Source organism: Mesorhizobium sp. LCM 4576 (genome assembly GCF_001854815.1).
In the GTDB taxonomy this organism is placed as follows: Bacteria; Pseudomonadota; Alphaproteobacteria; order Rhizobiales; family Rhizobiaceae; genus Mesorhizobium; species Mesorhizobium plurifarium.
Genome location: NZ_MDDT01000057.1, coordinates 57,672 through 115,342 on the forward strand (window position 1 = coordinate 57,672; position 57,671 = coordinate 115,342).

Annotated in this window: 47 protein-coding genes and 1 riboswitch (2 of these 48 cut by a window edge); of the genes, 15 read left to right on the forward strand and 32 right to left on the reverse strand. The window is 64.3% G+C overall.

All coding sequences use genetic code 11. The features are described 5' to 3' along the window. The 7 genes from LCM4576_RS26090 to mtnK all read right to left on the reverse strand — a co-directional run. Positions 1 to 1,898: the 5' portion of an acyl-[ACP]--phospholipid O-acyltransferase gene (locus tag LCM4576_RS26090; RefSeq protein ID WP_071035872.1), read on the reverse strand. 1,507 nt of this gene lie to the left of the window's left edge; the window shows 1,898 of its 3,405 coding nt (coding positions 1-1,898); it begins with the start codon at positions 1,896 to 1,898; its stop codon lies off the left edge, out of view. Positions 1,899 to 2,364: 466 nt separating this feature from the next. Next, positions 2,365 to 3,090 (reverse strand): MgtC/SapB family protein, encoded by a 726-nt coding sequence (locus tag LCM4576_RS26095; RefSeq protein WP_071035371.1) that lies wholly within the window; start codon positions 3,088 to 3,090, stop codon positions 2,365 to 2,367. 117 nt (positions 3,091 to 3,207) lie between these two features. Then, positions 3,208 to 3,366, reverse strand: coding sequence for a hypothetical protein (locus LCM4576_RS26100; protein WP_041009007.1), 159 nt, complete (start codon positions 3,364 to 3,366; stop codon positions 3,208 to 3,210). 135 nt (positions 3,367 to 3,501) lie between these two features. Then, the gene (fba, locus tag LCM4576_RS26105) at positions 3,502 to 4,566 is read right to left on the reverse strand and encodes a class II fructose-bisphosphate aldolase (RefSeq protein WP_071035372.1); all 1,065 of its coding nucleotides are present in this window, start codon (positions 4,564 to 4,566) and stop codon (positions 3,502 to 3,504) included. A gap of 159 nt (positions 4,567 to 4,725) precedes the next feature. Next, positions 4,726 to 5,193, reverse strand: a complete 468-nt coding sequence (locus tag LCM4576_RS26110; protein WP_071035373.1) for a 6,7-dimethyl-8-ribityllumazine synthase — start codon at positions 5,191 to 5,193, stop codon at positions 4,726 to 4,728. An 80-nt stretch (positions 5,194 to 5,273) separates the two neighbouring features. Then, positions 5,274 to 5,418, reverse strand: a riboswitch (FMN riboswitch). 302 nt (positions 5,419 to 5,720) lie between these two features. Continuing rightward, entirely contained in the window at positions 5,721 to 6,815 is a 1,095-nt protein-coding gene (mtnA, locus tag LCM4576_RS26115) for an S-methyl-5-thioribose-1-phosphate isomerase (RefSeq protein ID WP_071035374.1), read from the reverse strand. After that, complete coding sequence (mtnK, locus tag LCM4576_RS26120) at positions 6,812 to 8,080, reverse strand: S-methyl-5-thioribose kinase (protein WP_071035375.1); 1,269 nt, start codon at positions 8,078 to 8,080, stop codon at positions 6,812 to 6,814. The genes mtnA and mtnK overlap by 4 nt, the downstream gene beginning before the upstream one ends. 137 nt (positions 8,081 to 8,217) lie before the next feature. Between mtnK and LCM4576_RS26125 the strand changes: the two genes are divergently transcribed. The 3 genes from LCM4576_RS26125 (at position 8,218) to LCM4576_RS26135 (ending at position 11,895) form a co-directional block, all read left to right on the forward strand. Next, a complete protein-coding gene (locus tag LCM4576_RS26125) occupies positions 8,218 to 9,729 on the forward strand; it encodes a sugar ABC transporter ATP-binding protein (protein ID WP_071035376.1) in 1,512 nt (503 codons plus the stop codon). A 78-nt stretch (positions 9,730 to 9,807) separates the two neighbouring features. Further along, complete coding sequence (locus LCM4576_RS26130) at positions 9,808 to 10,803, forward strand: ABC transporter permease (RefSeq protein WP_040988532.1); 996 nt, start codon at positions 9,808 to 9,810, stop codon at positions 10,801 to 10,803. A gap of 39 nt (positions 10,804 to 10,842) precedes the next feature. After that, on the forward strand, positions 10,843 to 11,895 hold the full coding sequence (locus LCM4576_RS26135) for a substrate-binding domain-containing protein (protein ID WP_071035377.1): 1,053 nt from the start codon (positions 10,843 to 10,845) through the stop codon (positions 11,893 to 11,895). Between the two features lie 75 nt (positions 11,896 to 11,970). Here LCM4576_RS26135 and LCM4576_RS26140 read toward each other — a convergent pair whose 3' ends face one another. Then, the gene (locus LCM4576_RS26140) at positions 11,971 to 12,210 is read right to left on the reverse strand and encodes a DUF1127 domain-containing protein (protein ID WP_116390176.1); all 240 of its coding nucleotides are present in this window, start codon (positions 12,208 to 12,210) and stop codon (positions 11,971 to 11,973) included. 235 nt (positions 12,211 to 12,445) lie between these two features. Between LCM4576_RS26140 and LCM4576_RS26145 the strand changes: the two genes are divergently transcribed. Next, the gene (locus tag LCM4576_RS26145; protein WP_071035378.1) at positions 12,446 to 13,951 is read left to right on the forward strand and encodes a winged helix-turn-helix domain-containing tetratricopeptide repeat protein; all 1,506 of its coding nucleotides are present in this window, start codon (positions 12,446 to 12,448) and stop codon (positions 13,949 to 13,951) included. 13 nt (positions 13,952 to 13,964) lie between these two features. On the opposite strand, the gene LCM4576_RS26150 is transcribed toward LCM4576_RS26145, so the two are convergent. The 3 genes from LCM4576_RS26150 to LCM4576_RS26160 all read right to left on the reverse strand — a co-directional run bounded on the left by LCM4576_RS26150 (position 13,965) and on the right by LCM4576_RS26160 (position 18,343). Then, positions 13,965 to 15,029, reverse strand: coding sequence for a D-alanine--D-alanine ligase family protein (locus LCM4576_RS26150; protein WP_071035379.1), 1,065 nt, complete (start codon positions 15,027 to 15,029; stop codon positions 13,965 to 13,967). A gap of 212 nt (positions 15,030 to 15,241) precedes the next feature. After that, positions 15,242 to 17,296, reverse strand: coding sequence for a bifunctional aldolase/short-chain dehydrogenase (locus LCM4576_RS26155; RefSeq protein ID WP_071035380.1), 2,055 nt, complete (start codon positions 17,294 to 17,296; stop codon positions 15,242 to 15,244). Positions 17,297 to 17,377: 81 nt separating this feature from the next. Further along, entirely contained in the window at positions 17,378 to 18,343 is a 966-nt protein-coding gene (locus tag LCM4576_RS26160; protein WP_071035381.1) for a sugar-binding transcriptional regulator, read from the reverse strand. Positions 18,344 to 18,545: 202 nt separating this feature from the next. Between LCM4576_RS26160 and LCM4576_RS26165 the strand changes: the two genes are divergently transcribed. The 5 genes from LCM4576_RS26165 (at position 18,546) to LCM4576_RS26185 (ending at position 27,470) form a co-directional block, all read left to right on the forward strand. Next, on the forward strand, positions 18,546 to 20,186 hold the full coding sequence (locus LCM4576_RS26165) for an acyl-CoA synthetase (protein ID WP_071035382.1): 1,641 nt from the start codon (positions 18,546 to 18,548) through the stop codon (positions 20,184 to 20,186). A 442-nt stretch (positions 20,187 to 20,628) separates the two neighbouring features. Next, complete coding sequence (locus tag LCM4576_RS26170) at positions 20,629 to 21,234, forward strand: TetR family transcriptional regulator (RefSeq protein ID WP_071035383.1); 606 nt, start codon at positions 20,629 to 20,631, stop codon at positions 21,232 to 21,234. A gap of 85 nt (positions 21,235 to 21,319) precedes the next feature. Then, positions 21,320 to 22,453: an efflux RND transporter periplasmic adaptor subunit gene (locus LCM4576_RS26175; RefSeq protein WP_407067408.1), complete on the forward strand. Its 1,134-nt coding sequence runs from the start codon at positions 21,320 to 21,322 to the stop codon at positions 22,451 to 22,453. Positions 22,454 to 22,778: 325 nt separating this feature from the next. Then, positions 22,779 to 25,925, forward strand: coding sequence for an efflux RND transporter permease subunit (locus LCM4576_RS26180; protein WP_071035385.1), 3,147 nt, complete (start codon positions 22,779 to 22,781; stop codon positions 25,923 to 25,925). A 195-nt stretch (positions 25,926 to 26,120) separates the two neighbouring features. After that, entirely contained in the window at positions 26,121 to 27,470 is a 1,350-nt protein-coding gene (locus LCM4576_RS26185; RefSeq protein WP_071035386.1) for an LLM class flavin-dependent oxidoreductase, read from the forward strand. A gap of 53 nt (positions 27,471 to 27,523) precedes the next feature. Here LCM4576_RS26185 and LCM4576_RS26190 read toward each other — a convergent pair whose 3' ends face one another. The 16 genes from LCM4576_RS26190 to LCM4576_RS26260 form a co-directional block, all read right to left on the reverse strand. Continuing rightward, positions 27,524 to 29,233 (reverse strand): APC family permease, encoded by a 1,710-nt coding sequence (locus LCM4576_RS26190; protein WP_071035387.1) that lies wholly within the window; start codon positions 29,231 to 29,233, stop codon positions 27,524 to 27,526. Positions 29,234 to 29,473: 240 nt separating this feature from the next. Then, complete coding sequence (locus LCM4576_RS26195) at positions 29,474 to 31,843, reverse strand: DUF1989 domain-containing protein (RefSeq protein ID WP_071035388.1); 2,370 nt, start codon at positions 31,841 to 31,843, stop codon at positions 29,474 to 29,476. A gap of 279 nt (positions 31,844 to 32,122) precedes the next feature. Then, positions 32,123 to 32,746, reverse strand: coding sequence for a sarcosine oxidase subunit gamma (locus tag LCM4576_RS26200; RefSeq protein WP_071035873.1), 624 nt, complete (start codon positions 32,744 to 32,746; stop codon positions 32,123 to 32,125). Beyond that, the gene (locus LCM4576_RS26205; protein ID WP_071035389.1) at positions 32,739 to 35,720 is read right to left on the reverse strand and encodes a sarcosine oxidase subunit alpha; all 2,982 of its coding nucleotides are present in this window, start codon (positions 35,718 to 35,720) and stop codon (positions 32,739 to 32,741) included. The genes LCM4576_RS26200 and LCM4576_RS26205 overlap by 8 nt, the downstream gene beginning before the upstream one ends. After that, the gene (locus tag LCM4576_RS26210; RefSeq protein ID WP_071035390.1) at positions 35,720 to 35,995 is read right to left on the reverse strand and encodes a sarcosine oxidase subunit delta; all 276 of its coding nucleotides are present in this window, start codon (positions 35,993 to 35,995) and stop codon (positions 35,720 to 35,722) included. The genes LCM4576_RS26205 and LCM4576_RS26210 overlap by 1 nt, the downstream gene beginning before the upstream one ends. 67 nt (positions 35,996 to 36,062) lie before the next feature. Beyond that, positions 36,063 to 37,316: a sarcosine oxidase subunit beta family protein gene (locus LCM4576_RS26215; RefSeq protein WP_071035391.1), complete on the reverse strand. Its 1,254-nt coding sequence runs from the start codon at positions 37,314 to 37,316 to the stop codon at positions 36,063 to 36,065. Positions 37,317 to 37,354: 38 nt separating this feature from the next. Continuing rightward, the gene (glnT, locus tag LCM4576_RS26220; RefSeq protein WP_071035392.1) at positions 37,355 to 38,662 is read right to left on the reverse strand and encodes a type III glutamate--ammonia ligase; all 1,308 of its coding nucleotides are present in this window, start codon (positions 38,660 to 38,662) and stop codon (positions 37,355 to 37,357) included. A gap of 36 nt (positions 38,663 to 38,698) precedes the next feature. Further along, the gene (locus LCM4576_RS26225; RefSeq protein ID WP_071035393.1) at positions 38,699 to 40,027 is read right to left on the reverse strand and encodes an FMN-binding glutamate synthase family protein; all 1,329 of its coding nucleotides are present in this window, start codon (positions 40,025 to 40,027) and stop codon (positions 38,699 to 38,701) included. Positions 40,028 to 40,035: 8 nt separating this feature from the next. After that, positions 40,036 to 40,767 carry a GXGXG domain-containing protein gene (locus LCM4576_RS26230; protein WP_071035394.1) on the reverse strand — a complete coding sequence of 244 codons (732 nt, stop codon included), beginning with the start codon at positions 40,765 to 40,767 and terminating at the stop codon, positions 40,036 to 40,038. A 4-nt stretch (positions 40,768 to 40,771) separates the two neighbouring features. Continuing rightward, on the reverse strand, positions 40,772 to 41,668 hold the full coding sequence (locus LCM4576_RS26235; protein ID WP_071035395.1) for a glutamine amidotransferase family protein: 897 nt from the start codon (positions 41,666 to 41,668) through the stop codon (positions 40,772 to 40,774). An 84-nt stretch (positions 41,669 to 41,752) separates the two neighbouring features. Then, entirely contained in the window at positions 41,753 to 42,082 is a 330-nt protein-coding gene (locus LCM4576_RS26240; RefSeq protein ID WP_071035396.1) for a hypothetical protein, read from the reverse strand. Further along, positions 42,079 to 42,768 (reverse strand): hypothetical protein, encoded by a 690-nt coding sequence (locus LCM4576_RS26245; protein WP_071035397.1) that lies wholly within the window; start codon positions 42,766 to 42,768, stop codon positions 42,079 to 42,081. Before LCM4576_RS26245 ends, LCM4576_RS26240 begins: the two co-directional genes overlap by 4 nt. Positions 42,769 to 42,814: 46 nt before the next feature. Continuing rightward, positions 42,815 to 44,221, reverse strand: a complete 1,407-nt coding sequence (locus tag LCM4576_RS26250) for an APC family permease (RefSeq protein ID WP_071035398.1) — start codon at positions 44,219 to 44,221, stop codon at positions 42,815 to 42,817. 14 nt (positions 44,222 to 44,235) lie between these two features. Next, a complete protein-coding gene (locus tag LCM4576_RS36045; protein ID WP_116398013.1) occupies positions 44,236 to 44,397 on the reverse strand; it encodes a hypothetical protein in 162 nt (53 codons plus the stop codon). 36 nt (positions 44,398 to 44,433) lie between these two features. Next, positions 44,434 to 44,811, reverse strand: coding sequence for a hypothetical protein (locus LCM4576_RS26255; RefSeq protein WP_071035399.1), 378 nt, complete (start codon positions 44,809 to 44,811; stop codon positions 44,434 to 44,436). A 10-nt stretch (positions 44,812 to 44,821) separates the two neighbouring features. Next, complete coding sequence (locus LCM4576_RS26260) at positions 44,822 to 45,109, reverse strand: hypothetical protein (protein WP_071035400.1); 288 nt, start codon at positions 45,107 to 45,109, stop codon at positions 44,822 to 44,824. A gap of 295 nt (positions 45,110 to 45,404) precedes the next feature. On the opposite strand from LCM4576_RS26260, the gene LCM4576_RS26265 reads away from it, so the two are divergent. The 4 genes from LCM4576_RS26265 to LCM4576_RS26280 are packed head-to-tail and all read left to right on the forward strand — an operon-like array spanning position 45,405 to position 49,187. Continuing rightward, positions 45,405 to 46,538 carry an aminomethyltransferase family protein gene (locus tag LCM4576_RS26265; protein WP_071035401.1) on the forward strand — a complete coding sequence of 378 codons (1,134 nt, stop codon included), beginning with the start codon at positions 45,405 to 45,407 and terminating at the stop codon, positions 46,536 to 46,538. Positions 46,539 to 46,578: 40 nt separating this feature from the next. Further along, the gene (locus LCM4576_RS26270; protein ID WP_071035402.1) at positions 46,579 to 47,175 is read left to right on the forward strand and encodes a dimethylamine monooxygenase subunit DmmA family protein; all 597 of its coding nucleotides are present in this window, start codon (positions 46,579 to 46,581) and stop codon (positions 47,173 to 47,175) included. After that, on the forward strand, positions 47,172 to 48,137 hold the full coding sequence (locus tag LCM4576_RS26275; protein WP_071035403.1) for a PDR/VanB family oxidoreductase: 966 nt from the start codon (positions 47,172 to 47,174) through the stop codon (positions 48,135 to 48,137). Before LCM4576_RS26270 ends, LCM4576_RS26275 begins: the two co-directional genes overlap by 4 nt. A 9-nt stretch (positions 48,138 to 48,146) precedes the next feature. Next, on the forward strand, positions 48,147 to 49,187 hold the full coding sequence (locus LCM4576_RS26280) for a DUF3445 domain-containing protein (protein WP_071035404.1): 1,041 nt from the start codon (positions 48,147 to 48,149) through the stop codon (positions 49,185 to 49,187). A gap of 169 nt (positions 49,188 to 49,356) precedes the next feature. Here LCM4576_RS26280 and LCM4576_RS26285 read toward each other — a convergent pair whose 3' ends face one another. Beyond that, positions 49,357 to 50,079 (reverse strand): XRE family transcriptional regulator, encoded by a 723-nt coding sequence (locus LCM4576_RS26285; protein ID WP_071035405.1) that lies wholly within the window; start codon positions 50,077 to 50,079, stop codon positions 49,357 to 49,359. Positions 50,080 to 50,337: 258 nt separating this feature from the next. On the opposite strand from LCM4576_RS26285, the gene LCM4576_RS26290 reads away from it, so the two are divergent. Then, the gene (locus LCM4576_RS26290) at positions 50,338 to 51,696 is read left to right on the forward strand and encodes an NAD(P)-binding domain-containing protein (protein ID WP_071035406.1); all 1,359 of its coding nucleotides are present in this window, start codon (positions 50,338 to 50,340) and stop codon (positions 51,694 to 51,696) included. Positions 51,697 to 51,780: 84 nt separating this feature from the next. Here the strand turns inward: LCM4576_RS26290 and LCM4576_RS26295 are convergent, their stop codons facing one another. Together LCM4576_RS26295 and LCM4576_RS26300 are read right to left on the reverse strand one after the other, a co-directional pair. Continuing rightward, complete coding sequence (locus LCM4576_RS26295; RefSeq protein WP_320411883.1) at positions 51,781 to 52,578, reverse strand: DUF427 domain-containing protein; 798 nt, start codon at positions 52,576 to 52,578, stop codon at positions 51,781 to 51,783. 206 nt (positions 52,579 to 52,784) lie between these two features. Beyond that, a complete protein-coding gene (locus LCM4576_RS26300) occupies positions 52,785 to 54,443 on the reverse strand; it encodes an ABC transporter substrate-binding protein (protein ID WP_071035874.1) in 1,659 nt (552 codons plus the stop codon). Positions 54,444 to 54,568: 125 nt separating this feature from the next. On the opposite strand from LCM4576_RS26300, the gene LCM4576_RS26305 reads away from it, so the two are divergent. After that, on the forward strand, positions 54,569 to 55,522 hold the full coding sequence (locus LCM4576_RS26305) for a LysR family transcriptional regulator (protein WP_071035408.1): 954 nt from the start codon (positions 54,569 to 54,571) through the stop codon (positions 55,520 to 55,522). Between the two features lie 59 nt (positions 55,523 to 55,581). Here the strand turns inward: LCM4576_RS26305 and LCM4576_RS26310 are convergent, their stop codons facing one another. Then, a complete protein-coding gene (locus LCM4576_RS26310; RefSeq protein WP_071035409.1) occupies positions 55,582 to 57,615 on the reverse strand; it encodes an ABC transporter ATP-binding protein in 2,034 nt (677 codons plus the stop codon). Next, positions 57,608 to 57,671, reverse strand: partial view of an ABC transporter permease gene (locus LCM4576_RS26315; protein ID WP_071035410.1) — the 3' end only. Its footprint extends 818 nt past the window's final position; 64 of the gene's 882 nt are visible here — the last part of the coding sequence; its start codon lies off the right edge, out of view; the stop codon is at positions 57,608 to 57,610. Before LCM4576_RS26315 ends, LCM4576_RS26310 begins: the two co-directional genes overlap by 8 nt.

Sequence of the window (57,671 nt, forward strand, 5' to 3'; positions counted from 1 at the left end):
ATCTTCTCAAGCACCGTCTTGCCGATGTCCTGGGTGCGGAAGACGAGGTCCGACATCACCTGATAGAGCGCGGAACCCGCCGCGGCGCGCCGCTGGCGCCCCTTCAATTCCTGCGCGACTTCGAGCTTCACCGGTTCCAGGATGGTCACCTTGACCTTCGGGAACAAGCGGCGGCGCACATGCTGCGAGGAGAGCCGCGAGAAGTAGCTCTTCTCCAGCCCTTCGATGCGCACCGGCACCACCATCGAGCCGGTCTTGTCGGCGACCATGGCGGCGCCGTCATAGACCTTCATGAGGCCGCCGGTGACGGTGATGCGGCCTTCCGGGAAGATGACCAGCGGATCGCCGCCCTGCACGATCTTGATCAGCGTGCGGGTCGACATCGGCTTCGCCGGATTGAGCGGCAGCGCACGCGCAAGTTTCATGAACGGCTTCATCCACCAGGCCTGCGCGATCGTGTAGTCGATGGCGAAGACCGGCTCCTCGTCGGTGAGCGTCAGCGCCAGCGGGCCGTCGAGGAAGCTGACATGGTTGAGCGCCAGGATCGGCGCCTTGCCGGCCGCCTTGAGATTGTCGAGCCCTTCGACCTCCAGCCGCAGGAAGGCGCGGAACAGGATCGAGACGAAGTCGCGGAACGGGTTTGTCGGCAGGAATTTCAGCATCAGCCAGGCGGCAATCGCGTTGGCGACGACGAGGCCGAACAGGATGCCCGCGATCGAGACGCCCGCCGCCTGGATGGCCGCGACAAGGATGCCGCCGACAGTCATGAAGCCGGCATTGACGATGCTGACCGCCGCGACGACGCGGGCGCGGCGCGCTTCCGGCGACCAGGCCTGCACGGCGGCGAAGGTCGGCACCACCAGGAATGCGGCGGCAATGGCCATGCCGGCGAGGTCGATGGCCACACGGATGGTGTTCGGTCCGGCGAAGAAGGACGAAAGGCTGGCGGCTGTCGGCGAAGGCTGCATGCTGCCGATGGTCCATGCGAGATGCAGGCCGAACAGCGCCATCAGCGCGGTACCGACCGGCGCGGGCAGCAGCACCATGCGGCCCTGCGACATCCAGGCGGCGATGGCCGAGCCGATGGCGATGGAGACGGCGAAGACCGCAAGATAGGCGGTGACCGCGATCTCGTTGCCGCCAAGCGAATCCTTGATCATCGCTGGCAAGATCGAAAGCACGATGGCGCCGACCAGCCAGAACCAGGAGGTCATCAGGCCGGCGCGCCAGATGCGCATGTCGGTGCGCAAGTCGGCGACCTGCCGCCAGGTCGAGCGGAAGATGTTCTTGTCGATGGTGAGGTTGGGAGCGGCCGAGCCGGTGGCAGGAATGTAGCGRCTAACGAACCAGCAACCGACGGCCAGCGCCATCATGATCGGCCCGAACACGGCAACCCCGATGCCGTCGGCGGAAACGACGCCCCCGGCGATGGTGCCGCCGAGGATCGCCGCGAAGGTGGCTGACTCGATCCAGGCATTGGCCTTGGGCAGTTCCTTGCGCTCGAGATGATCGGGCAGGATGCCGTATTTGATCGGTCCGAACAGCGCCGAGATGATGCCGAACATCAAGAGCGCCGTCATCAGCACCGGGATCGAGGACAGCGCGATGCCGGCGACGGCGACGGCAGCCGCGGCGATCTCGATGAATTTCAGCCGACGTGCGATGAGCGCCTTGTCGAAGCGGTCGGCGATCTCGCCGCCCAGCGCCGAAAGCAGCAGGAAGGGGGCCATGAAGATGGCGCCGGCCAGCGTCACCAGCGACGCGGCCTGATCCTTCGCCAGCGTGAAGAGAATGAGGAACACCAGCGTGTTCTTCAGGAAATTGTCGTTGAAGGCCGAGAGGAATTGCGTCCAGAAGAGAGGCGCGAAGCGCCGCGACATCATCAGATGGGTGTTCATGGCAATTTCCATTGGGCAAGTCCGGCCGGCAATCCGATTGGACTGAGCGGACACTTGCGCGGTTTGAGCCTTGTTTATCGGGAAGCGGTTAAGCTTCGTTACTGCGATCGAACCCAGTCCATTTGTTTCTTGTTCTTGGTGCATGGAATCGGTCGTCCGCGACCGGTCTCCAGGCCTTCCAGGCACTAGACTGTTTGCKGGCTTGGCTGTCGGCGGGCATCGATATGATCCTTTCGTTTCAGCGTTAAGCCGGATCGGCGCCGGTCTGTTTCAGGCCGGATACATTACTTTGAACGGCGTTCACGATCGCACCATAGCACATCGTGAACGACGTTCAAGAGAAAAATGAACGACGTTCACACCGCTCGAGGCATGGTCAACAAAGCGAGCAGGCTGGTATGGAAGTGCTGGGCTTGTTCTCCGGCGGCGGTCCACACCAGCGCGGAAGGAGGCAGGTGAACCCTGCTCACATGGGCTTTTCGCCGATCACCTCGAACCGCTCAACCGTGCAATGCTCGGCGACCACGCCCAGCACGTCGGTTGAAGGCTGGTCCGCATCCGGCTGCTTCCAACGGATTTGGAAGCAAAACACGAAACGGTTGYCGATGGCGTCATGCTCGATGCCGACGAGGCGGGCATCGTAGCCGAGTGTCCGTATCATTCCATGGAGGTCGGGCGGCGAGCTGTTCGGCCATGAGACCGAAAGCATCGCCTTGTGCTCGCGCGAAATCTTGAGGTCGACCCATTTCAACCCCTGCAGCGTGACCAGAGTCAGTACCGTCGCAATCGCGCCGAGGCCGTACTGGCCGCCGCCGAAGGCAAGGCCGATCATCGTCATGATCCACATCGTGGCGGCGGTGGTGACGCCGGTGACGAGATCGCCCCGCCGCAGGATCGCGCCGCCGCCGATGAAGCCGACGCCGGTGAGCACGCCGAGCGCGAAACGCATGACGTCCATGCGTACGAAGGAATCCGGCCCTTTGCCGGAGACATCGAGAAGCATGTTGGCCTGGACCATGGCAACGCAGRCCGCCAGGCCGACCAGTATGGTCGTGCGCAGCCCGGCGGAGTGGCCGCGCGCCTCGCGATTCAAACCGATGAGAAACCCTGCCAGCAGTGTGACCAGCAGCCGCCCGACAAGGTCCGGCCAGGTCGGGTGAAGCGGCATGTCGCAGCAAAGCGTCTCGAACATGGTCCCGATGGGGCGCTGAAAGGTCRCCGCGCCTCAGTTTCGTCTGCGACGTTCAACTGGCGGAGCCGGTGATGGTTCCTTGGCCCAAGCTCGGGTTTCCGCGGTCGACAACCACCTTCAATGGGCGGCGAGGCTGACCACCAGCGCCAGAACCACGATGCCCACCAGCCCCGCGATGAAGATGATGCGCTGAGCGCGCGTGCGCAGGATGATCTCGCCCTGCCGGGCATTCTGGCCGGAGAAGACCGGCCCTTCGTCGTCGCGCTCCTTGCTCATGACCTGCTCCTTCCTTTCGATGGGTGTGGAAGGTGTCTGAGCAGGAACCGATTTGTCGGCGTGAAGTTCCGCCGCGTTTCGGCAAGGCGGATATCCGCGACCGGGGGATCGAACCGGTCGCGGGGAGTGATCGGCTCAGCCGAATTTCGGGTCGAGGCTGCCCGACTTGTAGCGCTTGGCCATGTCGGCCAGCGGGATCGGCTTGATCTTCGGCGCATTGCCGGCGGTGCCGAACTGCTCGAAGYGCTCCTTGCAGAGCTTCTTCATCGCAGCCATGGCCGGCGTCAGATATTTGCGCGGATCRAACTCCGACGGGTTCTCCGTTAGCACCTTGCGGATCGCGCCGGTCAGCGCCATGCGGTTGTCGGTGTCGATGTTGATCTTGCGCACGCCATGCTTGATGCCGCGCTGGATCTCTTCCACCGGCACGCCCCAGGTCGGCTTCATCTRGCCGCCATATTTGTTGATGATCTCCTGCAGCTCCTCCGGCACCGAGGACGAGCCGTGCATGACGAGATGCATGTTGGGCAGGCGGCGGTGGATCTCCTCGATCACGTTCATCGCCAGCACCGCGCCGTCCGGCTTGCGCRAGAATTTGTAGGCGCCGTGGCTGGTGCCCATGGCGACCGCCAGYGCGTCGACATGCGTGTCGCGCACGAACTGCTCGGCCTGTACCGGATCGGTCAGCAACTGATCGTGGCTGATCGCGCCCTCGACGCCGTGACCGTCCTCCTGCTCGCCRCCGCCGCTCTCCAGCGAGCCGAGCACGCCGATCTCGCCTTCCACCGAAACACCGCCCCAATGCGCCATGTCGACGACGCGCCGCGTGATTCCGGAATTATAGGCATAGTCGGCCGGCGACTTTCCGTCCTCCTTCAGCGAGCCGTCCATCATCACCGAGGTGAAGCCGTACTGGATCGCGGTGACGCAGGTCGCTTCGTTGTTGCCGTGGTCGAGATGCATGCAGACCGGAATGTCGGGATGGATCTCGACCAGAGCGTCGATCAGCTTGGCCAGCACCACGTCATTGGCGTAGGCGCGCGCACCGCGGCTGGCCTGCAGGATGACCGGCGACTTGGTCTCCTCGGCCGCCTCCATGATGGCGAGCCCCTGTTCCATATTGTTCATGTTGAAAGCAGGCACRCCGTAGCCGTGTTCGGCGGCATGGTYGAGCAATTGTCTCAGTGTGATGCGAGCCAACGAATAGTCTCCGTATCTGGTTGCAGGCACAATTCACTACGGCCGGGTGTGACCGACCGACTTGCTTCTGGCCGGATTTCCGACGGACCGCAACCACTCTCGTTGCGACCCTGGAATCCAAATCGGTTTAGTATCGGATACGGCCRCGCGCGAAGCGGTTCAAGCCGCGATGCGTGCGCGCGCGGCGAGGATTTCGACGCAGGCCTTCGCCGCTTCCTTGCCCTTCACGGTGAAATGCTCGTGGAAGAAGCGGTGATGCTCGGCGCTGTCATGGTAGTTGTGCGGCGTCAGCACCGCCGACAGCACCGGCACGCCGGTCACGAGCTGCACGTCCATCATGCCGTCGATGACGGCGCCCGCCACGAAGTCGTGCCGGTAGATGCCGCCATTGACGACGAAGGCGGTGCCGAGGATCGCGGCATAGCGACCCGTCTCGGCAAGCGTCTTGGCGTGCAGCGGKATCTCGTAGGCGCCCGGCACGTCGAAGATCTCGACGGCAAAGCCRCCAAGCGCGGCGAGCTCCGCCTCGAACGCCGTCACGCATTGGTCGACGATGTCGGCATGCCAACGCGCCCGGATGACGGCGACACGACGAGCAGTATGGTCTTTGAGAAAATGCTGATTCATGGGTCCTTCCTTCCGTTTCGAACCAGAATCAGGACGCACGACGCAAAAACGCGGCCCGCGCGAGCGGACCGTCTTTTAGCGATCGTTCTCTTCCATCCGGACTGTAACCGTCGGCCCCGGAATCGCACCGGATCTGCTGACCCTCCTGTTACCGGGAGGCGCTCGCGGGCTTGAGCCGAGGCTCTTACCGCCGGTGGGGACTTTCACCCCGCCCTGAGAACATTAACGCGGGTTTTATGGAAGGGCAGAATGGCGCTGTCAATTGGCGATTGGCCAATCCTTCCCTTGTAGGGATGCCCGGCAGGGGCGGCGCTGTCCCGCCAACGTATCTATGCTTGGGTTCCTCGCCCCGCCGAAGGCGGGGAGAGGTGTCCGCGAAGCGGACGGAGAGGGGCCTTCGTAGGGTGCTCCCCTCTCCGTCTCGGCTTCGCCGAGCCACCTCTCCCCACTTTCGTGGGGCGAGGAACCTTGATCCTGCGACGCCGCGATACTTCGCGCCCCCTCTGTCCTGCCGGACTTCTCAGCCGTCACCCGCGCTCCGGAAACATCGCCTTCAGCCCCTCGCGCGAGGCCTTGGCAACGCCGCGCTCGGTGATCAGCCCGGTCACCAACCGCGCCGGCGTCACGTCGAAGGCGGGGTTCGCCGCCGGCGTCGCATCGGGCGAGACGCGCACCTGCGCGACCTTGCCGTCCGCCGTCTTGCCCCACACCAGCGAAACCTCGTCGCCGGAGCGCTCCTCGATCGGGATTTCCTTCAGCCCGTCGGCCACGGTCCAGTCGATGGTGGGCGAGGGCAGCGCGACGTAGAAGGGCACGTCGTTGTCGGCGGCGGCCAGCGCCTTCAGATAGGTGCCGATCTTGTTGCAGACGTCGCCATTGGCGGTGGTGCGGTCGGTGCCGACGATCACCATGTCGATGTCGCCATGCTGCATCAGGTGGCCACCGGCATTGTCGACGATCAGCGTGTGCGGCACGCCGTGGCCGGCCATCTCCCAGGCGGTTAGCTGGGCGCCCTGGTTGCGCGGCCTGGTCTCGTCGACATAGACATGCACCGGAATGCCGGCCTCGGTCGCCAGATAGATCGGCGCGGTGGCGGTGCCGTAGTCGACGGTCGCCAGCCAGCCGGCATTGCAATGGGTGAGGATGTTGACCGTTTCGCCCGGCTGCTTGCGCGCCGCGATCTCCTTGATGATGGCAAGACCGTTCTCGCCGATGGCGCGGTTCAGATCGACATCCTCGTCGGCGATCTCGGCGGCGCGCCGGTAGGCAGCCTCCGCGCGCTCTGCCGGTGCCAAGGGCTTCAGGAAGCGCCGCATCTCGTCCAGCGCCCAGCGCAGGTTGATCGCCGTCGGCCGAGTCTTGTGAAGCTTCTCCCACACCGCGTCGAGCGCTTCGTCCGACGGGTCGTCCTGCATCTGGATGGCGACGCCATAGGCAGCGGTGACGCCGATCAGCGGCGCGCCGCGCACCCACATGTCGCGGATCGCGGTGGCGATGCCGGCGACCGTTTCGATCCTCTCGATGCGGAACTCATGCGGCAGCCAGCGCTGGTCGATGATCTCGACCGACCGCTTGTCGTCGCTGAGCCAGATGGTGCGGTAGTGGCGTTCGCCGACGTTCAAAGGCTCTTCTCCTGTTCGATCAGCGCGGCGAGATTGTTGACCTCGTCGATGCTGTGGATCTGGCGCCGGTTGACGGCGATATGGCGGCCGAAGCGCAAAGCCTTGGCCTCACATCTGGCGCGCAGGTCTTGATCGGCAATGGTCTCGAAATCGGCATTGTGGGCGAGGCCCAGGATGCGCCGGTGCACCTCGATGCCGGCAAAGCCGAGCAGGTCGGTCCAGATGGAATGCAGCATGTGGTCGAGCGCCTGTTCTGAGCCGAGCATGTCGCCCTGATCCTCGAACAGGCTTCTCTGGTAGAGGATGCCGCTGCGCTCGGTCCGCCACAGATGGGCGAACTCGGCGCGGAAGGTGGCCCAGGTCTCAGCTGTGACGCCGAGCAGATAGGCACGCATCGAGTCCCGGCTGCCCTTCTCCTCATGCCCGCGCTGCGAGAAGAAGGCCATCCAGAAATTGGCGAGCAACATGCCGACGTCGAAGGCGATCGGGCCATAGAAGGCGAACTCCGGATCGATCATCCGGGTCTCTGTGTCCGTCACCATGATCGAGCCCGAATGCAAATCGCCATGCAGCAGCGTCTCGGCATTGGCGGCGAACAGATGCTTCAGCCGCTGCGCCTCGACCTTGAGGTCGCGGTCGGCGCGCAGCTCCGCCACCAGGCCGTCGAGCTGCGGGCTGGTGTGGCGGTTCATCTTGGCGTCGAAATAGGGATCGGAGAACACCAGGTTCTCGGTGATGTCGCAAAGCTCGACATTGTCGGCGAACAGCGCGAGGTCGGCCTTGCGCTCTTTCGTCACCATCGAGAGATCCGAGCCACGGAACAGCGTGCGGGCCATGAACAGGCCGATGTCGCGCGCGATGTTAGGCAGTTCGCGACCGTCGATCAGCGCGCGCCGCAGGATGACGTGCGGCGGCGCCAGATATTCCATGACGATCAGCGCCTGGGTCTCGTCGAAATGGTAGATCGCCGGCACCGAGCCGGGCGCACGGCGCTCTTGCCGCGTCAGCGCATGGTATTCGAAGAAGGAGCGTTTGAGCGGCAGCGGCCAGCTGTCGCCGACCAGCCGCACATAGGGCAGCGCCTGCTTGACCACTGCCGCGCCCTGGTCGCCCTCGACGATGAAGACGAGGTTGAGATTGCCGTCTCCGACCTCCTGAACCTTCCAGCGGCTGGYGTCCCTGCCGATGCGCCCGGTCAGCGCCGCGGTCCCGCCAAGGCGCTTCGGCAGCGTTTCCACCGACAATGCTTCGAACTTCCCGGTCATGCTCTCCCCTCCTGCGCGTGGTTTCCGACGATAGCGGAGCCACGGCGGCGGGGCCAAGCTAGGAAGCTCACTGGCAAATGTCAATCGTGTTGACAATTGCCGAATGAGCCCATAGCGTCACGATCCGGGAGGAATGGATGGGCGCAGATGCCGTGTTCCATGTGGAGGGCCTGAGGAAATCCTTCGGCCAGAACGAGGTGCTTGGCGGCATCTCGCTCGACCTCTTTGCGGGCGAGGTGACGGTGCTGATGGGCGCCAACGGCGCCGGCAAGTCCACCCTGGTCAAGATCGTCAGCGGCGTCTACGAACGTGGCGCCGGCTCGATGAAACTCGCCGGCCAGGCCTTCGATCCGCAGACCCCTGCCGAAGCCATCCGCGCCGGCGTCGTCACCGTGCACCAGAACATCAATGACGGCGTGKTCGCCGACCTCGATGTCGCCACCAATCTGACGCTCGACCGGCTGAGCGGCAAAGGTGCGTCGTTGCTGTTCAAACCTGCCAATGTCCGGGCTGAGGCGAGGGCGGTTGCCGACCGCATGGGGCTCGCCCTCGACCTCAGGGCGCGCGTCAGCGACTTGTCGTTGGCCGATCGGCAGATGGTCGCCATCGCGCGGGCCATGGCGCATCAGCCCAAGGTTCTGATCCTCGACGAGCCGACCTCCTCGCTGTCGAGCGCCGAAGCCGATCGGCTGTTTTCGCTGATCGACCGGCTGCGCGGGCAGGGCGTCGCCATCCTCTATATTTCGCATCGCATGTCCGACATCAGGCGTCTCGCCGACCGCATCGTGTCGATGCGCGACGGCGTCGTCTCCGGCGTCTTCGACAAGCAGCCGCTCGACTATGAGGGTGCGGTCAATGCCATGCTCGGCCGCAAGATCCACCTCGACAGGGTCGTCGCCCGGAGCTCGGCGCGCGCGGTTTTCACCGCCGAAGGCCTGCAGCTCGCGCATGGAGCAAAGCCGATCTCGATGACGCTCGGCGCCGGCGAGGTGGTGGCGATCACCGGCCTTGTCGGCGTCGGCAAGACGGCTTTGGCGGAAACGCTGTTCGGCGTGCGCCGGCCGCTCGCCGGCACCATGCATATGGATGGCAAGCCATACGCGCCGGGCTCGGCGCGCGAGGCGATCGCGGCCGGAGCTTTCCTCGTCGCTAAGGACCGCGCAGCGAGCGGCATCGTCGGCGGCTTCAACATCGAGCGCAACATCAGCCTGCCGTTCCTCAAGCGCATGTCGGGCTTCGGCGTCATGAAGAAGCGCGCCGAGCGCGTCGCCGCCCGCCGCCAGATCGACGAGCTCGGCATCGTCTGCCGCTCGGAGAAGGACGAGCTGTCGGCGCTGTCCGGCGGCAACCAGCAGAAGGTGATGGTGGCGCGCTGGATGTCGCAGGCCTCGCGGCTCTTCATCCTCGACGAGCCGTTCCAGGGCGTCGACATTTCGGCGCGCCGCGACATCGCCGCCAAGCTCAGGGCAAGCGCCGACAGCCGCGCCACGCTCATCTTCGTCACCGAGATCGACGAGGCGCTGGAGACCGCCGACCGCATCCTGGTGATGTCGGAACACACGGTCGTCGGCGAGCACCGCAACGGCGACATCGACCTCGACCGGCTGCTGGCGGAAGTGGCCGGCGGGCCGCTGAATAGTGCTGCGTGAGATCGTGCGAATGACGAGACTTGGAGTGCGGGCATGAGTTCCAGTTTGGCGGAGAGGGCAACAGCGCGGGAGCGTTCGATGACATTGCGTGACTATGCCATCCGCTACGGCTTCATCGTCCTGCTGGTCGGGTTGATCGCCTATTTCGCGATCGCCGCCGATGGCTTCGCCTCGCCGCAGAGCGCCGTCTTCATCTTCCAGTCGGTGGCCATCACCGGCGTGCTGGCGCTCGGCGTCACCGCGACGCTGGTCGTCGGCGGTTTCGACCTGTCGATCGGCTCGGTCGCGACCAGCGCCATGATGGCGGCTTCCTATGCCATGGTCGTACTGGAGCAGAACGCCATCGTCGCCGTCATCGCCTGCCTGGTCATCGGCGTCATTGTCGGCCTGATCAATGGCTGGCTGATCGTCTATATGCGTGTGCCCGATCTTCTGGCGACGCTCGGCATGATGTTCCTGCTGCTTGGCCTGCAGCGCATTCCGACCGAAGGCCGCTCGATCGCCACCGGCATGACCATGCCCGACGGTTCGGTCGCCAACGGCAAGTTTTCGGAAGCTTTCCTGGCGCTCGGCCGCCACCGCATCGACTTCTTCATCCCGAACTTGATCCCGGTCTCGGTGGTCGTGCTCGTCGTGCTCGCGCTGCTGATCTGGTTCTTCCTCGAATACACCCGCTTTGGCCGCATGATGTATGCGGTCGGCTCCAACGAGAGGGCGGCCGAGCTCGCCGGCGCGCCTGTCAAGGCATACAAAATCTGGGCCTACGTCATTTCGGGAGTTTTTGCCTCGATCGGCGGGATTTTGCTCGCCGCCCGGCTTGGACGCGGCGATATCGCCTCGGGTAATAATCTGCTGCTCGACGCTGTCGCCGCGGCGCTCATCGGCTACGCGGTGCTCGGCGCCGCCAAGCCCAACGCCTTCGGCACCGCCGTCGGCGCGGTGTTCGTCGGCGTCCTGCTGCAAGGCCTGACGATGATGAACGCCCCCTATTACACGCAGGATTTCGTCAAGGGCGCGGTGCTCGTCGTCGCCCTTGTCTTCACCTTCGCCCTTTCCGGCAGGGGCAAGAGATAGTTTCGACCGGGGCATTGAGACAAAACGGAGGAAAAGGAAGTGAGCATCACAAGAAGACTTTTGGGGAAGGCGGCGCTCGGCCTCGCCGGCGCGGCGCTGCTGATGCAGGGCACGGCGTTGGCGGYGGACAAGCCGGCGCCGTTCGACAAGCCGGGCGTCAAGATCGCGCTGGTGCGGTATCTGTCGACCGGTGACTTCTTCCAGGCCTATCTCTCGGGCGTCGAGGCGCAGGCCAAGGCGCTCGGCGTCGACCTGCGCGTGCTGGACAGCCGCCAGGATGCAGCGCTCCAGGCCGACATGGTCGACCAGGCGATCGCGCTCGGCGTGCAGGGCATCATCATCCAGCACGGCCTGACGGAATCGATGAAGGACGCCGCCCAGCGCGCGGTCGACGCAGGCATCAAGGTCGTCGCCTTCGACGTCAATGTCGAGAACCCGAAGATCCCGCAGATCGAGCAGTCGGACAAGGACCTCGCCAGGCTCGCGCTCGAGCAGGCGGTCAAGGACAACGGCGAAAGCTGGAAGGCAGGCTATGTCTATGTCGCCGGCATCGCCCCGCTCGACCGCCGTAACGAGACCTGGGTGGACGTGAAGAAGAAGTATTCGGGCATCAACGAGGTCGCCATGTTCGGCACGCTCGACAATCCGATCGCCAACTCGGTCGCCAACCAGGCGCGCTCGGTTCTGCAGGCGCATCCCGACATCAACGTGATGTTCGCGCCCTATGACGAGTTCGCCAAGGGCGTGAAGATCGCCGTCGACGAAGCCGGCCTGAACAAGAAGATCAAGATCTATTCAGCCGATATCTCGACCTCGGATATCGCCGCGATGCGTGAGCCGGACAGCGCCTGGGCCGCCACCRCAGCCACCAACCCGGCTGTCGTCGGCCAGGTCTCGGTGCGCGCCCTGRCACAACTGCTCGCCGGCGAGGATCCCGGCCACAACGTGATCGTGCCGCCGACGCTGATCACCCAGAAGGAGCTGATCGACAAGGACATCAAGAACATGGAAGACCTGTCGGCCAAGCTGCCGCAGTTCGCCCATGCCGATGTCGCGATGCCGGCCTGGATGCCGAACCCGAACGCCAAGTAAGGTTCAGCTCATCACAAATGAAGAGAGCGGTCCTGTGGGCCGCTCTCTGTCGTTCTATCTGAGCCGCCCCGGGCCTCATCGCTGCCAGAACGGCAGTTTGGCGATCTCCGCCTCGACCTCTTTCCTCGTCAGCCCGATGTCGTCGATCAGATGCGGATTGTCCGTCGCGATCCGCTTGAGYTCGAAACGGAAATAGGCCTGTTCGCGGCGCAGCGCGATGAGGCTGCGCAAGGCCGCCAGGCTGTAGCGCCGGCGGCTCTTGATCTCGGCTGGGCGCGCCGCCAGGGGTGCGCAAGTCGCAAGAATATCGTTCATGGCAACCTCCATGCAGTAGAGGGTTTGGAAACCCGTGGTCTGATTGAGATAGCAGTGTGCCGCAGCCAGCCGGCGGCGTAATTAAGCCCTCCCAAATAGTTCTCAAAACTTCCAAATCGATCTGAGCGTTTCACCGTTTCACGGAAACGGCGAAACGCTCTATCCCTTTGTTTTTACGCAATTCCAGGCGGAAAAGCGCTCACACTTTTCCTGGAATTGCTCTATAGATCGCCGCATGCAGCGATCGCGCTTTGCCTTTGGACCGTTCGTGCTTGACCCGGGCGCGGGAACGCTGCTTCGGGGCGATGTTCCCGTTGCCGCAGGTCACCGTGGGCTGAAGCTGCTCGAAGCGCTCGTCGCGCGCCCGGGCGAGATCCTGGGCAAGGCCGAGCTGATGGACGCGGCTTGGCCTGGCACGGCCGTCGAGGAAGGCAATCTCACCGTCCAGATCGCGCAACTCAGGAAACTGCTCGGTCCGGCGACCGGTGGCGGCGAGTGGATCGCGACGGTGCCGCGCGTCGGCTATCGCTTCACCGGTACCRTCGAACAGTCCGGCGCCACGCGCAAAACCTTGCCGTTGCCCGACAAACCGTCGATCGCCGTGCTGCCCTTCGTCAATCTGAGCAACGATCCCGAGCAGGACTCTTTCGCCGACGGCCTGACCGAGGACCTGATCACCGATCTTTCGCGGATTCCGGGCCTGTTCGTCATCGCCCGCAACTCGGTGTTTGCCTATAAGGGCAAGGCCATGGACGTGCGCGCTATCGCCGGCGAGCTCGGCGTGCGCTATCTGCTGGAAGGCAGCGCCAGGCGCGCCGCCGGGCGTGTGCGGATCAACGCGCAGCTGATCGATGCGCTGAGCGGCGAGCATCTCTGGGCGGAGCGGTTCGATCGCGGCCTGGAAGACATTTTCGCCGTTCAGGATGAGGCGACCGCCAAGATCGTCGAGGCGCTGCTCGGGCGGCTGCGCGCGCCGCCGGTGCGCAACCGGCCGAAGAACCTCGAAGCCTATGATCTCGTCGTGCGGGCGCGAAAGATGTTCGACGAGTCGCCGCAGATGGCGCGCGAGGCGCATCTGATGCTGACGCGCGCGATCGCACTCGATCCCGACTACGCCGAGGCCTATCGCTGGCTCGCCATGAATTACTGGATGAGCTGGGTGCATTGGGGCGAGCCGTTTGAGCCTGCTCGCAGCACAGCCCTGGAGTTGGCGCGCAAGGCCGTGGCGATCGACCCCAACGATGCCGGTTGCCGCTGGGTTCTAGCGAACCTTTTTGCCTATGAACGCGACTTCGAGCAGTCCGAGGCGGAATTCGCCAAGGCGATCGAGCTCGACCCGAACGAGGCCGATATCTGGGCGACATTATCCGATATCGACGTGCTGGGCGGGCGGATAGACGAGGGCCTGGAGCACATCCGCAAGGCGTTCCGGCTGAACCCATTTCCGCCGAGCTGGTACTATCTCACACTCGGCCAAGCGCAGTATGCGGCCCGCGATTACGAGGCCGCGGTTGAGACGCTGCGCCGCGACGAGACCTATCGCACCAGCTCACGCCGTTTCCTGGCGGCAGCTCTGGCGCAGCTCGGCCGCCTGGACGAGGCGCGCACCGAGGTTACCCTGTTCCTTGTCGGCAATCCGCATTTCTCCACGCAGCGCTGGGTCGACACGGAGCCRTTCCGTGACGACGCGACGCTTGAGCATTTCGTCGACGGCTTCCGCAAGGCCGGCCTGCCGGAGTGAAGCCGGCATAACCTCAACGGCCGGCGCGCGCCAACCCGTGCGCCACTAGGCGGTCGATGACCTCCGGGTAGCTGACGCCGCTGGYCGCCATCGCCTTGGCGTACATGCTGATGTTGGTGAAGCCGGGAATGGTGTTGAGCTCGTTGATCAGGAAATTCATGTCCGGCATCAGGAAGAAATCGACACGGGCCATGCCGTCGCAGCCGAGTGCCCGGAATGCCCTGGCGGCCATATCGCGCATGGCGCTCTCGACCTCCAACGGCAGCTCGGCCGGCACGATCAGGGCCGCGCCGTTCTCGTCGATGTATTTGGCATTGTAGTTGTAGAAGCCGTGGCTTTCCGCGGGCACGATCTCGCCTGGACGCGAGACGAAGAGCTCGCCCGTGGGGCTCTCCAGCACGCTGAACTCGATCTCGCGTCCACGAACGAATTCCTCCGCCAGCAGCTTGCTGTCGTGCTGGAACGCCTCTGACAGCGCGCGATCGAATTCCTGGCTGCCATTGACCTTTGCCACACCAACCGACGAGCCCTGCCGCGCCGGCTTGATGAACAGCGGCAGGCCGATTTGCTCCTCCAGTTCGGCGAGTGAAGGCGCGGCACCTTCACCGATGGTCACCGAGCGGGCGACAGGCACGCCCGCCGCCTTCAGCAGCCGCTTGGCGACGTCCTTGTCGAGCGCCGTCGCCGAGCCGAGGATGCCGCAGCCGGCGAGCGGCACGCGCGCCACCTCGGCCGCTCCCTGCACCGCGCCGTCCTCGCCATGCAGGCCGTGCAGCACCGGAAACAGGATGTCGAGGGCGGGCAGGTCGTGGGGTGCGCCGCCGGCAGGGATCGCCAGCATCCGCCCATGCCCGCCCGGCACCAGGCAGAGCTGTGTGCCAGCCGACGGCGTCGCCAGCGCGCCGTCTTCGAAGCGGCTCAGCAGCCACTGCCCTTCGCGGGTGACGAAGATCGGGACCGCATCGTATTTCGCCAGGTCCAGCGCGGCCATCACGTTGGCCGCCGAAAGCAGCGACACCTCATGCTCCGCGGAACGCCCGCCGAACAGCACAGCGATACGAAGTCTTTTTGCGGGCATCGACAACTCCACCAATGATCAGGGTTGGAGCTCGCATGCGAAACACCAGACATCCCCTTCAACCGTAGTAAGCGGAGGATTGGAGTGGGACTTTGACCGGTTGCAGCAGTTTTTCAGCAGAAGCGCGAAAGGCGCTCCGCTCTGAGAGGCGATAATACGAGGAGGGCGGTTCGTCGTTTTCGTGAAACGACGAACCGCTGCAACGGTACTCGTCAGCGCAGCGCCGCCGCGATGTTGCCGCCGTCCACCGTCGTCACGTCGGCGGTGGTGCGTTCGGCCAGCGCCTGATGCAGGAAGGCCTGCGCCACGTCGTCGGCCGTCACTTCCTGTCCGAGCAGATTGCCGGACATGTATTCCTTTTCCGATACGCCGCGCGCGCCGGAACGGCTGGCGATCATGGCGTCGGTCAGAAGACCTGAGCGGATGCGGTCGGCATTCACCGCATTGGAGCGGATGCCATAGGCGCCGTAGTCCAGGGCGTATTGCCTGGACAGGAACAGCGTCGCCGCCTTCGGAATGCCGTAGGCGCCGAATTTCGGGCCGGGATTGATCGCCTGCTTGGAGGTGTTGAAGAGCAGCACGCCGCCGGTGCCCTGTTCCAGCATGATGCGCACCGCGTTCTGCGCCGCCGACTGGTGGGCGAAGAAGTTGAGCTCGAAACTCTTGCGCAAAGTGGCGTCATCCAGTTCGCCGATACGGCCTTCCCAGGCGGCGCCCGCATTGGAGACCAGGATATCGACGCCGCCATAGACGGCGACCGCCTTGTCGAAGGCGGCGCGCATCTCCGCAGGCTTGGTGATGTCGGCGCCGACGCCGATCGAGCTGTTGCCGRCCGCCTTGGCCGCTTCCGCGGCCTTGGCGGCGTCGAGATCGACGATGACGGCATGYGCGCCGTTGGCGGCGAACAGCTTTGCCGTCGCGRCGCCGATGGCGCCGGCGCCGCCGGTGATCAGCACCACCTGGCCGGTCAGCGGCTTCGGCTTGTTGGAGGCGAGCTTGGCTTGCTCGAGAGACCAGTATTCAAGCGGGAAGAGATCCGCCTTGGAGAGCGGATGGAAATTGCCGATGGCTTCCGCACCGCGCACCGCTTCGATCCACATCTCGCCGACATCCGACGCGATCTTCGCATCCTTCAGCGTGCGGCCATGGCCGAACATGCCCAGCCCCGGCACCAGCGTCAGGCGCGGCATCGGGTCGAGCATGGTGCGCTTGACGTCGTCCAGCGCGTCATTGGTCTCGAAATAGGCGGTGTAGTCCTTGACGAAGGCCTCGACATGGCTGCGCACCACGGCCTTGTAGTGGCCGAGCTTGTCGGCGTCGGGCGCCGGCACGGCCATCGGCCCGGTCTTGATGCGGATCGACAGATCCGGCGTCGAGACGCCGCGGCCGGCATAGTCGGCGATCTTCGCCGAATTGATGAAATCGACGATCGAGTCCGATGTGCGGAAGTCGCTGATCATGCGGTCGAAGCGGCCTTCGCCGCGCGCCACGGCCACGGCGCCGCGCAGCGTTGGCGCGATGTCGCTCGGCTTGGCGAGCTTTGYCGGCAGCGCGGCCTTGGGCGCCTGCGGCTTGCCGTTTTTGGCGACATAGTCCTCGGCCATCGTCACATAGTGGATCATGCGGTCATAGGCCTGCCTGGCGTCGTCGCCGAAGGTGAAGATGCCGTGCTTGTCGAGGATAAGGCCTTCGACGCTGGGGTCGGCGTCGAAGACTTCCGCCGCGACCTTGGCGAGGTCGAAGCCCGGCTTGATGTAAGGCACATAACCCATCTTGTCGCCGAACACGGCCTTGATCAGCGGTTTGCTGTCTTCCTGGTCGACAATGGCGAGGATCGCCGTCGAATGCGTGTGGTCGACAAACTTGTGCGGCAGGAAGGCATGCAGCAGCGTTTCGACCGACGGGTTGGGCGAGGATGGGTCGATGAGGTTGGAACGCTGCAGCGCCACCATATCCTCGTCGGCGAGCGTTTCCAGAGAGCGCGCCTTGAGCAGCGCGCCCATCTTCACCGCCGGCAGGCCTTGCGGCTCGATGACCGCCATGTCCCAGCCGCTGCCCTTGACGCACAGCACGTCCCATTCGTCGCCGACGAGATCGGTGGCCTTGGTCTTGCAGGATGTGTTGCCGCCGCCGTGCAGCACCAGCCGCGGCTCGCCGCCGAGCAGGCGGGTCGTATAGACGCGCAGAGCAAGATCGCGGCCGACCCCCTTCTTGGCATAATCGGCAACCATCTTTTCCGCGTCGGCGTCATTCCAAAGATTCTTCATGTCGATCCGTCCGATACTCGTCTTTTTTGCTCATGAACAGAAAGCCGCGACGCCTGTATGACAGAAGCGGCGAGGGGATTTCTAAGAGGCCTTCTTGGTTGCCTCGCCGGCGTGCTGCAGCAGGCGCTCGGCCATATGCGCGCCGATCACCAGATGCGTGCACAGTCCGCCGGCGATGGCCGAAAGCAGCGGTTCGAACTTGGTGTCTTCCTGCACCACCATCAGCCGCTTCTCGATGGCGCGGAGCGAGGCGAGCTCGGCGGAGATGACGCGCCGGTTGTAGCTGCAGTCGAGCACCTCGCCCGTGGCGTCGATGATCTGCCCGGCGATGACGCCTGCCGCCCCCTGGCTGCGCAGCRCTTCCATCTCGGCCGGCGACAGCGCGCCGCATTTCACCAGATGACTGTCGGCATCGACCGCGCCGACGGAATAGAGCGCCAGATCGCATTCGGCGATGCCGGCCAGTTGATCGCGGATCACCGGCTCGGCGCGCAGGCTCTTCGCCAGCTCTTCCGTCGACAGCACCAGCGGCGCATAGAAGTTCAGGCCCTTGGCGTTGAGCCGCCGCGCGATCTCCATCGTGCACTGGTCGGGCCGGTAGGAATAGGGCGCGCCGAGATTGCCGCAAAGCTGCACCACGGTGACGTCCTGCAGGTCGGCAAAGGACATGATGTCGGCGATGGTGTAGACGGTGCGGCCCCAGGCGACGCCGATGCGGTCGCCCTTCTTCACCAGCTCGAGGAAGACGCTTGCCGCCAGCACCGCGATATCGGTCGAGGGATCGGCCAGATAGGCGTTTTCCGGCGCGATCCATACGGCGTCGAGCCCGAAGGCGTCTTCAACCTTGCGCGCCATGACGTCGTCGGTGAAGAGCTGCGTCGAGGTCGAGATGTTGACGATGCCGGTCTCGCGCGCCTTGCGCAGATACATGGCGACCGAGGCGCGTGAAATGTTGAGCTGGCTCGCCACTTCGTCCTGGCGAAGGCCATGCGCATAGTAAAGCCAGGCGGCCTTGTGGATGAGCTGTTCTGCCGGTCTGATCGCCATGCCGCCTCCTCGGCTGACATTAGTCACGGCTCTCGACAAAAGTCAAATTTGGGTGAGCGGAGGCGCTTTCCTGTCAGCACGGCTCAACGTGGATCGCCGTTCTGTCAAGGGGTCAGATCATAGCATTTTCAGCCATTCGAAGGGATAGCGTGACAGCGGACCTGAGGTTAGAAGGTTCGAAAAGAACTTTGGGGAGAACGGGATGGCCAATCCCTACGAACAGGATCTCGACAGGAACGCCGCCAACCACCAGCCGCTGACGCCGCTCACTTATCTTCAGCGCGCGGCCAAGACCTATCCCGACCACATAGCCATCATTCATGGCAGCCAGCGCATCACCTATCGCGATTTCTGGCGCCGCTCGCTGAAGCTCGCCTCGGCGCTTGCCAAGCATGGCATCGGCAAGGGCGACACGGTGACCGTGATGCTCTCCAACACGCCGCCGATGCTGGAAGCGCATTTTGGCGTGCCGATGGTGAAGGCGGTGCTGCATTCGCTGAATACCCGTCTCGACGCCGCCGTCATCGCTTTCCAGCTCGACCATGCCGACTCGAAGGTGCTGATCGTCGACCGCGAGTTCTCGGGGGTCGTCAGGGAGGCTCTGGCGCTGGCCAAGGCCAAGCCCTTGGTCATCGACTATGATGACCCCGATTATGCCACCGACGCTCCCTATCCGAAGGGTGACCGGATCGGCGTGCTCGATTATGAGGACTTCGTCACCGCAGGCGACGAGACTTACGCCTGGTCGATGCCGGATGACGAGTGGGACGCCATCTCGCTCAACTACACGTCCGGCACGACCGGCAATCCGAAAGGCGTCGTCTATCATCATCGTGGTGCCGCGCTGATGGCCTACACCAACACCATCCATGCCGGCATGGCCAAGCACGCGGTCTATCTCTGGACGCTGCCGATGTTCCATTGCAACGGCTGGTGCTTCCCCTGGACCTTGGCCGTGCAGGCCGGCACCCATGTCTGCCTGCGCTGGGTGCGGGCGAAGCCGATATATGACGCCATCGCCGACCATGGCGTCACCCATCTCTGCGGCGCGCCCATCGTCATGTCGGTGCTGATCAACGCGAAAGACGAGGACAAGCGCCAGTTCCCGCAGACCGTTACCTTCAACACCGCCGCGGCGCCGCCGCCTGAGGCCGTGCTGTCCGGCATGGCCGATGCCGGCTTCGCAGTCACCCATCTCTACGGCCTGACCGAGACCTACGGCCCGGCCGTCGTCAACGAATGGCACAATGAGTGGGACGCGCTGGAGAAGGGGCCCAGGACGGCGAAGAAGGCGCGCCAGGGCGTGCGCTATGCCGCGCTCGAAGGGCTGACGGTGATGAACCCGGAGACCATGGTGGAGACGCCGGCCGATGGCGTGACCATCGGCGAGGTCATGTTCCGCGGCAACATCGTCATGAAGGGGTACCTCAAGAACAGGAAGGCGACCGACGAGGCCTTCGCCGGCGGCTGGTTCCATTCCGGCGATCTCGGCGTCATRCACCCGGACGGCTACATCCAGCTCAAGGACCGCTCGAAGGACATCATCATTTCCGGCGGCGAGAACATCTCCTCCATCGAGGTCGAGGACGCGCTCTACAAGCATCCCTCGGTCGCGTCCTGCGGTGTGGTTGCCCGCGCGGACGACAAATGGGGCGAGGTGCCGGTCGCCTATGTCGAACTGAAGCCCGGCAAGACCGCGACAGAGGCGGAGATCATCGAGCATTGCCGCGGTCTGCTGGCGCGCTTCAAGGTGCCGAAGGCGGTGGTGTTCGCGGAGATCCCGAAGACCTCGACGGGGAAGATCCAGAAGTTTCGGCTGAGGGAGATGGCGAAGGGGGCGTAGTTCTCGCCCCAACATGGCCGTGACGTCGACAGTTTGCGCCAGCGCCCGCGACGTCGTCATCCTAGGGTGGAGCAGTCGCGCAGCGACGTCGCGGAAACCCTAGGATCCATGCCGTTACCTTGCGGCCGCGCTCCGGCGGTTGAAAATGGCTTGCGGCGAATGGGCAGCCCAATCGTCGTAACTTCTTGATCTGCCTTCGTTCTTCGGTCTACGTCACGGCATGGATCCTAGGGCCTGCGCGCGTCGCTTCGCTCCTTGCTCCGCCCTAGGATGACGACCTCATCGGTGTCGGCTGCCAGTCGGAAGCGCCGATTGAAGGCCTAGCAACTGTCACCATCTGTCACCAAATTATACGCGTACGTCGATTTCGCGTTGACTCCCCGCCGCTTTCGTTTTACGACTGACGAAAATTAAAATTCGTCACTCATCAAACGAAAGCGCCATGTCCGAAGCCGCCAACATCGTGGCAGATCCCGCCAGACAGGAGAATGTGACCCGCATTCTCGACTGCGCCGAGCGCTTGTTCCGCCACTACGGCTACGGCAAGACCAACGTCGCCGACATTGYCCGCGAGCTCGGCATGTCGCCGGCCAACATCTACCGCTTCTTCGCCTCCAAGGTGGAAATCCACCAGGCCGTCTGCGGYCGCATGCTCGGCGCCAGCTACAAGATGGCCTACGAGATTATGCACCTGCCGGTCAGCGCCGAGGAGCGGCTGCGCCGCTACATCCATGCCCAGTACAAGATGACGCTGGAGGTCATGCTCGACCAGGAGAAGGTGCATGAGATGGTCATCGTCGCGCTGGAGCGCGACTGGGGCGTCATCGATGCGCATGTGAACAGAATCCACGACCTCTATGCCGAGGTGATCCGCGAGGGCATCGAGGCCGGCGAGTTCAGGGAGCAGGATCCGGAGACGGCCTCGCGCTGCTTCGGCGCCGCGACGGTCATTCTGTGCCATCCGCAGATGGTGGCGCAGTGCCTTGCCAAGACCAACCGGGCGATGCCCGACGAACGAATCGACTACGCCATCAGAGCTTTGAAATAGYCGTCGCCCGCCGGGCGCGGTTTCGACAAATCATCTCCAGTTCGGGAGTGCTAAGGTGTCTTTGTCCAGTTCCATCTTCCGCAGRCTGCCGGCCGTCGGCCTCCCAACCGCCGCCGTCATCGCGGCAGCGCTCGGCCTTGCCGGCTGCAGCCAGGAGAAGGCCGAGGTCGTCCAGGAGATCGTCYGGCCGGTGAAGGTGGTCGAGATCGGCGAGGCGCAGACCACCCGCCAGCTCGACTATTCCGGTTCGGTGCGCGCCCGCACCGAGATGAATCTCGGCTTCCGCATCGCCGGCAAGGTCACCGAGCGTCTGGTCGATATCGGCCAGCATGTGAATGAAGGCGACGTGCTCGCCCGTATCGATCCTGCCGACTACGAATTGTCGGTGAAGAGCGCCGCGGCCAGCCTCGACGCCGCCGAGCGCCAGGTCGAGACCGTCGACCTCGCCAGGAAGCGCGCCGAACAGCTCTACGCCAAGAACTTCGCGCCGAAGTCGCAGCTCGACCAGGCGCGGCTGACCTATGACCAGGCTGTGGCGACCCGCGATGCCGCGCGCTCGACGCTGGCCCAGGCGCAGAACCAGGTCCAATACGCCGATCTGAAGGCCAGCAAGAACGGCATCGTCACCGCCATCTCCGCCGATGTCGGCCAGGTGGTCGCCGCCGGCACACCGGTCATGACCGTCGCGGTCGACGGCGAGAAGGAAGTGTCGATCGCGGTGCCGGAGATGGACATTGCCGGCTTCAAGCCCGGCAAGGAGGTCAAGGCGAGCTTCTGGTCGGACGACGGGCTTACTCTCGACGGCAAGGTCCGCGAGGTCGCCGGTAGCGCCGATCCGCAGTCGCGCACCTTCGCTGTCCGCGTCTCGCTGCCCAACGATCCGCGCGTGYTGCTCGGCATGACCGCCAACGTCCAGGCGATCGTTGGCAGTAAGACCCAACTTGTGTCGATCCCGCTGACGGCGATGACCGAGAAGGACGGCAAGCAGATCGTCTGGACGGTCGACCGCGCCTCCGACACGGTGCATCCGCGCCCGATCAAGGTCGCCAACTTCACCGCCGACGGTGTCGCCGTGGCCGATGGCCTGAAACAGGGCGACGTCGTGGTCGCGGCCGGCACCCAGTTCATGACCGAGAACCTGAAGGTCAAGCTTTCCGGCGACGCCCAGCAATCCGCCTCGGCGGAGGGTGACGTCGCGACGACGAGTAGCCTGCACTGATGCTTGTCGCCCAAAAGTGCGAAGCGGTTTTGGGACAACGACATGCATCGAACTAAGACCTGAAGTCAGGCGCAACAGACGCCTTTCCCGCTCTCGCTGCGTCGAGCCGCGAGCCGGGTGGGGCATGGGTTCCGGGCGGCGGACGCCCGATCGTGAGATGCCGGCATCGTGAGATGCCGGCATGTTGGCTTCCCCCGCAGCAGTGCCGCGTCCAGCGCGATTTGCGAATCTCTCCGCTTGAGGGTCTCGCCGCCCGGAAACCCGACCGAGAATTCACGGGCAATGCCAGGCGTGCATTGCCGGCCAATTGGACTGGACTTGTGCCATGACCACGACGGACAGCAGCACTGAAAAGCGGCCCTTCAACCTCTCGCGCTGGGCGATCGGACATCCGAGCATCGCCCGCTTCCTGTTCGGGCTGATCATCCTGGCCGGCGCGCTCGGCCTGATGCGCATGGGCCAGAAGGAAGACCCGGACTTCACCTTCCGTGTCATGGTGGTGCAGGCGGTCTGGCCCGGCGCCTCGATCCAGGACATGGAAGACCAGGTCGTCAACAAGATCGAGCGCAAACTGCAGGAGACGCCGCATCTCGATTTCGTGCGCTCCTACACGCGCGCCGGCAGCGCCATCATCACGCTCCAGGTCAAGGGCGACACCAATGCCGAGGAGGTGAAGGACGCCTTCTATCAGGTGCGCAAGAAGGTCGGCGACATTTCCAACGAATTGCCGCAAGGCCTGCTCGGTCCCTACTTCAACGACGAGTTCGGCGACACTTTCATCACGCTGCATTCGATCAGCGGCGACGGCTTCACCTATCCGGAGCTGAAGAAGTTCGCCATCCAGGCGCGCGACATGCTGTTGACGACGCCTGGCGTCGAGAAGGCAGTCATCATCGGCGACCAGCCGGAGAAGATCTATATCGACGTCTCGTCCAAGGCGTTGGCCGAGCGTGGCCTGACCATCCTCGACCTGCAGAACGCCGTGAAAGGGCAGAACGCCGTCGATCCGGCGGGCTCCGTTGACACCGGCCTGCGCTCGGTGCGCATCTCGGTCGAGGGCGACGTCACCAGGGCCGCCGACATCCGCGAACTGAGGCTTCGCTCCGGCAACCAGGTGACGCGCCTCGGCGATATCGCCACCGTCACCTCCGGTCTCCAGGATCCTTACGACAACAAATACCTCTTCAACGGCCATGAGAGCGTCCAGCTCGGCGTCGTCATGGCCAAGGGCTTCAACGTCAGGGATGTCGGCAAGGATGTCGAGGCGACCTACCAGCGCTTCGAGGCGGGGCTGCCCTATGGCGTTTCGGTCGACCAGATCTCCGACCAGCCTCAGGTCGTCAAGGATGCCGTCAACGAATTCATGGAGGCGCTCGGCGAAGCGCTGCTCATCGTGCTCGTCGTCTCCTTCCTGTCGATCGGCTGGCGCTCCGGCCTGGTGATCGCCATCGCCATCCCGCTGGTGCTCGCCRCCACCTTCGCCATCATGTACGAGATCGGCATCGACCTGCAGCGCATCTCGCTCGGCGCCTTGATCATTGCGCTCGGCCTGTTGGTCGACGACGCCATGATCGTCGTCGAGATGATGGAGCGAAAGCTCGAGGAGGGGCTGGTCAAGATCGAGGCGGCGAGCTTCGCCTACACCTCGACCGCCTTCCCGATGCTGACCGGCACGCTGATCACCACGGCGGGCTTCATCCCCGTCGGCTTCGCCGCATCGACAGCAGGCGAATATGTGCGCACGCTGTTTTATGTCGTCGGCATCGCGTTGGTTGTGTCGTGGTTCGTGGCGGTCTATTTCACGCCGTGGCTCGGCTACATGATCCTCAAGCAGCGCAAACATGCCGGCACCCATCATGATGTCTTTGACACCAGCTTCTACCGGCGGCTGCGCGCGACGGTCACCTGGGCCGTGCGCCACCGCATCATTGTGCTGGTGATGACGCTGGTCACCTTCGCCACCAGCCTGTGGGCCTTCCAGTTCATCCCGCAGAACTTCTTCCCRCAATCCTCGCGTCCGGAAATCCTGGTCGATCTCTGGCTGCCGGAAGGCACCTCGATCAAGGAGGTCGAGAAGCAGGCCAAGGCGTTCGAAGGCAGGATGGCGGACGATCCCGACAAGCGCTTCATCGCCACCTATATCGGCGAAGGCGCGCCGCGCTTCTTCCTGCCGCTCRACCAGCAGCTCCGCAATCCCAACTTCGCCCAGCTCCTGGTCATGGCCAAGGACGAGCCGGCGCGCGAGCGGCTGATCGTCAAGATGCGCAGGATCCTGGCGCAGGACTTCCCCTCGATCCGCGGCAAGGTCGACCGCCTCTTCCTGGGTCCGCCGACCGGCTGGCCGGTGCAGATGCGCATCATGGGCCCGGACCGCCAGGAGGTGCGCCGCATCGCCGACGAGGTGAAGGCGAGGTTCCAGGCCAATCCGCTGCTCGGCGCCATCCATGACGACTGGCTGGAGCCGGTGCCGGCGATGAAGCTGGTGATCGACCAGGATCGTGCTCGCGCCCTTGGCGTCACCTCGCAGCGCATCCGCCAGATGCTGCAGGCCACCATGTCCGGCGCGCCGCTCGACGACTTCCGCGACGGCGAGGAGACGGTCTCGATCGTCGCCCGCGAGCCGGAGGCGACGCGTCATCTCTTGTCCTCGGTCGACTCCGTCTATATCCCGACCGATTTCGGCGGCTCGGTGYCGCTCTCGCAGGTGGCCAAGGTCGTGCCTGTCATGGAGCAGGGCATCGAATGGCGGCGCGACCGCCTGCCGACCATCRGCGTGCGTGCCACGCTGCCGGACGGCGTGCAGTCGAACGACGTCGTCACCAAGATGTACAACGACATGAAGGACCTGCGCGCCGGCCTTGCGCCCGGCTACAAGATCGAGATCCAGGGCGGTGCCGAGGACTCGGCCGAGAGCCAGGCTTCGATCGCGGCCAAGGCGCCGATCATGCTCGCCATCATCGTCGTGCTGCTGATGGTCCAACTGCAGCATTTCGGCAAGTCGATGCTGGTGCTGGCTACGGGTCCGCTCGGCATCATCGGCGCCGCCGCGGCGCTCTTGATCAGCGGCGCRCCGTTCGGCTTCGTCGCCATCCTCGGCGTCATCGCGCTGCTCGGCATCATCATGCGCAACTCGATCATCCTGGTCGACCAGATAGACCAGGATATCGCTGCYGGCATGGAGCGATCGGAGGCGATCGTCGGTGCCGCCGTGCGCCGCTTCCGGCCGATCATGCTGACCGCGCTCACCGCCGTGCTGGCGCTGATCCCGATCTCGCGCGCCGTCTTCTGGGGACCGCTCGCCTACGCCATGATGGRTGGCATCCTGGTCGCCACGGTGCTCACCATCCTGGTGCTGCCGGCCGGCTACGCCCTGTTCTTCGGCCGCGCACCGAAGAAGGCCAAGACCGACGAGGAGGCGCCCGAGCCGGCCAAAGGCATCGAACGGCCGCAACTGGCACTGGCTGCTGAATAGAAATAGACGTGGCAACCTGGACCATCCGCCGCCGGCGAAAGCCGGCGGCGGATGATCTGCATCAAGGATCCGCCCGGGCGAAAATGCTCGGCGGCAACGCTTCGGTAAAACAGAATTCCTTTTCAGCGGCGCGATGCGGGCCGATCCTGCGCCGATACCGGAGCGGCAACGCTCGTCATCGCTGGATCATTCCCCATGTCAGAAAAACGGCAATTGCGACTCGGTGCCTTCATGCGCCCCGTCAGTCTTCACACCGGCGCCTGGCGCTATCCGGGCGCTTATCCCGACGCCAATTTCAACTTCGCGCATCTGAAGCGTTTTGCGCAAACGCTCGAGGCCGCGAAGTTCGACGCCTTCTTCATGGCCGACCACCTGGCCGTGCTCAACATGCCGATCGAGGCGCTGCGGCGCAGCCACACGGTGACATCCTTCGAGCCGTTCACGCTGCTGTCGGCGCTCGCCGCCGTCACCGATCATATCGGCCTTGTCGCGACCGCATCGACCACCTTCGACGCGYCCTATCACATTGCCCGCCGCTTCGCCTCGCTCGACCATATCAGCGGCGGCCGCGCCGGCTGGAACATCGTGACGACCTCCAACCCGGACGCGGCGCTTAACTTCGGTCTCGATGATCATGTCGAGCATGACCAGCGCTACCACCGGGCGCGCGAATTCTACGATGTCGTTACCGGGCTGTGGGACAGTTTTGCCGACGACGCCTTCATCCGCGATGCGGACAGCGGGCTCTACTTCGATACATCGAAACTGCATGTGCTCGACCACAAGGGCGAGCATCTGTCGGTACGCGGTCCGCTCAACATCGCGCGGCCGGTGCAGGGCTGGCCGGTCATCGTCCAAGCCGGCGCGTCCGAGGCCGGACGGCAGCTGGCCGCCGAGACGGCCGAGGTGATCTTCGCAGCGCCACCCGACCTGGCGTCTGGCCAGCRCTTCCTTGCCGACGTGAAGGGCCGTGCGGAAAAGCTCGGCCGTTCGCGCGACGATATCAAGATCCTGCCTGGAGCCTTTGTGGTCGTCGGCGATAGCGTCGAGGAGGCTCGAGCCAAACGCGCCAAGCTCGACAGCCTCGTCTACTACGAGAGCGGCATCGCCTCGCTGTCGATCGCGCTCGGCCACGATGCCTCCGGCTTCGATCCCGACGGTCCGCTGCCGGACGTGCCGGACACCAATGCCTCGAAAAGCAGCCGCGAGCGCGTCATCGAGTTGGCGAGAAAAGAGAGCCTCACTGTTCGCCAGCTCGCCCAGCGGCTCGGCGGCTATTCGGGCCTGGCCTTCGTCGGCAGCGCCAAGTCCATTGCCGACGAGATGGAGGAATGGCTGCTCACCGAAGGCTCAGATGGCTTCAATGTCATGTTTCCCTATCTGCCCGCCGGGCTCGATGATTTCGCCGAAAAGGTGGTGCCCGAGCTGCAGCGGCGCGGGATATTCAGACGTGAGTATGAAGGATCGACGCTGCGCGAGAATCTCGGCCTGAAGCGGCCGCCGAACCGGTTCTTCGAAGAAGCGGCGGTCCGCAAGGCGGGCTGATCCAAATGAAACGGGCGCGCCGGAGCGCGCCCGTTTCCTTTCAGGTTGCCGTGTCAGATGACGAACACCCAGTTGGCGATCAGCATCACCACCACGCCTGCAATCAGCGTCAGGTAAGGCAGCATGCCCGCCTTCTTGACCGAGAGGTCGGCTCCCGCCATGCCGAGGTCGGCCAGCATGTGCTCTGGGAATTTGCCGCCGTCCTGGATGTAGTGACGGAAGCAGAACACCGGAATGATCAAGGCGGCCGTGATCAGGCCGGCCCACAGCGCCATCGGGTTCCACACCTTGGCGYYGGCGCCYATGAAGATCGCGTTGACATAGGYGAAGATGGCGCCGATGCCGAGCAGCCAGGTCGGCGCCTTCCAAGGACGGTTGATGTGGCCGTTGTCGATGCGATGGATCCAGCCGGCGTTGAGGTTGAGGAAATTGAAGATGATGTAGCCGCAGTTCGACACGGCGAGGATGAAGAAGAAGCTCGTCGCGTCGGCCGAGGCTATCGCCAGCACGATCAGGTTGAAGCAGAGGTCGGTCCACATCGCCCGCGTCGGCGCGCCGTGCTCGTTGACATGGCTGAGATAGCGCGGCAGCCAGCCGTCGACCGAACCCTGGTAGAGCGTGCGTGACGAGCCGGYCATCGCCGTCATGATGCAGAGCACCAGCGCCAGGATCATCAGCATGACCAGCAGGCTGTGGATCAGCTTGCCGCCGCCGACCATGCCGGCCAGCGCGTCGGCGACGCCCGAGCCGTCGACGATCGGCGTCGCCAGCATGCCGTTGAGCCCCAGCACGCCCTGGAAGGTGAAGGGCACCAGGATGAAGAGCAGCATGCAGAGCAGGCCGGAGTAGAAGATCGCCTTGAAGGTGTCGGTGCCGGGGTTCTTGAATTCCGACGTGTAGCAGACGGCGGTCTCGAAACCGTAGGTCGACCATGCGGCGATGAACATGCCGCCGAGCGCCAGCGTCCAGCCGGCAATGTTCCAGGAGCCTGGGTCGGGTGCGTAGGYGGCCGCCAGCGGCACCAGCGGCGAGAAATTCGCCCAGTCGATCTGGCCGGTGAAGATCGGCACGACGCCGACGATCAGCATCGGGACGATAACCAAGAGGCCGATATATTTCTGCACATTGGCCGTGCCGAGGATGCCGCGATGCTGGATCGAGAAGATGACCAGCATCAGCACGGCGCCGATGAAGAAGGTCGCGTTGAAGGTGAAGGACACCGGACCGAGCGTGTGACCCCACAGCGACCATGTGCGGATCGCCGGCGTCGCGGCGGCGGTCACCGCGGCGATCGCGTCGGCGGGCGCCGTCCCGGCATGCGCGGCGATATAGGCGACCACTTCCGGCGAGGTCTYGGTGAAGATCGGCACCGGCGCCAGCGCGTTGAGGATATAAGCGGCGGCGATCGAGCAGCCGAGCGACAGCACCGGCGTCCAGGCGAACCAGTTGCACCAGAYCGACAGCGGCGCGATGAATTTCGAGTAGCGCAGCCAGGCCGTGGCGCCGTAGATCGAGGCGCCGCCCGACTTGTTCGGGAACAGGCCGGCGATCTCCGCATAGGTGAAGGACTGCAGGAAGCCCATGATCATGGACACCGTCCAGATCAGGAAGGCGAGCTTTCCGGTCGTGCCGGCAATGCCGCCGATCGAGAACAGGACCAGTGCCGGAACGCCGCTTGCCACCCAGAAGGCGCCACGCCAGTCGATATGCCTGAGCAGCTTGCTTTCGGCAGGCTGCTCGAGGGCCGTGCTTATCGTGCTCATATGGTTGTCTTCCCCTTTTTTCTGTTCCCCGCCGGCGACGCTTCGGCTGTTGCGAAGCTTGCTCCCCGGCCACTATGGTTCGACTGTCGTGTTTCCACTCAGTCGTATTTTTTTCTTAAGAGTGAAGATTGATCCGACGCGCTTTCGCGTCAAGCGTTTTGTGGATGTCATGCACATCACGCTTGCGAAACATTGGCTCTTGCCTTCTCCCGCGAGGGGAGAAGGCAAGGGTTGCGGCTATCAGGAACGTGGCTTGGTCTTCTGCGGATCGTAATGCGCGAAGGCCACGACGCGCGCGGGCAGCCGCTTGGCGTGGCCATCCAACTTGCCGATCTCGACCTCCGTGCCGATCTCGGCATGGGTGACGTCGAGCCTTGCCAGCGCGATGGTCTTGCCGAGCAGCGGCGAGCGCATGCCCGACGTGACGACGCCGATCTGGGCGCGGCCGACATGGACGCAGTCGCCATGGCCGACCGGGATGTTGGCGTCGAYGTCGAGGCCGACAAGCTTGTGCTGCGGGTGTTCCTTGCGCCGGATCAGCGCGTCGCGGCCGATGAAGTCGTCGGCCTTGGTCTTGAGCGGCACGGTGAAGCCGATGYCGGCCTCGAACGGATCGGTCTGGTCGGAGAACTCGTAACCGGCGAAGATCAGTCCCGCCTCGATGCGCACCATGTCGAGCGCCTGCAGGCCCATGGGCTTCAGCCCGTGCGGCTGGCCGGCCTCCCAGATGGCGTCGAACACTTTTTCGGCGTCGCGCGGGTGRCACCAGATCTCGTAGCCAAGCTCGCCCGTATAGCCGGTGYGCGAGACCACGACCGGGACGCCGTTGCCGCCGCCGATGCGCGCGACCGCGAASCGGAACCATTCGAGCTCGCCGATCGAAGGCTGCGCCGGCGAGGTCCACACGACTTCCTTCAAGATATCGCGGCTCTTCGGCCCCTGCACGGCGATGTTGTGCATCTGGTCGGTGGAGGAGCGCACCAGCACGTTGAGACCAAGCTTTTTCGCCGTCTCGCGCAGCCATTCGCCGGAAAGATCGTCGCCGCCGACCCAGCGAAAATTGTCCTTGCCGAGCCTGAGCAGCGTGCCGTCGTCGATCATGCCGCCATGCTCGTAGCACATCGCCGTATAGACGACCTGGCCGACGCCGAGCTTCTTGACGTCGCGGGTCAGCGTGTATTGCAGCAGCGCTTCGGCATCCGGCCCGGTGACCTCGAACTTGCGCAGCGGCGACAGGTCCATGACCACGGCGTCCTGCCGGCAGGCCCAGTATTCGGCGATCGGTCCTTCCTTGGCGAAGGAATTGGCGAGCCAATAGCCCCTGTATTCGACGAAGTCGCGCGTGTGCTTGGYAAAGCTCGAATGAAAGGCTGTCTCGCGGGTCATCTTCGGTTCCGAGTCGGGCTTCATGCGTCTGGCGATCGCTCGCGAGAATTTGTGCTGGCCGGAATAGGTTCGCACGTGGATATCGGTGAGGTCCCAGCCATTGGCGGGCGTGGTGTCGTCCGGGCAGGCGGAGGACACGCAGACGATGTCGGTCAGCGCGCGCAAGAGCACATAGTCGCCCGGCCGCGACCAGGGCTCGTCCGATACCATCACGCCGTGCGCGTCGATCGCCGTGTTGAAGAAGAAGTTGATCGCCATCCAGCCGGCGCGGGACGTCACGCCCTTGTCGGAAAGCGCCTTGTTGAAATTCTCCGAGCAGTTGGTGTGGCCGGGATAACCGATGTCGTCGTAATATTTGGCGGCGCAGGCGAGCGCGAAGGCGTCATGCCGGCCGCACGTGTCCTGCACAACCTCGACCAGCGGCTCCATGTCCTGGTCGTAATATTTCGAATGCAGGCCGGGCATCGGATAGGCCGAGCCCATCAGCGTGYGGGTCGTCGTCACGTCCAGCGGCAGGTCGCGTCCCTTGTCCAGCTTGCGCGCCGAAAAGCACTGGAAGTCGGTGCACTGCCGCCCGTCGACGTCGATGATCTGCAGATAGTCGCCGGCCTTGACGAAATAGGATTCGGCGGTCGCGGATTTCACCCGAAGATCGACCACCGGATCGGCGAGCGGATCGGGAAGCTGCCCTCTTGTCTTCAGCCGGATCGTGGCGCGGCGCACCAGGACGGTCAGTGGCGTCGCCGTATTGTGGCCGTCCACTAGCATCGGTCCGCCCGGTGCCGCGATCAGCAGCGCGCTGTCGCGCTGCACGGAAAAGCTCTGCTCGGTGCCGGCCGGCGTGGCGCCGCCGAACACGCGCACGGCCTTCGGCTGGTCGAGCTGAACCTTGCGGCGCTCGAGGCTGAGACGCAGCGCCGCGAGGCTGTCGTCGCCTTCGGCGAGCAGCGTCTTGATGCCGGCGGCATTGCTGTTCGACCGCTCGCCGAAAATGCCGGGATCGGTCGCGCCGGATGTGTCCCAGGCCAGCAGCTCGCAAGGTTGCCCGCCCTCGACATTGGCGACGCTGACGCTGTCGCCGGCCTCGACATCGATGAGCACCGCGCCATTGCCCTGCACGGTATAGCGTTCCACGCCCGGTGGCAGGCTGATCTCGCCGGGGCGCAGGATCAGGCTGGGACGCGGCGGCCCGGACAGGACGGCGGGGTAGGGCGACTGGCTCATCTCAAACCCTCCTCCGAGCGAGAAACAAGTTTGCCTGTGTGTAAAATTATTTTCGCTGAGAGAATAGCAGGGGGAATGCGTTTGGCAAGCTCTGGCTCCCCCTTCTCCCCTTGTGGGAGAAGGTGTCGCCGAAGGCGACGGATGAGGTGTGCTCCAGCTTGGCGGCGCCGCTTATCCAGTTCGCCAGCGTCTCACTCCGCTGGAACACCCCTCATCCGTCTCGGCGCTATCGCGCCGATCCACCTTCTCCCACAAGGGGAGAAGGAGAGGGCGCAGYGGCTACGCCAGTTCCTCGGAATGGCCGATCGTCACGCCATACTCAGCGGCCGAATACAGAATCGTGTGCCACAGGCTCTCGGCGAAGGTCGCGAACACCAGCAGGTTGAACACCGCCTGTCCGTTGCGATCCACGCCGCGCCACAGCGTGACACTCGTGTGATCCATCGACGTCGCCGCCGCCGCGCCGACCGCGGACGCATCGGCATGCAGATCGATCGACGACAGCTTGGCGAGCATGGCGCGGGCCTTATCGCCGGAGATGCTGATCAACGCCCGCGCGTGCGATTGGTCGGAAAGCGAAGCCGAACCGGCAAAGCCAGGGGCAAGCGCCTCGATTGAATGCTTGCCGCCCTTGGACAGCACAAGGAACTGGTCCGGTCCCGACCAGATCAGCGACGCGTCCGACGTGCCGGTCGCCTTGGGCGTCTCCGGCGCGGCAACACCGAAGCGCGCCTTCGCGGCCGCTATCATCTCGCCGGCCTTGCCGCGCCGCGCCATGACCTGCACGAGATCGAAATTGCGGATCTCGGTCAGCGCCACACYGGCGTCGCCGGGCGCCCCATAGGCGCCGGCGACCAGCGCGCGGTCGAGCGGGCTGCGGATGTCCCAGGAAAAATCAGCCACGCTGGCGCCCTCCATCCGGATCGTAGAAGACGGAATTGCAGAGCTCGACATCGTAGTCCTCGCCGCGCAGCGGATCATGCGCGCGCACGATCTCGCCGATGCGCTCGCGGCCGCGCTCGACGAGGCCGAGCCCGATCCACTGGTCGAGCACCGGCGAGAAGCAGACCGAGGTGACATAGCCCTGGTCGTTGTCGGGGCCGGGGGTCTCGCCCTTCGGGATGATATGCGCGCCGGAGCGCAGGCGCCGCGCCTTGTCGGTCGGCTTGATGCCGACGACCACCTGCCGGTTCGGCGCCACCAGCGCCTCGCGGCCGGCCATGACGCGGCCGATGAAATCCTTCTTGGTCGACATCATCTTGCCGAGGCCGAGATCGGCCGCCGTCGTCGTGCCGTTGAGCTCCGGCCCGGCGACATGGCCCTTTTCGATGCGCATCACGCCGAGCGCTTCGGTGCCGTAAGGCGTGACGCCGAACGGTTTTCCCGCAATCATCAGATTGCGCGCCATCGCCTCGCCGTAGCGCGCCGGCACCGAAATCTCGAACGCCATCTCGCCGGAAAAGGAGATGCGGAACAGCCTTGCCTTTAGGCCGCCGCGCAGCTTGACCTCGCGCGCGCCCATGAACGGGAAGCCTTCGTTCGATAAGTCCTCGGCCGGATCGACGATCTCCTTCAAGAGATCGCGGGTCTTCGGCCCGGCGATCGAGAACTGTGCCCATTGGTCCGAAACCGAGGTCAACTGCACGTCGAGCTCGGGGAACAGCACCTGACGGCAGAATTCCAAATGTTGCATCACCAGCCCGGCCTTGGCCGTCGTGGTGGTGAGGAAATAGTGGTCTTCGGCCAGACGCGAGGTCGTGCCATCGTCATAGACGATGCCGTCCTCGCGCAGCATCAGCCCGTAGCGCGCCTTGCCGACGGCGAGGCTGGAGAAAGCATTGATGTAGACGCGGTCGAGGAAGGCGCCGGCATCGGGCCCATGCACGTCGATCTTGCCAAGTGTCGAGACATCRCAGAAACCGACGCCGCTCCGCACCGCCTTGACCTCGCGGGTTACCGATTCCAGCCAGTCCTTCTCGCCGGCGCGCGGATACCATTGCGCGCGTTTCCAGAGACCCGTGTCGACGAAGATCGCGCCCTGTTCGGCGGCCCAGTGATGCGACGGCGTCAGCCGGGTCGCATGGAAATTTTCGTCGCGGTGGTGGCCGGCGAAGGCGCCGATGGCGACCGGCACGTAAGGCGGCCGGTAGATCGTCGTGCCCGTCTCCGGAATCGACTTGCCGCTGACGGCGGCCATGATGGCGAGACCGGTGACATTCGAGGTCTTGCCTTGGTCGGTCGCCATGCCGAGCGTCGTGTAGCGTTTCAGATGCTCGACCGATTGAAAGCCCTCGCGCTGCGCCAATTCGACATCGGAGGCGGTGACGTCGTGTTGCTGGTCGACAAAGGCCTTGCCCTTGCCTGCGACATGCCAGAGCGGCGCAAGCGAGAAAGCCGCGTCATCTGCGGCCGGCATCGAGCCCGTACTGCCGCTGCGTCCGGCATCGCGCGCAGCAGTGGCGCCGGCCTCAAACCCTTCGCGTAGGCACGCCCCAAGCCCGAAGGCGCCGTTGGCAGCGCCCGCCGCCACCATGCCGGGCGGCGCGCCGTCCGGCACGAAGGCAGCGATGTCGTCACGCCATTTCGGCCGGCCGCGATGGTAGGAGGTGAGGCCGACCGCCGGGTTCCAGCCGCCCGAGACGGCAAGGCCGTCGGCCTCGACCTCGGCGCGGGCGCCACCGGTCAGCGAGACGGAAATCTTGCGCACCCCGCCCTTGCCGCCATCGACGCCGCTGACGGAGCCGTGCAGCACGGGGAAGCCGCCCTTGCTGGCGAGCGAGCGATGAGCCGGCGAAACGTCCGGCCGCGCGTCGATCACGGCGGCGATCTGAAGGCCAGCGGCGATCGCCGTTTCCGCTGTCCGCCAGCCATCCTCGTTGTTGGTGAAGAGCGCGATGCGTCTCGCCGGCGTGGCGGCGTAGCGGTTGATGTAGCTGCGCATGGCCGAAGCCATCATAACGCCGGGCGTGTCGTTGCCGGCAAAGACGATCGGACGTTCGATCGCGCCGGCCGCGACGACACAGCGCTTGGCGACGATCCGCCATAGGCGCTGGCGCACCTGATGCTCAGGCGGCRCCGGCAGATGGTCGTTGACGCGCTCGATCGCACCAAAGGTGCCGCCGTCATAGACACCGAATAAAGTCGTGCGCGTCATGATGCGCACATCGGGCAATGCCTCAAGTTCCGCGACCGTGCGCGCAACCCATTCGGCGGCCGACAATCCGTCGATCGTGCCGCCATCCGCGAGCAGGCGCCCGCCGAGGACAAAATCCTCCTCGCAAAGGATGACGCGCGCGCCGCTGYGTCCCGCGGCAAGGGCAGCCGCCAGGCCAGCCGGGCCGGAACCCGCGATCACCACGTCGCAATGCGCCCAGGCCTTGTCATAGTGGTCCGGATCGGGAACGCCGGCCGCGCGGCCGAGGCCCGCGGCGCGGCGGATCGCCGGCTCGTAGATCGCTTCCCAGAACTTCGCCGGCCACATGAAGGTCTTGTAGTAGAAGCCGGCGACGAAGATCGGCGCGAACAGCTGGTTGACCGACATGACGTCGAAATTGAGCGACGGCCAGCGGTTCTGGCTGGCGGCTTCGAGGCCCTCATAGAGCTCGGCCGTCGTCGCCTTGGTGTTCGGCTCGCGCCTGGCGCCGCTGCGCAGTTCGACCAGCGCGTTGGGCTCTTCGGAGCCGGCGGTCAGGATGCCGCGCGGACGGTGATATTTGAACGAGCGGCCGACGAGCTTGACGCCGTTGGCGACCAGCGCGGAGGCAAGCGTGTCGCCCTCGAAGCCCGAGAAAGCCTTGCCGTCGAAGCGGAAGTTGAGCGGTGCCGAGCGGTCGATGAGACCGCCATCGTTCAGCCGGTTTGCCTGATTGCCGCGCATCACGCACCAACCTTGGCGGCGCCGGCGCCAGCCGCCGGCTCGACGGCCGAAATCTCATGCGTCAGCGTGTTGCGCGTGACCTTCAGCCAGGCCCGGYAGCCGCCGCCATGGTACCAGTGCTCGCTCATCGGGCCGGCGACGTTGTCGCGCAAATAGACGTAGTCGTAGACCGCGTCCTCGCCGGCATCGGCCGCGGGACGTTGCGGCTTGGCGTCGCCGAGATAGGTGAACTCGCCGAGTTCGCGTTCGCCGCAGAAGGGACAGACTATGCGCATGGCTGGGTCTTCAGAGCATGATGCCAAAAAGTGTGAAGCGGTTCTTGGAGAACGTCATGCTTTATCCCTAATGGAGGTTCGGTTGGGCGCCCTGGCCCTTCTCGTCGATCATGGCGCCGCGCTGGAAGCGGTCGAGGCGGAAGCGGGCTGCCTCCTTGTGCGATTGATCGCGGGCGATGAGATGGGCAAAGACGAAACCCGAGCCGGGCGTCGCCTTGAAGCCGCCATAGCACCAGCCGGCATTGATGTAGAGGCCATCGACCGGGCTCTTGTCGATGATCGGCGTGCCGTCCATCGACATGTCCATGATGCCGCCCCACTGGCGCAACAGCCGCACGCGGCCGATCATCGGGATCAGCGCCATGCCGCCTTCGCAGACATCTTCCATCACTGGCAGATTGCCACGCTGGGCATAGGAATTGTAGCCGTCGATGTCGCCGCCGAAGACCAGCCCGCCCTTGTCGGACTGGCTGACATAGAAATGCCCGGCGCCGAACGTCATGACACCGGGGATCAGCGGCTTGATGGCTTCGGAGACGAAGGCCTGCAGCACATGGCTTTCGATCGGTAGCCGCAGCCCGGCCATCGCCGCGACACGCGAGGAAGAACCCGCCACCGCCATGCCGACCTTGCCGGCGCCGATCTTGCCGCGCGAGGTCTCGACGCCGGTCACCTTGCCGTTGGCGTCGCGCGTGAAGCCGGTGACCTCGCAATTTTGGATGATGTCGACGCCGAGCGCGCTCGCCGCATGCGCGTAGCCCCAGACCACGGCGTCATGCCGAGCCGTGCCGCCGCGCCGCTGCAGCAGCCCGCCCTGCACGGGGAAGCGTGCGTTGTCGAAGTTCAGGAACGGCAGCATCTTCCTGAGCGCTGCCTGGTCGAGCAACTCGGCGTCGATGCCGTTGATGCGCATGGTGTTGCCGCGCCGGGCGAAGGCGTCGCGCTGCGCGTCGGAATGGTAGAGGTTGATGACGCCGCGCTGGCTGACCATCGCGTTGTAATTGAGGTCCTGCTCCATCCGCTCCCACAGCTTCATCGACAATTCGTAGAAGCCGGTGTTGCCGGGCAGGCCGTAATTGGAGCGGATGATGGTGGTGTTGCGACCGGCATTGCCGGAGCCGATCCAGCCTTTTTCCAACACAGCGACGTTGCGGATGCCGAACTCGCTGGCCAGGAACCAGGCGGTGGCGAGGCCGTGCCCGCCGCCGCCGATGATGACCACGTCGTAGCGGTCCTTGGGCGCCGCGTCGCGCCAGGTGGGCTGCCAGTTCTTGTGGCCGGAAAGAGCGGCGCGGGCGAGCGAGAAGATCGAATATTTCATTGCGTCATTCCGAGGCCGCTCACCCRCAACGCTGGATTTCAGATATCCAGCGTGTGGTCGCGCTCCCACTGCGTRAAGTGCGAAGCATAGGAATTCCATTCCTGCTGCTTCAGCTTTAGGTATGCCGACGAAAATTCCTCACCCAGCRCCGCCTTGAGCGATTTGTCGTTGTCGAACTCGCGCAGCGCGTCGAGCAGGTTGAGCGGCAGTTTCGGCGCATCCGTCACCGTATGCCCGAACTGATACATGTCGATGTCGTAGCGCTTGCCGGGGTCGGCCTTGGAGCGGATGCCGTCGAGGCCGGCGGCGATGATCACCGCCTGCAGGAGGTAGGGATTGGCGGCGCCGTCGGGCAGACGCAATTCGAAACGGCCGGGTCCGGGCACGCGCACCATATGGGTGCGGTTGTTGCCGGTCCAGGTCACCGTGTTCGGCGCCCAGGTCGCGCCCGAAATGGTGCGCGGCGCGTTGATGCGCTTGTAGGAATTCACCGTCGGGTTGGTGATCGCGGCAAGCGCGGAGGCATGCTTCATGATGCCGCCGAGGAAGTTCCTGCCCTTGGCGGACAGGCCGAGCTCTTCCGAATTGTCGGCAAAGACATTGGTCCTGCCGGTCTCGTCCCACACCGAGATATGCGCATGGCAGCCATTGCCGGTAAGGCCCTGGAAGGGCTTGGGCATGAACGTCGCGCGCAGACCGTGCTTTTCCGCGATCGACTTGACCATGAACTTGAAGAAGGAATGCTTGTCCGCGGTCGCCAGCGCGTGATCGAAGGTCCAGTTCATCTCGAACTGGCCGTTGGCGTCCTCATGATCGTTCTGGTACGGGCCCCAACCAAGCGCCAGCATGTGGTCGCAAATCTCGGCGATCACGTCATAGCGGCGCATCACCGCCTGCTGGTCATAGCAGGGCTTCGAGGCCGTGTCGTACTGGTCGGAAATGGCGCTGCCGTCGGGCGAGATCAGGAAGAACTCGGCCTCGACGCCGGTCTTGACATGCATGCCGTCGCGGGCGGCTTCGTCGATCACCCGCTTCAGCGTGTTGCGCGGCGCCTGGTCGACGAGCTTGTCGTCCATCACGCAGGTGGCGGCCACCCAGGCGACGTCTTTCTTCCACGGCAATTGGATGACCGAATCCGGGTCCGGCACCGCCAGCATGTCCGGATGCGCCGGCGTCAGGTCGAGCCAGGTCGCGAAACCGGCGAAGCCCGCACCGTCCTTCTGCATGTCGGCGATCGCCTGCGCCGGCACCAGCTTGGCGCGCTGCCCGCTGAACAGGTCGGTGTAGGAGATCATGAAGTATTTGACGCCGTTCTCCTTGGCGAATGCGGCGAGATCGTTCCCCATTATAGTTCCTCGCTTATGTGGTCTTGGAAGTCTGTCTTAGAAGCCGTTCTTCCCCGGTATCCAGTTGGTGCCGGCCAAAGGCACGCCGGCCATGGCGGCGGCTTCGATCGAGAGCGCGACGAGATCCTCGGGCTCGAGATTGTGAAGGCTGTTCTTGCCGCAGGCGCGGGCAATCGTTTGCGCTTCCAGCGTCATCACCTTGAGGTAGTTCGCCAGCCGCCGTCCGGCCGCGATCGGGTCGACCCGCTTCATCAATTCGGGGTCCTGGGTGGTGATGCCGGCCGGGTCCTTGCCTTCGTGCCAGTCGTCATAGGCGCCAGCGGTGGTGCCGAGTGCGTTGTAGTCCGCCTCCCAGCGCGGATCGTTGTCGCCCAGCGCGACGAGGGCCGCCGTGCCGATCGACACCGCRTCGACGCCGAGCGCCAGCGCCTTGGCGACATCGGCGCCGTTGCGGATGCCGCCGGAGACGATCAGCTGCACCTTGCGGTGCATGCCGAGGTCCTGCAGCGCCTGCACCGCCGGCCTGATGCAGGCAAGCGTCGGCTGGCCGACATTCTCGATGAACACTTCCTGGGTCGCGGCCGTGCCGCCCTGCATGCCGTCGACCACGACGACGTCGGCGCCGGCCTTCACCGCGAGCGCGGTGTCGTAATAGGGGCGGGCGCCGCCGACCTTGACATAGATCGGCTTTTCCCAGTCGGTGATCTCGCGCAGTTCGAGGATCTTGATCTCGAGATCGTCCGGCCCGGTCCAGTCGGGATGGCGCGAGGCCGAGCGCTGGTCGATTCCCTTGGGCAGCGTGCGCATCTCGGCGACGCGATCGGAAATCTTTTGTCCGAGCAGCATGCCGCCGCCGCCGGGCTTGGCGCCCTGGCCGACGACCACCTCGATGGCGTCGGCGCGGCGCAGGTCGCGCGGGTTCATGCCGTAGCGCGAGGGCAGGTACTGATAGACCAGCGTCTTGGAATGACCGCGCTCCTCCTCGGTCATGCCGCCGTCGCCCGTCGTGGTCGAGGTGCCGGAAAGCGTGGCGCCGCGCCCGAGCGCCTCCTTGGCGGGGCCGGAGAGCGAGCCGAAGCTCATGCCGGCAATGGTGATCGGGATCTTCAGCTCGATCGGCTTCTTGGCGTGGCGCGACCCCAGCACCACGTTCGTGTCGCAGCGCTCGCGATAACCTTCGAGCGGATAACGCGAGATCGAGGCGCCGAGGAACAGGAGGTCGTCGAAATGCGGAACCTTGCGCTTCGCGCCGGCGCCGCGGATGTCATAGATGCCGGTCGCGGCCGCGCGGCGGATTTCGGAAAGCGTGTAGTCGTCGAAGGTCGCGGATTTGCGCGGCGTCGTCGGAGGATTGTGATAGGCCATTTCTGTCCTCAATACGCGTCGGCGTTGTCGATGTTGAAATTGTAGAGCTTGCGCGCCGAGCCGTAGCGCTTGAATTCCGATGGCTTCACGTCGCTGATGCCGGCGCGGTCGAGCAGGCCCTGCAAGAGTTCGATATGCTCGGGCCGCATCTCCTTGGCGATGCAGTCGGCGCCGAGGCTCTCGACCTTGCCGCGCACGAAGAGCCGCGCCTCGTAGATGGAGTCGCCCAAGGCATCGCCAGCATCGCCCAGCACCACCAGATTGCCGGACTGCRCCATGAAGGCTGACATGTGGCCGATATTGCCGCGCACGACGATGTCGATGCCCTTCATCGAGATGCCGCAGCGCGACGAGGCGTTGCCCTCGATGACCAGCAGGCCGCCGCGGCCGGTGGCGCCGGCATACTGGCTGGCATCGCCCTTGATGACGATCGAGCCCGACATCATGTTCTCGCCGACGCCGGGACCGGCCGAGCCGTGCACGGTGATCGTCGCGCCGTCATTCATGCCGGCGCAGTAATAGCCGACGCTGCCGCGCACATCGATGCTGACCGGCTGGTCGACGCCGACGGCGACGGAATGGCTGCCCTTCGGATTGAGCACTTCCCAGGCCGTCTCGTTCGAGCCGGGGGCGAGATTGTGCAGAGCCTGGTTCAGCTCGCGCAAAGACTGTTGGCCGAGGTCGAAGACCCTCGCATGGCCTTGCTCGCGCTGCGCCTTCGGCATGGGTGTTGCAGGCATGAATTCAATGCTCCCAGAAATAGACGGTTGCGGGCTYCGGTTCCCAGACCCTCGCATTGTCTATGCCGGGCAGCTTGGTGAGCGCACGATATTCARAGCCGAAGGCGACATACTGGTCGGTCTCGGCCATGACGGCCGGCTTGCAGGCGATCGGGTCGCGCACCACGCCGAAGCCGTTCTTGGTGCCGACGACGAAGGTGAAGAAGCCGTCGAGGTCGGAGAGCGTGCCTTCCAGCGCCTCGCCGAGATTCTTGCCATGCGCCATCCGGTTGGAGAGATAGGYGGCCGCCACTTCCGTGTCGTTCTCGGTCTCGAAGGTCATGCCGTCGCGGATCAGCTCGCGGCGCACATTGTTGTGGTTGGAGAGCGAGCCATTGTGCACCAGGCACTGATCGGCGCCGGTCGAGAAGGGATGCGCTCCCATCGTCGTCACCGCCGATTCCGTCGCCATGCGGGTGTGGCCGATGCCATGCGTGCCGGTCATCGCGCGCACGCCGAAGCGTTCGACGACGGCCTCGGGCAGGCCGACTTCCTTGTAGATCTCCACCGCCTCGCCAGCGCCCATGACGCGGATGTCGGGCCGGAGCGTCTGCAGCGTCTCGCGCGCGGCGTCGACCTTGTCCGGCGTGGTCCGGATCACCGCATGCGTGGACTTGACCGCGACGCTCACCGGTGCGCCGATCGCCTTGGCGAGCTCGGCGTCGAGGCCGCGGAAATCGCGATCGGGCTTCGGCGACTGCACGGTGATCTTGGCTTCATTGCCGGTGGCCGCGCCGTAGATGGCGATGCCGGCGCTGTCGGGCCCGCGGTCGCTGAGCGACACCAGCATCTCCGACAGCATGGCGCCGAGCTTCGGCTCCAGCGCCTTGTCCTTCAAGAAAAGTCCGACGATCCCGCACATGCCAGCCTCCAGCGTTTTTTGCTCTCTGATGATGTACCCAATGAGTTTGCCAAATTCAATGGTATGAAAGAAATTTTCCTGTCGTTATATATTGGGCGACGCATTGCCGTCGGCACTATCGCTGTCCGGACGCGCCTTGTGAACCCAGATCGCATGGCGGATGCGCGCAAGCCGATAGGCGTCGAGGATCGAGAAGGCATAGATCAGGAAGCCGCCGGCATGGCGGCCGATGAAGCTGGCGTCGGCCGGCGCCATCTTGGTCGTTATCCAGCCGAGGATCACCATGAAGAAAAGGAACTGCAGGCCGCGCRCCGGCACGCCGAGCATGACGTGGCCGCTTGCCGGCAAAACGATCGCGGCGCCGAGCACGAAATAGGGATTTATCGGGGCAGGGGTGGCGGTTCCGTCGCTCATGCCGCCCGCCTTTCGCGCCGGTTGATGGCTTGGCGAAGCGTCGAGGCCGCCTCGAGCAACCGTTTGATCAAGGCCGGATCGATCCCGGCATCGCCGAAGGCGGCCTGCCGGAACACGCCGTAGCGCGCGCGCTCGGCCTCGGCCAGCCGCCACACGATGCGCACGCCCTTTGGCGTGATCAGCAATTCCTTGGCGCGGCTTTCGGCAAAGATGTCGGTGTGCGTGGCGATCAGATCCTGCGGGAACGCGACGCCTTTGCGGTCCGTCTTGAGCACCGCATCGGCGGGAAAGCCCAGCACTTTCGGCAGCGTGTGCGCAAGATGATCGAAATTGGAAAATGTCGTCGCCGAATTCGGCCGCATCATCATGTCGAAGACACCCGGCACCGCGACCGGCTCGGTGATCGAAACGCTGAGCCAGCGCGTCGGCAGCTTTCGCGTCGCCAGCGTGTCGACGATGGTGCGCAGCTGAACGCGCTGACCGTTCCAGGAGCCGGCCCAGGTGACGACGCCGGCCGTGCCGTCGGAAATGTCGGCGGCATCGGGAACGACGCTGCGGACGCTCGCCATATCGGCGGCCAAGGCCGCCTTCGCCCTGTTGCGGCCGGCGCGCGCCAGCCAGGCAATATGGCCGGCGACCCCCAATGCGATCGCCCCGGCAAGCAATACTGATGTCAGTTCCGACATTTCGACACGCCATGGCCCGCCGTCGACAGGCGGGCCTTCACTCCACTCAATAACCCTGYGGCTTCGGCCACGGCATGGAGAACTGGTCGCCGCGCCGCACGAACTTGTAGCGGTAGAAGTGGAACCACAGCGAGATCAGGAAGTAGAACACCGTCATCGCGATCAGCTGCGAGCCGAAGCCGAGGAAGATGGCGAAGAACGTCACCATRCACAGGCAGAACAGCACGATCGCCGGCAGCGGATGGAAGGGATGCGTGTAGCCGCGACGGATCGTGCCCAATGGCCACTTCCTGCGGAACATCATGATGTTGATGCTCATGAAAGTGTATTGCAGCACGCCCGACAGGATCGAGAAGGTGATCGCCTGGTTGAGGTCGGCGATGAAGGCGAAGGCCAGCGCGATCGGCAGCAGGAACAGGATCGAGCGATAGGGCGTGCGATACCTCGGATGYACCGCCGAGAACCAGCTCGGCAGGTAGYGGTCGCGGCCGAGCGAGAACCAGGCGCGCGCCGCGTYGTTGATGCAGCCATTGGYCGAGGCGAGTGCTGCCAGCAGTGTGGCGACGAACAGAAGTTCTTCGAGCAGCGGGCTGCCGGTCAGCTTGCCGGCGTCCCACAGCGGATAATAGGTGATGCCGAGATATTCCCAGGGCATCAGCGAGGCGCAGACATACCAGGTCATCGCCGCGGYGATCAGAAGCGTGATCATGCCGGCCATGGTGCCGTAGGGCAGGGAGCGCGCCGGCGAGCGCACTTCCTCGGCCGCCTGGGTGGTGCCCTCGATGCCAAGATAATACCAGATGCCGAACTGGAAGGCGGCGATGACGCCGATCCAGCCATAGGGCAGCGCGTTGCCGGGCGTGACCARCTCGTTGAGCTTCAGCACCGCGCCTTGCGTCCATGGGCTGACGGAGAAGAACAGGATGACGATCGAGATATAGGCGATCGCGGTGATGACGAAATTGACGTTGAGTGTCATCAGCACGCCGCGATAATTGAGCCAGGCGAGCACCACGATGGTGGCGGCGATGAAGGAATTATGCGTCAGTCCTTCGGCGCCTGCCTTGGCGACGATGGTATCGCCAAGCAGGATCGCATCCGACACTTCGAGCATGGTGTAGGCAAAGACCAGGAACAGCGCGACGTTGAAGGCCATCAGCGGCCCGACGATGTGTTTGGCCTGCGCGTACTGGCCGCCGGCGGCGGCGACGGTGGATGTCACCTCCGAGTCGATCATGGCGACCGATGTGTAGAGCAGTCCGACGATCCAGCAGACGATCAGCGCTGCGAGCGCGCCGCCCTTGTCGGCGGAGAAATTCCAGCCGGTGAACTCGCCGACCAGCACGATGCCGACGCCCAGCGCCCAGACATGCGCCGGGCCCARCACCCGAAGCAGCGAGACCCTGTCGCCATGGATCGTCGTCGTCTGTCCCGTATCAACAGCAGCCGTCATTGCTCAGTCCCCACTCAGATCCGGTGCTTTTCGGAAACGGCTTCAAGCTCGCCTTCGCGCGAGGATGTCAGCACGGCCTCGGAATAGGTCGTGTCGACCTTGAACCAGTCGTAGAGCATCCACGCCGCAAGCACGGCCGAGATGCCCCAGCAAACGTAAGACAGTCCCATCCACATGATGTTTTCCCCGGACTATTGGTCGTCGTCGAAGGTCTATTTGTCGTCGARCTTCTCGTTGATGACCTCGCGATATTCCTTATCGGAGGCGCGGAACAGGAAGACGAAATAGGCGATCAGCACGATCGCCATGATGATCAGCGTCGGCCAGTCGATGATGTAGTGGAAGCGATTCTGGATGATGTCGTGCGCCGTCTCCGGCGTGTAGCCGAGCTTCTCCCAGATCGATGCCATGGTGGCGTTCTGGCCGAGCGCGTCCCAGGTCTTGGCATCAAGCGGGTCGATCGACTTGGCCGCTCCGGCGAGGCCGAGCTTCAGCGGCAGCCACAGCGMCACGAAGATAGCGACCACCACGACGGCGATGTCRAGGATCTGTCCGGCCTTGCTCTGCTCCGGCGGGGTATAGCGGGCCATGGTTTCTCCCTCAGGATTGACGGTTGCGGGYCGCGTCGGCGTTCTTGATGTCGAGCCCGTAGATGAAGTCCTTGTCTTCCTTGTAGTGGTTGAGCATGGCGAGGATCGCCGCGGTGTTGAAGATCAGCACCGCTGCGGCCGCGATCGCCACCACGAGCTTGATCCCGCCGTCGGGGATGTAGGTCCAGGTCATCAGGAGGACGAAGAGGATCGTCGCCCACAGGCAAACGATCAGGAGCACGGATCCGCGCACGTCGGAACGGTACAGCGCTTCAATGCGCTGCTGCAGGTCGGACATCGGTTTTCCMCTTCTGGCGACGTCCGGCCCCGAAATCGACCGGGCGTCCACTCTTTCAACAGAGTGAAATTTTTTTCATAAGTTCTGCCCGATTCCCGAAATTGTCAAGCCGGATTTACGCATCGTAAACCGTTTGTTCCCAGTCAAGAAACTTGCCTGACAATGAAATTATTTGCTTCAAGGGGATTGCAGGGCTTCGCCGTTTGCGGTCAATATTCGAGCAAGCTCCGCCGCCAAGCAGGAGCAGGGAACAGCAACCGCTTAAAGCGACCTAGATTGCACGGAGGACGATCGGATGACGGCATCCTGGAGATTCTCGACCCTGGCGGATCGCCATCGCGCGCTCGGCTCGAAGCTCGAGGACTGGAGCGGCATGGGCACCGCCTGGACCTATGACAAGGACGCCGACGAGGAATATATCGCGATCCGCACCAAGGCCGGGCTGATGGATGTCTCCGGCCTGAAGAAGGTCCATATCACCGGGCCGCACGCCTCGCATCTCATCGACCTCGCCACGACGCGCGACGTGGAGAAGATCTATCCCGGCAAGTCGGCCTATGCCTGCATGCTGAACGAGGCGGGAAAATTCACCGACGACTGCATTCTCTACCGCATCAGCCCGAACTCGTGGATGGTCGTGCACGGCTCCGGCACCGGTCATGAGGAGCTGCAGCGCGCTGCCATGGGTCGCGATGTCTCGCTGCGCTTCGACGACAATCTGCATGACCTCTCGCTGCAAGGCCCGACCGCGGTCGACTATCTCGCCAAGCATGTGCCCGGCATCCGCGACCTTAACTACTTCCATCACATGCAGACGCAGCTCTTCGGCTTGCCCGTCATGATCTCGCGCACCGGCTACACCGGCGAGCGCGGCTACGAGATCTTCTGYCGCGGCCAGGACGCCGGAACGATCTGGGACAGGATCCTCGAGGAGGGCAAGAGCGCCGGCATCATTCCTTGCCGCTTCACCACGCTCGACATGCTGCGCGTCGAGAGCTACCTGCTCTTCTACCCCTACGACAATTCGCAGAAATATCCGTTCGAGAACGAAGGCCCTGGCGACACGCTGTGGGAGCTTGGCCTCGACTTCACCGTCAGCCCCGGCAAGACCGGCTTCCGCGGCGCTGAAGAACRCTACCGGCTGAAGGGCAAGGAACGCTTCAAGATCTATGGCGTGCTGCTCGACGGCAAGGAGCCGGCCGACGAGGGCGCGCCCGTCTACCGCGACGGCAAAAAGGTCGGCGTGGTAACCTGCGCCATGTATTCGCCGCTGGTCGAGAAATCGATGGGCATCGCCCGCCTCGATGTCGATTGCGCCGTCAAGGACACCAAGCTCGAGATCCGCAACAGGAGTGGCTCGATCAAGGCGACGGCRCAACCGCTGCCGTTCGACGATCCGAAAAAGACCAAGCGCACGGCAAAGGGCTGAGGCATCATCACGGGGAGGGGATCTAGGATACGAAGGACGAATGGCAGCCAAGACGATCATCAGCCGGCCCCTCTACGGAACGCTCTCTCCGCAGCCGGGTAAGCACCATCTCTTCATCGCCGACGCTGAAGGCGCGCTGGCGATCACTGACATGGCCGGCAAGGCGCTGCCCGGCTTTTTCGACGGCGCCGAGATCGTCTTCATTCCGGGGCCTGAGGGCAAGCACGTCGCCGCCCTCGAAGCGCTGAAGCCGGCGCAGCTCCATATCGCGCCGTCCTTCGCCAGCCTCTTGCCGCGGCTGAGGCAAACTCTGACCAACGCCCATATGGGGTTGCGCCTCTATCTTGCCGGCACCGAGGGCCTGATCGGCCAGGCCATGCAGGCGGCGCTCGAAGCCGGCATCGACCACACCTCGATGCAAACCGAGCATCGCGGCTCGCTGGCGCGCCGCGTGCAATGCGTGCACTGCAAGGGCATCACCGAGAATGTGACCACGCAGCCGGCGCTCTGCTCGCATTGCGGCCTGCTGCTTCTGGTGCGCGATCACTATTCGCGCCGGCTCGCCGCCTTCCAGGGCGTCTGTATAAACGCCGAGGATCGCTCCGAGATTCCTCCGATGGAGGAGGCCTTCCCATGAGCACCGGTACCACCAAGCTCGACGTCGTCGTCAGCGACGTCGTCCCTGTCAATGAGCTCGTCACGCGCTTCCATTTCCGCCGCCGCGACGGCGGACTGCTGCCGACCTTTTCCGGCGGCGCCCATGTCGTGGTCGAAATGCGCGACGGCGACCGCACCCGGCTCAATCCCTATTCGCTGATGGGCTCGCCGCTCGACACGCGCGAATACACGATCTCGGTGCGGCGCGACGATGTCGGCCGCGGCGGCTCGCTGTTCATGCACCGGCAGGTCAAGCCCGGCCTGGAGATGGTGATCAGCTATCCGGTCAATTTGTTCTCGCTGGATCTGAGAGCCAAGAAACACCTGATGCTGGCCGGCGRCATCGGCATCACGCCGTTCATGGCGCAGACATCGCAGCTCGCCGGCGCCGGCGGCAATTTCGAATTGCATTACACCTGCCGCACGGCTTCGCTCGGCACCTATGCCGATGTCTTGYAGCAGCGCTACGGCAACCGGGTCAGGCTCTATCACGACGACCGCGAGGAGCGCATCGATCTCGATAAGCTTTTGTCCTCGCAACCGCTCGGCACGCATCTCTATGTCTGCGGTCCGGCCGGCATGATCAACTGGGTGCGCGATCGCGCCGCTAGCCTCGGCTGGCCGCCGGAGACCGTGCATTTCGAGCATTTCGCGGCGCCCCAGCCCGGCGCGCCTTTCGACGTGACCTTGGCCGTCAGCGGCAAGACGATCCGCGTCGGCGAGCAGCAGAGCCTGCTCGAGGCGATCGAGGCCGCCGGCGTCGACCCGCCTTATCTGTGCCGCGGCGGCGTCTGCGGCCAATGCGAGACCAATGTCATTTCCTCCGATGGCAAGTTCATCCACAACGATCACTGGCTGAGCGAGGAAGACCACCGTTCCGGCTGCAAGATCATGCCTTGCGTCTCGCGCTTCGAGGGCAAGTCGCTGGTCCTGGAAAGATAGGAGGCGTCAATGGGCATCACCTTTCGCAAGGAAACTTTCCGCGACGACTACACCTTCAGGAACAGCCCGGAGCACATCAGGCGCTTTCCCYTCCCGTTCAACGAAGACGCCTACATGTACGCGGTCAACATCGAGCCGCATGTCGTCGGCCCGAAGGGCAGCGTTCTCGAAAACCTGATCGACGTCGACGAGCACTATGTCGCCGAGATGCAGGACCGCGCGCTGGTGCTGGCCGAGGATCCGCTGCGCTGCCAGTCGCTGCCGCACATGACCTTGGCCGGATGGGACCTGCTCGAGCTTCTGATGGAGCAGCAGGCGCTTGGCTATCCCGAGCATTTCACGCTGGAGCGGAACGGCGACCGCTGGCGCTGGATAAACCGGCCGCTCGGCATAGACGACACCTTCACCTTCGGCGACACCTCGACGCTGCCCTATGGCCCGATGGAATACATCACCCRCCAGAGCCAGGGCGATTTCTRCATCCTCGACCAGCGCGACGGCAATCTGTGGATGGATGCCGGCATGGTCACCACCCAGGCCGACTGGTCGCTCGATTTCGACATCGGCATGAATTTCTTCGAATGGCACGCGCCGGTGCCGCTGGCGCATGAGAAGGGCATCTTCACCCGCGCGTTGAAATTCCTCACCAACATCCAGCAGGGCAAGCCGGCCCGGCGTCTCAACTGGACGATGACGATCAATCCGCGCCTCGACACCAGCCCCGAGAATTATCACAAATGGGGTCCGGACCGCGCCACCGTCACGCCGGAGAATGTCGGCCAGAAGGTGCATCTGCGCGTCGAACTGCAAAGCTTCTGGYGACTGCCGCGCTCCAACGCCATCGTCTTCCCGATCCGCTGCTACCTGATCAAGATGGACGAATTGGTCACGCAGCCGAAATGGGCGCGCCGCCTGCACCGCGTCATCCGCGACCTGCCGGAAGAACTCGCCACCTACAAGGGCCTGACGCGGTATCGGCCGACGCTGGTGGAGTGGCTGTCGAAGCTCGATGACGGGAGTGCGACGAGTCCAGGGTTTGGGCCGGATTAGGGGGGACTCCCCCTCATCCGGCCGCTTCGCGGCCACCTTCTCCCCGAGGGGAGAAGAAGTAGGCGCCGGCGCCGACGATCTCCTCTCCCCTGGGGGAGAGGTCGGATTGCCCCGAATTGCTCTTGCAATTCGGCCTTGGCAATCCGGGTGAGGGGCTGCGGYGGTCCAATCACCCTGCGCTGTTCTGCGGATAGCAGATGATCGACAGATACCGCATCGGCAGCTGCGTCAGCTCTTCCGGTCCGTGCGGCGCGTCGGCGTCGAAGAACAGGCTGTCGCCCGGCTTCATCGGATAGAGATTGTTGCCGTGCCGGTAAACGACCTCGCCCTCGAGCATGTAGAGGAACTCCATGCCGGCGTGCTGGAAGGTCGGGAACACGTCCGAATTCTCGGTCAGCGTGATGAGATAGGGCTCGACGACGACGCCGCTGGTGTTGGCGCCGATATGGCCGAGCAGATTGTACTGATGGCCGGCGCGGGTTCCGCGCCGCTCGACATCGACGCCTTCACCCGCCTTGACGAAGACGGCGCTGTGCTCTTCCTCGAAACGCCGGAAGAAGGCGGTCACCGGAACGCCCAGCGCCCGCGACAGCGCCTGCAGCGTCGTCAACGACGGCGAGGTGATGCCGTTCTCGATCTTCGACAGCATGCCGAGCGAAATGTCTGTCGCCGCGGCGAGATCGGCGACGGTGATGCCGAGCTTCTTGCGGAAGGCCCGCACCTCATGGCCGATCGCCACTTCGAGCACCTTTTCGCGCGTGTCGCGAATGGCGTGCGGGTCCTGTGTCAGCGGCGTGCGGATCGTCCGCCCGTCGGCCGAAACGCGTTTCGGCGGCGCCTTGGCCTTGGCGGCCGCAGCGGCGGGCTTTGTGTCAGAAGTCTTGTTCGCCATGTCGCCCCCGAATCCGCGGATTTATTTCACTCAAGGTGAACATATTCGGTGGCGATACGGAAGCGCAACCACCACGGCAAGCCRCTGGATGTCGCGGGCGCGCCGGCCTGAACGTGATGGCCGCCGCCTTTGCTCAGAAAAACCGTTTCACGCAAACGCCGTTGCCGCAGATGTTTGTTGACAGCACCGAAGACCTAATTACTGTCACTGTCAGTGAAATTTGTTTCGCTGGGGAAATCAAAAAAGAGGAGGCCTGCAATGAAATCTCGTGTTGCCGTCATCGGCGCCGGACCGTCCGGTCTGGCGCAGCTTCGGGCCTTCAAGTCGGCCGCCGACAAGGGCGCCGAGATCCCGGAAATCGTCTGCTTCGAGAAGCAGTCCGACTGGGGCGGCCTGTGGAACTACACCTGGCGCACCGGCCTCGACGAGCATGGCGACCCGGTGCACGGCTCGATGTACCGCTATCTGTGGTCGAACGGCCCAAAGGAATGCCTCGAATTCGCCGACTACACCTTCGAGGAGCATTTCGGCCGGCCGATCGCCTCCTATCCGCCGCGCGCCGTGCTCTGGGATTACATCAAAGGCCGGGTCGAGAAATCCGGCGTGCGCGAATGGGTGCGCTTCAACAGCCCGGTGCGCATGGTGACCTATTCGGACGAGACCGGGAAGTTCACCGTCACCGCGCATGACCGCACCAACGACGTCACCTACTCGGAAGAGTTCGACAACGTCGTCGTCGCTTCCGGCCATTTCTCGGTGCCCAACGTGCCGTATTTCGAGGGCTTTGCCACCTTCAACGRCCGCATCCTGCACAGCCACGATTTCCGCGATGCGATGGAGTTCAAGGGCAAGGACATTCTGATCATCGGCCGCTCCTATTCGGCCGAGGATATCGGTTCGCAGTGCTACAAATACGGGGCGAAATCGATCACCTCCAGCTACCGCTCAAAGCCGATGGGCTTCAAATGGCCGGAGAACTGGAAGGAAGTGCCGCTGCTGCAGAAGGTCGTCGGCAAGACGGCGCATTTCAAGGACGGCACCACCAAGGATGTCGACGCCATCATCCTGTGCACCGGCTACCTGCACGCCTTCCCCTTCCTGACCGACGACCTCAAGCTCAAGACCRCCAACCGCATGTGGCCGCTCGATCTCTACGAAGGCGTCGTCTGGGAGAAGAATCCGAAGCTGTTCTACATCGGCATGCAGGACCAGTTCTACACCTTCAACATGTTCGACGCGCAGGCCTGGTACGCGCGCGACGTCATCATGGGTCGCATCAAGCTGCCGTCGGCCGAGGCGATGGCCGAGCACAGCGCCAAGTGGCGCGCCCGCGAAGAGACGCTGGAGGATGCCGAGCAGATGATCTGGTTCCAGGGCGATTACACCAAGGAGCTGATGGACCAGACCGACTATCCGGGCTTCGACGTCGAGGCGGTCAACCGCACCTTCATGGAGTGGGAGCACCACAAGATGGAAAACATCATGACCTTCCGCGACAACGCCTACCRCTCGCTGATGACCGGCACCATGGCGCCGGTCCACCATACGCCGTGGCTGCAGGCGCTGGACGATTCGATGGAGAGCTATCTCGAGGTRAAGGGCGTGGCGGCCGAGTAGTTCTCGCCATTCCAGCATAGCCACAAACAGAAAGGGCAGCTCGGCGATATGCCGGACTGCCCCTTGATCGTTTTGAGCTTGCGCTCAGAAATACCCGTCCGACGCTGCCGTCGCTTCCTTCGGGATCTCCACCCCGTCGACCAGGATCTTGTCGACCAGCTCGTGGTGGAAGCACACGAGGCCCTTGATGCGCTCGGCCTCGTGCACCGGCTCTGGATAGTACCAGACGAGGTTCTCGTGACGCTTCTTGGGCGTCGTCACATGGTAGTAGTTGGAGATGCCCTTGTAGGGGCAGCGCGAGATGTAGCGGCTGGGCGAAAACATATCGAGCCTGGTATCCGATATCGGCAGATAGTGGCGCACCGGATGTCCAGTCTCGAACAGGAACACGCCGCGCCGTGAATCGGCCACCTGCTCGCCGTCGAGGATGACCTGTACGCGCCGCGAGGAGGGCAGGCAGTCGACACGGCGGAACGGGTCGCGGGCATGGACGAAGATCTCTTCGTCCTCTTCATACCAATGGGTCATCTTCGGCCAGTAGAAGGAGATGTAGTCCTGGATCGGCGGGCAGCCCTTGACGGGGTTGAGGTATCGCCAGGCGCCGTCCTCGACCAGCGTGATGCCGGTGTTCAAGGAATAATGCGTGGCGACGCCCTTGAACGGGTCTTCCGTCGTTGTCTTGCTCGGCAGCAGGAACTCCTCGCGCATGTCGCTCATCGGGAAATAGTAGACCGGCAGGTGATCGCTTTCCTGGAACACCAGCRCCTTCGTGGTGTCGGCGACGATCATCGGCCCGACCTGCACCCTGATCCGCTTGGGCGAGGGCATGGTGAAGGCGACGTAGCCCGGTTCGAACTCGTACTGCACGATATTGTCGAGGATYGGGAAATGCGGCCCGCGGCCGCGCAGATGGGGTTTGCGAATGGTCGTCGTCCTCTTCTCGTCGTTTGCCACTAGAGCATGATGCCGAAAAGTGTGAAGCGGTTTTCGGACGRCATCATGCTCCATCTCTTTGATTGGAGAGCCAGACGATTTCTGGTCGGTCCGACCCGAAATCGTCCGGCTCGGGTTCTTTCGCGCAACCGTAGTCATGACGTCACCGATACACGATCGAGCAGCAGGCCGGCGGCGATCGGCGGCAGGCCGCTGACATTCTTGCGCACCGGCACCAGGAGGTCGGGGAAATAGCTGAAGATCACRGGCGTCTCGTCCAGCAGCAGTTTCTGGATGTCGGAAGCGGCCTTGCGCTGGGAGTCGAGGTCGAGCGCCTTGAGATAGCTGTTGACCATCCCGTCATAGGTCGCGTTCTTGAAATGCGCCGCGTTCCACGGACCGTCGCTGACCAGCGGGCTTTTCAGGAACACGTTCGGCACGCTGCGATGCGCGTAGTCGGTGATGCCGAGCGGGCTGTCCAGCCAGTCCGACTGGCCGAACACCGCCTTGCCGTAATATTTGTCCTGGTCTTCGATGTTGAGCGAGATGCGCGCRCCGATTTCCTTGGCGAAGTTCTGGAAGAGCTGCGCGTATCCGGGGATGTCGGAATAGCGCAGCGTCGTCAGCGTCATGTCGAAGCCGTTGGCCAGGCCCGCCGCCTCCATCAGCTGCTTGGCCTTGGTGAGGTCCTTGGTGCGCTGCGGCACCGACTTGTCGGTGACCGGGAAGGCGGGAGCGAACGGGCTGTCATTGCCGGTGGCCGCCATGCCGCGACAGAGACCGTCGACCAGTTGCGAGCGGTCGATGCACAAGGCCAGCGCCTGGCGCACGCGCTTGTCGGTGAAGGGCGCCATGTCGCAGCGCATATGGAGCTGGCGATGCGCGGTCGAGGCGACGCGCAGCACGGTGATGTCCGGATTGCCGAGCACTACCTGGCTGACGTCGAGCGGGATCGCGTCGAGGACGTCGACCTCGCCCGCCTGCAGTGCCAGAATCCGCGGCTGCACGTCGGCATAGAATTTGAACTCGAGCCGGTCGGGCAGCGCCTTCTCGCCCCAATAGTCGGGATTGCGCACGAAGTTCGCGCCGACCTTCGGCGTGTAGCTTTCGAGCCGGAACGGCCCGGTGCCTYCGAATGTCTTCTCGTAGTCGCCCTTGTAGCTCGCCGGCAGGATGACGGCGTTGTAATTGTCGATCGACACCGAATAGGGGAAGCTGCCGTTCGGCGCGTCGAGATGGAATTCGACCGTGTGGTCGTCGACCTTGCGCGTGCTGCCTTTCGACAGCAGGCCCTTGAACACCGACAGCGCGTTGGACGGGCCGTTCGGATCGGCGAGGCGGTCGAAGGTCGCCACGACGTCGTCGGCCTTGAAGTCCTCGCCATTGTGGAATTTCACGCCCTTGCGCAGCTTGAAGGTCCACACGCTGCCGTCGGCATTGGGCGACCAGCTTTCGGCGAGCACCGGCTTCAGCGTCAGGTCGGGCTGCGTCACGCACAGGAACTCGGACGTCTGGAAGGCGAGCTGGTAGCTGCCGCTATCATAGAAGGTGACCGGATCGATGGCGCCGCCAGGCACGGCGACACCGGCACGCACCGTGCCGCCGGGCTTGCCTTCGGCGCGCGCTTGCGGAACACCAAGGCCGACGGCCGAGGCTATGCCGCCAAGGAAGGGCAGCGACAGGCCGAGCACGCTGCCATGGCGCAGGAATTCGCGGCGGCCGATCCTGCCGGCGAGCAATTCGTCGATAGCGGAATTTTCGATTGCGCCGAGGGTCTTGCGGGCGGTGTCGATCGTCCTGAAATGCTTCGGCATGGCGGCATTCCCTGTTTGTCGCGGGGGCTTTGCATTCTGGTCACTGTTGACCGCGACCGCAAAGCGATATTTTTTGATTGCGGCCATCGGAAATTTCGATGGCGGTGGTTTTGAGGGCAGGGGTGATGGATACCGAGAATCTGCGCAGTTTCCTGGAGGTCGCGGCGCATGGCAGCTTCACCGTCGCGGCGAGCCGCCTGAACCTTGCCCAGTCGACCGTCAGCGCGCGCATCCGCGGCCTGGAGGAGCAGTTGGGGCGCAAGCTTTTCGTCCGTGACAGCGATGGCGTCACGTTGACGCCGGCCGGCCGGCAGTTCCTGCCGCATGCCTCGACGATCACCCGCACCTGGGAGCAATCGCGCCAGGACATCGCCGTTCCCGATGGCTACGAAACGCTRCTCAGGCTCACCGCGCCCGCCTATCTCTGGGACAGCATCACCTCGCCCTGGATCGACTGGATGCGCGCGAAGCGGCCGAACGTGGCGCTCAGGCTGGAGGGCAGCTTCCCCGATCTGGCGGTCGACCAGATCGCCGAGGGCCTGCTCGACATCTGCATCCTCTATCTGCCCAAGCCGCATCCCGGCATCGTCTATGAAACGCTGGCCGTCGATCAGGTGGTTCTCGTCCAGCACACGGCGCAGTCCGGGCCGTGGACGCAAAACTATATCCTGATGGACTGGGGTCTGGAGTTCCGCATCGAGCACGATCGCGCCTTTGCCGGCATGGTGAAGCCGGCGATCTCGGCCGGGCTCGTGTTCATCGGCCTGCAGCACGTCCTGTCGCAGAAGGCGGCCGCCTATCTGCCGTTGAGCGCGGTCAGCACCCATATCGAGCGCGGCGAACTGAAGCGCGTCGAGGACACGCCGGTGTTCCAGCGCCCGATCTATCTTGCCTATCCGGAGAACCCCGCATCTTCCGATGCGCTGGACGTTGCGCTCACGGGGCTGCGTACGCTCGCCAGGCACCTGTCGAGCGATCAGGCTTTTGCGGAAAGCGACCGCGCCTTTAGTATGGCAAGCATGTCTCCTGAAAGTGGGCACCGGTTTCAGGATAAAGACATGCGTAATCAAAAAATCTAAAGCGCGTCGCGATCTGACAAATCGCGACGCGCTTTAGCGTGGCAGCGTTCTGATCGCGATCACGCCGGCTCCACGGCCTTCGGCTTTTGCAGCCGCGCCAGTTCGTCGTAGGGGATATGGCAGCGGATGGTGTGCCCCGGCTGGGCCTCGGCGAGCTCCGGCTCCTTTGTCTCGCAGATCGCGCCGATCTTGCGGGGGCAGCGCGTGTGGAAGACGCAGCCCGTCGGCGGGTTGGCCGCGCTCGGGATCTCGCCGTCAAGACGGATGCGCGCGCTCTCGCTGCGGTCGAGCTTCGGCACGGCCGACAGCAGCGCTTCGGTGTAGGGATGGTGCGGCCCGGAGAAGACCGCTTCCGACGGCCCGAACTCCATGATGCGGCCGAGATAGAGCACGGCGATCTTGTCGGAGAGATAGCGCACCACGCCGAGGTCGTGCGAGATGAAGATGTAGGAGACATCCTGTCTCGACTGCAGGTCGGCCAGAAGGTTGAGGATCGCCGCCTGCACCGAGACGTCGAGCGCCGAGGTCGGCTCGTCGCAGACCACGATGCGCGGATCGCCGGCGAAGGCGCGCGCGATCGCCACGCGCTGCTTCAGCCCGCCCGAAAGCTGGCGTGGCTTGACCGCCAGGTGCCGGTCGGTGAGCCGCACCGAGCGGACCAGCTCTTCCAGGCGGTTGTCCAGCGTCTTGCCGGTGAGCCCGCCCAGCCGCTTCAGGGCGCGGGAGAGGATATGCCGGATCGAATGCGAGCGGTTGAGCGCGGAGTCCGGGTTCTGGAAGACGATCTGCACCGCCTTGACCTGATCCTCCGAGCGGCTGGCAAGCCGTGGCGCGAGCTTCTTGCCTTCGAGCTCGATCGAGCCGCCGTCGTCCGGCGGGACAAGGCCGAGCAGGAGCCTGGCGAAGGTCGTCTTGCCGCTGCCGGATTCTCCGACCAGCCCGAGCGTCTCGCCGGGCCTGAGGCTCACCGAGACGTCCTTCACCGCCCTGAGCGGACGGCCGTGGCTGGCATAGGTCTTGTTCAGCCCCTCGACCTGCAGCACCGGCGGCGCCTGCTTCGGCTGGGCGGCGGCGATCTCGGCGGGCGTTGCGCGCGGCAGCGACTGCGCGTGATCGTGATAGTGGCAGCGCGACAGGCGGCCGTCGCCGAGCTCATAGAGCGGCGGCGGCTCGGCGCGACAGCGTTCGGTGGCCAGAGYGCAGCGGTCGGCGAAGGCGCAACCGACGATGTTGGCGCCGATGCCGGGCAGGAAGCCCGGGATGGTGTCGAGCCGGCCCTGGTCCTTGCGCTGGCCGCCGCGCGGCAGGCAGCGCAGCAGGGCCACCGTGTAAGGATGGCGCGGATCGTTGAAGACGTCTCTGGTCGAGCCTTCCTCGACCAGCATGCCGGCATAAAGCACGCCGACGCGGTCGCACATGTTGGAGACGACGGCGAGGTTGTGGCTGATGAACAAGATTGAAGCCGACAGCTCGCGCCGTAATTGGCCGATCAGGTCGAGCACCTCCGCCTCGACCGTGGCGTCGAGGCCGGTCGTCGGCTCGTCGAGGATCAGCATCGAGGGATCGTTGGCCAGCGCCATGGCGATCGCCACGCGCTGCTGCATGCCGCCGGAGAGCTGATGCGGATAGCGCTGCATGACGCCTGCCGGATCCGAGATACGCACCCGGTTCAGCATGGCGAGCGCCTTGTCCTCGGCCGCCTGTCCGGTGACGCCGGCAAGCTCGAAGATTTCGGTCAGCTGGCGGCCAATGCGCAGCGACGGGTTTAGCGCCTTGCCGGGGTCCTGGTAGACCATCGACACGCTGTCGGCGCGGGCGCGCCTGAGCGCCTCCGCATCGAGCTTCATGACGTCCTTGCCGTCGAGCGCGATCGAGCCGCCGGTGATGGAGCCGTTGCGCGGCAGGTAGCGCACCACTGAAAGCGCGACGGTGGATTTGCCGCAGCCGGATTCGCCGACCAGCCCATAGGCCTCGCCGGCCTTGATGGTCAGGTTGACGTTGCGCAGCACCGCGCGGTTGCGGYGGCCGACGCGATAGGCGACCGAAAGGTCCTTCAGCTCGAGCGCGTTGGCGGCTTGCCTGGGGTCAGTCATTGAACGCTCCATGCACGCCGTCGGCCACGAGGTTGACGCCGATCACCAGCGAGGCG

What these genes read in the sequence shown, in the direction of transcription:
- LCM4576_RS26100 (WP_041009007.1), bottom strand. Translation starts at nt 3,366, where the DNA reads ATGAGCAAGGAGCGCGACGACGAAGGGCCGGTCTTCTCCGGCCAGAAT.
- LCM4576_RS26130 (WP_040988532.1), top strand. Translation starts at nt 9,808, where the DNA reads ATGACATTGCGTGACTATGCCATCCGCTACGGCTTCATCGTCCTGCTG.
- LCM4576_RS26215 (WP_071035391.1), bottom strand. Translation starts at nt 37,316, where the DNA reads ATGAAATATTCGATCTTCTCGCTCGCCCGCGCCGCTCTTTCCGGCCAC.
- LCM4576_RS26245 (WP_071035397.1), bottom strand. Translation starts at nt 42,768, where the DNA reads ATGTCGGAACTGACATCAGTATTGCTTGCCGGGGCGATCGCATTGGGG.
- LCM4576_RS36045 (WP_116398013.1), bottom strand. Translation starts at nt 44,397, where the DNA reads ATGTGGATGGGACTGTCTTACGTTTGCTGGGGCATCTCGGCCGTGCTT.
- LCM4576_RS26270 (WP_071035402.1), top strand. Translation starts at nt 46,579, where the DNA reads ATGGCAGCCAAGACGATCATCAGCCGGCCCCTCTACGGAACGCTCTCT.
- LCM4576_RS26285 (WP_071035405.1), bottom strand. Translation starts at nt 50,079, where the DNA reads ATGGCGAACAAGACTTCTGACACAAAGCCCGCCGCTGCGGCCGCCAAG.